Origin of the sequence: Pseudomonas sp. S11P7 (assembly GCF_023195435.1) — a bacterium.
Lineage (GTDB): Bacteria > Pseudomonadota > Gammaproteobacteria > Pseudomonadales > Pseudomonadaceae > Aquipseudomonas > Aquipseudomonas fluorescens_G.
The window spans coordinates 4,733,694-4,790,000 of sequence record NZ_JALPKS020000002.1 but is presented as its reverse complement, the minus strand read 5'-3'; the positions used below and the strand labels follow the sequence as shown (position 1 = coordinate 4,790,000).

General features: G+C 59.6%; 42 protein-coding genes, 2 rRNA genes and 6 pseudogenes (2 of these 50 running past the window's edge). 36 read left to right on the top strand and 14 right to left on the bottom strand.

Annotated elements, in window-relative coordinates; all coding sequences use genetic code 11:
* The 8 genes and pseudogenes from M0746_RS22100 to M0746_RS22065 form a co-directional block, all read left to right on the top strand.
* A 23S ribosomal RNA gene (locus tag M0746_RS22100) occupies nt 1-2,597 on the top strand; it begins 297 nt to the left of the window's first position.
* A 150-nt stretch (nt 2,598-2,747) separates the two neighbouring features.
* Nucleotides 2,748-2,863: ribosomal RNA gene (gene rrf, locus M0746_RS22095) — 5S ribosomal RNA — on the top strand.
* A 153-nt stretch (nt 2,864-3,016) separates the two neighbouring features.
* Nucleotides 3,017-6,469, top strand: coding sequence for an exodeoxyribonuclease V subunit gamma (recC, locus tag M0746_RS22090; RefSeq protein ID WP_258450586.1), 3,453 nt, complete (start codon nt 3,017-3,019; stop codon nt 6,467-6,469).
* Nucleotides 6,466-10,155 (top strand): annotated as a pseudogene (gene recB, locus M0746_RS22085) (exodeoxyribonuclease V subunit beta). Before recC ends, recB begins: the two are co-directional and overlap by 4 nt.
* Entirely contained in the window at nt 10,152-12,260 is a 2,109-nt protein-coding gene (gene recD / locus M0746_RS22080) for an exodeoxyribonuclease V subunit alpha (RefSeq protein WP_258450585.1), read from the top strand. The pseudogene recB and the gene recD overlap by 4 nt, the downstream one beginning before the upstream one ends.
* Before the next feature lie 117 nt (nt 12,261-12,377).
* Entirely contained in the window at nt 12,378-12,947 is a 570-nt protein-coding gene (locus M0746_RS22075; RefSeq protein WP_258450584.1) for a YfiR family protein, read from the top strand.
* Entirely contained in the window at nt 12,944-14,212 is a 1,269-nt protein-coding gene (locus tag M0746_RS22070; RefSeq protein ID WP_258450583.1) for a diguanylate cyclase domain-containing protein, read from the top strand. Before M0746_RS22075 ends, M0746_RS22070 begins: the two co-directional genes overlap by 4 nt.
* A complete protein-coding gene (locus M0746_RS22065; protein ID WP_446731343.1) occupies nt 14,212-14,712 on the top strand; it encodes an OmpA family protein in 501 nt (166 codons plus the stop codon). Before M0746_RS22070 ends, M0746_RS22065 begins: the two co-directional genes overlap by 1 nt.
* Here the strand turns inward: M0746_RS22065 and M0746_RS22060 are convergent.
* The gene (locus M0746_RS22060) at nt 14,709-15,656 is read right to left on the bottom strand and encodes a LysR family transcriptional regulator (protein WP_203420649.1); all 948 of its coding nucleotides are present in this window, start codon (nt 15,654-15,656) and stop codon (nt 14,709-14,711) included. The two genes, M0746_RS22065 and M0746_RS22060, sit on opposite strands and share 4 nt — an antisense overlap.
* 148 nt (nt 15,657-15,804) lie before the next feature.
* Between M0746_RS22060 and M0746_RS22055 the strand changes: the two genes are divergently transcribed.
* Nucleotides 15,805-17,331, top strand: a complete 1,527-nt coding sequence (locus M0746_RS22055) for a CoA-acylating methylmalonate-semialdehyde dehydrogenase (RefSeq protein WP_258450581.1) — start codon at nt 15,805-15,807, stop codon at nt 17,329-17,331.
* Between the two features lie 10 nt (nt 17,332-17,341).
* Nucleotides 17,342-18,229: a 3-hydroxyisobutyrate dehydrogenase gene (gene mmsB / locus M0746_RS22050; RefSeq protein ID WP_258450580.1), complete on the top strand. Its 888-nt coding sequence runs from the start codon at nt 17,342-17,344 to the stop codon at nt 18,227-18,229.
* A 175-nt stretch (nt 18,230-18,404) separates the two neighbouring features.
* On the opposite strand, the gene M0746_RS22045 is transcribed toward mmsB, so the two are convergent.
* On the bottom strand, nt 18,405-18,755 hold the full coding sequence (locus M0746_RS22045; protein WP_016770579.1) for a cupin domain-containing protein: 351 nt from the start codon (nt 18,753-18,755) through the stop codon (nt 18,405-18,407).
* A 41-nt stretch (nt 18,756-18,796) separates the two neighbouring features.
* Complete coding sequence (locus M0746_RS22040) at nt 18,797-19,735, bottom strand: LysR family transcriptional regulator (protein WP_258450579.1); 939 nt, start codon at nt 19,733-19,735, stop codon at nt 18,797-18,799.
* Nucleotides 19,736-19,969: 234 nt separating this feature from the next.
* On the opposite strand from M0746_RS22040, the gene M0746_RS22035 reads away from it, so the two are divergent.
* On the top strand, nt 19,970-20,734 hold the full coding sequence (locus M0746_RS22035) for a sulfite exporter TauE/SafE family protein (RefSeq protein WP_258450578.1): 765 nt from the start codon (nt 19,970-19,972) through the stop codon (nt 20,732-20,734).
* On the opposite strand, the gene M0746_RS22030 is transcribed toward M0746_RS22035, so the two are convergent.
* Nucleotides 20,724-21,038, bottom strand: coding sequence for a putative quinol monooxygenase (locus M0746_RS22030; protein WP_258450577.1), 315 nt, complete (start codon nt 21,036-21,038; stop codon nt 20,724-20,726). The two genes, M0746_RS22035 and M0746_RS22030, sit on opposite strands and share 11 nt — an antisense overlap.
* A 182-nt stretch (nt 21,039-21,220) precedes the next feature.
* On the opposite strand from M0746_RS22030, the gene M0746_RS22025 reads away from it, so the two are divergent.
* From M0746_RS22025 to M0746_RS21995, 7 genes and pseudogenes are all read left to right on the top strand, one after another.
* Nucleotides 21,221-21,811 (top strand): NAD(P)H-dependent oxidoreductase, encoded by a 591-nt coding sequence (locus M0746_RS22025; protein ID WP_208938819.1) that lies wholly within the window; start codon nt 21,221-21,223, stop codon nt 21,809-21,811.
* Between the two features lie 60 nt (nt 21,812-21,871).
* Nucleotides 21,872-22,784 (top strand): annotated as a pseudogene (locus M0746_RS22020) (LysR substrate-binding domain-containing protein).
* 103 nt (nt 22,785-22,887) lie between these two features.
* Nucleotides 22,888-23,781, top strand: a complete 894-nt coding sequence (locus tag M0746_RS22015; RefSeq protein WP_258450576.1) for an NAD-dependent epimerase/dehydratase family protein — start codon at nt 22,888-22,890, stop codon at nt 23,779-23,781.
* A gap of 338 nt (nt 23,782-24,119) precedes the next feature.
* Entirely contained in the window at nt 24,120-25,469 is a 1,350-nt protein-coding gene (locus M0746_RS22010) for a GntP family permease (RefSeq protein WP_258450575.1), read from the top strand.
* A 16-nt stretch (nt 25,470-25,485) separates the two neighbouring features.
* On the top strand, nt 25,486-26,346 hold the full coding sequence (locus tag M0746_RS22005) for a MurR/RpiR family transcriptional regulator (protein WP_258450574.1): 861 nt from the start codon (nt 25,486-25,488) through the stop codon (nt 26,344-26,346).
* Between the two features lies 1 nt (nt 26,347).
* Complete coding sequence (locus M0746_RS22000; RefSeq protein WP_258450573.1) at nt 26,348-27,805, top strand: N-acyl-D-amino-acid deacylase family protein; 1,458 nt, start codon at nt 26,348-26,350, stop codon at nt 27,803-27,805.
* A gap of 118 nt (nt 27,806-27,923) precedes the next feature.
* Nucleotides 27,924-28,292: a VOC family protein gene (locus tag M0746_RS21995; protein WP_258450572.1), complete on the top strand. Its 369-nt coding sequence runs from the start codon at nt 27,924-27,926 to the stop codon at nt 28,290-28,292.
* Nucleotides 28,293-28,564: 272 nt separating this feature from the next.
* Here the strand turns inward: M0746_RS21995 and gliR are convergent, their stop codons facing one another.
* Nucleotides 28,565-29,581, bottom strand: a complete 1,017-nt coding sequence (gene gliR, locus M0746_RS21990; protein WP_258450571.1) for an AraC family transcriptional regulator GliR — start codon at nt 29,579-29,581, stop codon at nt 28,565-28,567.
* 206 nt (nt 29,582-29,787) lie between these two features.
* Between gliR and M0746_RS21985 the strand changes: the two genes are divergently transcribed.
* The 5 genes from M0746_RS21985 to M0746_RS21965 all read left to right on the top strand — a co-directional run bounded on the left by M0746_RS21985 (nt 29,788) and on the right by M0746_RS21965 (nt 35,379).
* On the top strand, nt 29,788-31,383 hold the full coding sequence (locus tag M0746_RS21985) for an FAD-binding oxidoreductase (protein WP_258450570.1): 1,596 nt from the start codon (nt 29,788-29,790) through the stop codon (nt 31,381-31,383).
* Nucleotides 31,384-31,388: 5 nt separating this feature from the next.
* Nucleotides 31,389-32,981, top strand: coding sequence for a glycerol-3-phosphate dehydrogenase/oxidase (locus tag M0746_RS21980; protein ID WP_258450569.1), 1,593 nt, complete (start codon nt 31,389-31,391; stop codon nt 32,979-32,981).
* On the top strand, nt 32,978-34,537 hold the full coding sequence (locus M0746_RS21975; protein WP_258450568.1) for an FGGY-family carbohydrate kinase: 1,560 nt from the start codon (nt 32,978-32,980) through the stop codon (nt 34,535-34,537). Before M0746_RS21980 ends, M0746_RS21975 begins: the two co-directional genes overlap by 4 nt.
* Before the next feature lie 180 nt (nt 34,538-34,717).
* Entirely contained in the window at nt 34,718-34,963 is a 246-nt protein-coding gene (locus M0746_RS21970) for a FitA-like ribbon-helix-helix domain-containing protein (protein ID WP_093104871.1), read from the top strand.
* Nucleotides 34,960-35,379: a type II toxin-antitoxin system VapC family toxin gene (locus M0746_RS21965; RefSeq protein ID WP_208938810.1), complete on the top strand. Its 420-nt coding sequence runs from the start codon at nt 34,960-34,962 to the stop codon at nt 35,377-35,379. Before M0746_RS21970 ends, M0746_RS21965 begins: the two co-directional genes overlap by 4 nt.
* Nucleotides 35,380-35,523: 144 nt before the next feature.
* Here the strand turns inward: M0746_RS21965 and M0746_RS29580 are convergent.
* From M0746_RS29580 to M0746_RS29570, 3 pseudogenes are all read right to left on the bottom strand, one after another.
* Nucleotides 35,524-36,120: pseudogene (locus M0746_RS29580) on the bottom strand (methyl-accepting chemotaxis protein); the annotation flags it as partial.
* Nucleotides 36,121-36,381: 261 nt separating this feature from the next.
* Nucleotides 36,382-36,528 (bottom strand): annotated as a pseudogene (locus M0746_RS29575) (HAMP domain-containing protein); the annotation flags it as partial.
* A gap of 117 nt (nt 36,529-36,645) precedes the next feature.
* Nucleotides 36,646-37,410 (bottom strand): annotated as a pseudogene (locus tag M0746_RS29570) (methyl-accepting chemotaxis protein); the annotation flags it as partial.
* A gap of 286 nt (nt 37,411-37,696) precedes the next feature.
* On the opposite strand from M0746_RS29570, the gene pmrG reads away from it, so the two are divergent.
* Both pmrG and M0746_RS21950 read left to right on the top strand, forming a co-directional pair.
* Nucleotides 37,697-38,368: a lipopolysaccharide core heptose(II)-phosphate phosphatase PmrG gene (gene pmrG, locus M0746_RS21955; RefSeq protein WP_258450566.1), complete on the top strand. Its 672-nt coding sequence runs from the start codon at nt 37,697-37,699 to the stop codon at nt 38,366-38,368.
* Nucleotides 38,365-39,206, top strand: a pseudogene (locus tag M0746_RS21950) (phosphatase PAP2 family protein). Before pmrG ends, M0746_RS21950 begins: the two are co-directional and overlap by 4 nt.
* On the opposite strand, the gene rimJ reads toward M0746_RS21950, so the two are convergent.
* The 4 genes from rimJ to M0746_RS21930 all read right to left on the bottom strand — a co-directional run bounded on the left by rimJ (nt 39,154) and on the right by M0746_RS21930 (nt 42,812).
* Complete coding sequence (rimJ, locus tag M0746_RS21945; RefSeq protein ID WP_258450565.1) at nt 39,154-39,741, bottom strand: ribosomal protein S5-alanine N-acetyltransferase; 588 nt, start codon at nt 39,739-39,741, stop codon at nt 39,154-39,156. The pseudogene M0746_RS21950 and the gene rimJ sit on opposite strands and share 53 nt — an antisense overlap.
* A gap of 248 nt (nt 39,742-39,989) precedes the next feature.
* Nucleotides 39,990-40,355, bottom strand: coding sequence for a DUF6124 family protein (locus M0746_RS21940; RefSeq protein WP_208938805.1), 366 nt, complete (start codon nt 40,353-40,355; stop codon nt 39,990-39,992).
* Between the two features lie 677 nt (nt 40,356-41,032).
* Entirely contained in the window at nt 41,033-41,914 is an 882-nt protein-coding gene (locus tag M0746_RS21935) for an NmrA family NAD(P)-binding protein (RefSeq protein ID WP_258450564.1), read from the bottom strand.
* A gap of 268 nt (nt 41,915-42,182) precedes the next feature.
* Complete coding sequence (locus tag M0746_RS21930; protein WP_258450563.1) at nt 42,183-42,812, bottom strand: glutathione S-transferase family protein; 630 nt, start codon at nt 42,810-42,812, stop codon at nt 42,183-42,185.
* 166 nt (nt 42,813-42,978) lie between these two features.
* Between M0746_RS21930 and M0746_RS21925 the strand changes: the two genes are divergently transcribed.
* Both M0746_RS21925 and M0746_RS21920 read left to right on the top strand, forming a co-directional pair.
* On the top strand, nt 42,979-43,404 hold the full coding sequence (locus M0746_RS21925) for a MarR family winged helix-turn-helix transcriptional regulator (RefSeq protein ID WP_258450562.1): 426 nt from the start codon (nt 42,979-42,981) through the stop codon (nt 43,402-43,404).
* A gap of 64 nt (nt 43,405-43,468) precedes the next feature.
* Nucleotides 43,469-44,017, top strand: coding sequence for a nuclear transport factor 2 family protein (locus M0746_RS21920; RefSeq protein ID WP_223025737.1), 549 nt, complete (start codon nt 43,469-43,471; stop codon nt 44,015-44,017).
* Nucleotides 44,018-44,096: 79 nt separating this feature from the next.
* On the opposite strand, the gene M0746_RS21915 is transcribed toward M0746_RS21920, so the two are convergent.
* Nucleotides 44,097-44,699: a TetR/AcrR family transcriptional regulator gene (locus M0746_RS21915; protein ID WP_223025736.1), complete on the bottom strand. Its 603-nt coding sequence runs from the start codon at nt 44,697-44,699 to the stop codon at nt 44,097-44,099.
* A 173-nt stretch (nt 44,700-44,872) separates the two neighbouring features.
* Between M0746_RS21915 and M0746_RS21910 the strand changes: the two genes are divergently transcribed.
* The 4 genes from M0746_RS21910 to M0746_RS21895 all read left to right on the top strand — a co-directional run bounded on the left by M0746_RS21910 (nt 44,873) and on the right by M0746_RS21895 (nt 51,157).
* On the top strand, nt 44,873-45,151 hold the full coding sequence (locus M0746_RS21910; protein WP_258450561.1) for a LysR family transcriptional regulator: 279 nt from the start codon (nt 44,873-44,875) through the stop codon (nt 45,149-45,151).
* Nucleotides 45,152-45,291: 140 nt separating this feature from the next.
* On the top strand, nt 45,292-46,536 hold the full coding sequence (gene mexE / locus M0746_RS21905; protein ID WP_258450560.1) for a multidrug efflux RND transporter periplasmic adaptor subunit MexE: 1,245 nt from the start codon (nt 45,292-45,294) through the stop codon (nt 46,534-46,536).
* Between the two features lie 11 nt (nt 46,537-46,547).
* A complete protein-coding gene (locus M0746_RS21900) occupies nt 46,548-49,739 on the top strand; it encodes an efflux RND transporter permease subunit (protein ID WP_258450559.1) in 3,192 nt (1,063 codons plus the stop codon).
* Nucleotides 49,739-51,157, top strand: a complete 1,419-nt coding sequence (locus tag M0746_RS21895; protein ID WP_223025733.1) for an efflux transporter outer membrane subunit — start codon at nt 49,739-49,741, stop codon at nt 51,155-51,157. The genes M0746_RS21900 and M0746_RS21895 overlap by 1 nt, the downstream gene beginning before the upstream one ends.
* Before the next feature lie 172 nt (nt 51,158-51,329).
* Here M0746_RS21895 and M0746_RS21890 read toward each other — a convergent pair whose 3' ends face one another.
* Nucleotides 51,330-51,893: a TetR family transcriptional regulator gene (locus M0746_RS21890; RefSeq protein WP_203546256.1), complete on the bottom strand. Its 564-nt coding sequence runs from the start codon at nt 51,891-51,893 to the stop codon at nt 51,330-51,332.
* Nucleotides 51,894-51,991: 98 nt separating this feature from the next.
* Here M0746_RS21890 and M0746_RS21885 point away from each other — a divergent pair, with 98 nt between their 5' ends.
* The 5 genes from M0746_RS21885 to M0746_RS21865 all read left to right on the top strand — a co-directional run.
* Nucleotides 51,992-52,636: a glutathione S-transferase gene (locus tag M0746_RS21885; RefSeq protein WP_223025732.1), complete on the top strand. Its 645-nt coding sequence runs from the start codon at nt 51,992-51,994 to the stop codon at nt 52,634-52,636.
* A gap of 2 nt (nt 52,637-52,638) precedes the next feature.
* Nucleotides 52,639-53,679: an alpha/beta fold hydrolase gene (locus M0746_RS21880; RefSeq protein WP_258450558.1), complete on the top strand. Its 1,041-nt coding sequence runs from the start codon at nt 52,639-52,641 to the stop codon at nt 53,677-53,679.
* 113 nt (nt 53,680-53,792) lie between these two features.
* Complete coding sequence (locus M0746_RS21875) at nt 53,793-54,791, top strand: quinone oxidoreductase family protein (RefSeq protein WP_258450557.1); 999 nt, start codon at nt 53,793-53,795, stop codon at nt 54,789-54,791.
* A 115-nt stretch (nt 54,792-54,906) separates the two neighbouring features.
* The gene (locus M0746_RS21870) at nt 54,907-55,848 is read left to right on the top strand and encodes an alpha/beta fold hydrolase (protein ID WP_258450556.1); all 942 of its coding nucleotides are present in this window, start codon (nt 54,907-54,909) and stop codon (nt 55,846-55,848) included.
* A gap of 17 nt (nt 55,849-55,865) precedes the next feature.
* On the top strand, nt 55,866-56,307 hold the start of the coding sequence (locus tag M0746_RS21865; RefSeq protein WP_223025728.1) for an MFS transporter. Its footprint extends 803 nt past the window's final position; only the first 442 of its 1,245 coding nucleotides appear in the window; it begins with the start codon at nt 55,866-55,868; its stop codon lies off the right edge, out of view.

Genomic DNA, 56,307 nt, shown 5'->3' with positions numbered 1-56,307 from the left:
TCTGGAAAGTGCGGCCATAGTGGGTGATAGCCCTGTACGCGAAAATCTCTTATCAATGAAATCGAGTAGGACGGAGCACGAGAAACTTTGTCTGAATATGGGGGGACCATCCTCCAAGGCTAAATACTACTGACTGACCGATAGTGAACTAGTACCGTGAGGGAAAGGCGAAAAGAACCCCGGAGAGGGGAGTGAAATAGATCCTGAAACCGTATGCGTACAAGCAGTGGGAGCCCACTTTGTTGGGTGACTGCGTACCTTTTGTATAATGGGTCAGCGACTTATTTTCAGTGGCGAGCTTAACCGAATAGGGGAGGCGTAGCGAAAGCGAGTCTTAATAGGGCGTCTAGTCGCTGGGAATAGACCCGAAACCGGGCGATCTATCCATGGGCAGGTTGAAGGTTAGGTAACACTGACTGGAGGACCGAACCGACTACCGTTGAAAAGTTAGCGGATGACCTGTGGATCGGAGTGAAAGGCTAATCAAGCTCGGAGATAGCTGGTTCTCCTCGAAAGCTATTTAGGTAGCGCCTCATGTATCACTGTAGGGGGTAGAGCACTGTTTCGGCTAGGGGGTCATCCCGACTTACCAAACCGATGCAAACTCCGAATACCTACAAGTGCCGAGCATGGGAGACACACGGCGGGTGCTAACGTCCGTCGTGAAAAGGGAAACAACCCAGACCGTCAGCTAAGGTCCCAAAGTTATGGTTAAGTGGGAAACGATGTGGGAAGGCTTAGACAGCTAGGAGGTTGGCTTAGAAGCAGCCACCCTTTAAAGAAAGCGTAATAGCTCACTAGTCGAGTCGGCCTGCGCGGAAGATGTAACGGGGCTCAAACCATACACCGAAGCTACGGGTATCACCTTCGGGTGATGCGGTAGAGGAGCGTTCTGTAAGCCTGTGAAGGTGAGTTGAGAAGCTTGCTGGAGGTATCAGAAGTGCGAATGCTGACATGAGTAACGACAATGGGTGTGAAAAACACCCACGCCGAAAGACCAAGGTTTCCTGCGCAACGTTAATCGACGCAGGGTTAGTCGGTCCCTAAGGCGAGGCTGAAAAGCGTAGTCGATGGAAAACAGGTTAATATTCCTGTACTTCTGGTTATTGCGATGGAGGGACGGAGAAGGCTAGGCCAGCTTGGCGTTGGTTGTCCAAGTTTAAGGTGGTAGGCTGAGATCTTAGGTAAATCCGGGATCTTAAGGCCGAGAGCTGATGACGAGTTACCCTTTGGGTGACGAAGTGGTTGATGCCATGCTTCCAAGAAAAGCTTCTAAGCTTCAGGTAACCAGGAACCGTACCCCAAACCGACACAGGTGGTTGGGTAGAGAATACCAAGGCGCTTGAGAGAACTCGGGTGAAGGAACTAGGCAAAATGGCACCGTAACTTCGGGAGAAGGTGCGCCGGTGAGGGTGAAGGACTTGCTCCGTAAGCTCATGCCGGTCGAAGATACCAGGCCGCTGCGACTGTTTATTAAAAACACAGCACTCTGCAAACACGAAAGTGGACGTATAGGGTGTGACGCCTGCCCGGTGCCGGAAGGTTAATTGATGGGGTTAGCTAACGCGAAGCTCTTGATCGAAGCCCCGGTAAACGGCGGCCGTAACTATAACGGTCCTAAGGTAGCGAAATTCCTTGTCGGGTAAGTTCCGACCTGCACGAATGGCGTAACGATGGCGGCGCTGTCTCCACCCGAGACTCAGTGAAATTGAAATCGCTGTGAAGATGCAGTGTATCCGCGGCTAGACGGAAAGACCCCGTGAACCTTTACTATAGCTTTGCACTGGACTTTGAATTTGCTTGTGTAGGATAGGTGGGAGGCTTTGAAGCGTGGACGCCAGTTCGCGTGGAGCCATCCTTGAAATACCACCCTGGCAACTTTGAGGTTCTAACTCAGGTCCGTTATCCGGATCGAGGACAGTGTATGGTGGGTAGTTTGACTGGGGCGGTCTCCTCCTAAAGAGTAACGGAGGAGTACGAAGGTGCGCTCAGACCGGTCGGAAATCGGTCGTAGAGTATAAAGGCAAAAGCGCGCTTGACTGCGAGACAGACACGTCGAGCAGGTACGAAAGTAGGTCTTAGTGATCCGGTGGTTCTGTATGGAAGGGCCATCGCTCAACGGATAAAAGGTACTCCGGGGATAACAGGCTGATACCGCCCAAGAGTTCATATCGACGGCGGTGTTTGGCACCTCGATGTCGGCTCATCACATCCTGGGGCTGAAGCCGGTCCCAAGGGTATGGCTGTTCGCCATTTAAAGTGGTACGCGAGCTGGGTTTAGAACGTCGTGAGACAGTTCGGTCCCTATCTGCCGTGGACGTTTGAGATTTGAGAGGGGCTGCTCCTAGTACGAGAGGACCGGAGTGGACGAACCTCTGGTGTTCCGGTTGTCACGCCAGTGGCATTGCCGGGTAGCTATGTTCGGGAAAGATAACCGCTGAAAGCATCTAAGCGGGAAACTTGCCTCAAGATGAGATCTCACTGGAACCTTGAGTTCCCTGAAGGGCCGTCGAAGACTACGACGTTGATAGGTTGGGTGTGTAAGCGCTGTGAGGCGTTGAGCTAACCAATACTAATTGCCCGTGAGGCTTGACCATATAACACCCAAGCAATTTGCGCTTAAGAGCCAGATTGCGGTGTGTGAAGACGAAACGAACCGAAAGTTCGAAGCGCACAAACACCGACAGCTGTCACATACCCAATTTGCTGAAGCGAGGCCATCTGGTCACGACTCAGTACCCGAATTTCTTGACGACCATAGAGCGTTGGAACCACCTGATCCCATCCCGAACTCAGCAGTGAAACGATGCATCGCCGATGGTAGTGTGGGGTTTCCCCATGTGAGAGTAGGTCATCGTCAAGATTAAATTCCGAAACCCCAATTGCGAAAGCAGTTGGGGTTTTGTTTTGCCTGCGAGAAAGTTCTTACAGCATTCACCGACGCCGTCCGGCTGTCACAGCCTGCCGACAATGCTAAGGTTCTGCCTTAGCTTTTGTATTCTCCAAGGAAGCCTTTATGCCGGACGCCCAGTCCCTCAACGCTGCATTCATGGTGGTTCAGAGCAACAGCCTGGACGAGCTGCGCAGCCTTGTGATCAGCATCATGCGGCGCTACCCACTGGCGCCCCTGGAGAACGAGATTGCTCTGGTGCAGAGCAACGGCATCGCGCAGTGGCTCAAGCTGGCTCTGGCAGAAGATCCGCAGGAAGACGACCTCGGCGGCTGCGGTATCGCCGCAGCGATTGATGTGCAACTGCCGGGCAGTTTCATGTGGCAGCTGTATCGTCTGGTATTGGGCCGCGACGAAATCCCGCCCAAATCGCTGCTCGATAAAGCGCCGTTGACCTGGCGTCTGATGCGCTTGTTGCCGCAGCTGATCGACCGCCCGCATTTCGAACCGCTGCAACGTTTTCTTACTCACGACACGGACTTGCGCAAGCGCTACCAACTGTCCGAGCGACTGGCCGATCTCTTCGACCAATATCAAGTATATCGGGCTGACTGGCTTGAGGACTGGGCCGAGGGTCGCCACCAGTTGCTCAATGTCCGAGGCGAGGTGAAAGCGCTGCCCGCCACCAGTTGCTGGCAAGCCGAATTATGGCGGGCGCTGCTGGACGACGTAGGCGAAAAGGGCATGGCGCAAAGCCGCGCCGGTGTGCATCAGCGATTTATCGAACGCATCAATAACCTCGCAGAGGCCCCCACCGGCTTACCGCCCCGAGTGATCGTTTTCGGGATTTCCTCACTCCCCGCACAAGTCCTCGAGGCGCTGGCCGGACTGGCGCGTTTCAGTCAGGTATTGCTCTGCGTGCACAACCCGTGTCGTCATCACTGGGCCGATATCGTCGCCGACAAGGATTTGCTCCGTCACCAGTACAAGCGGCAATCGCGCAAGAGCGGCATGCCGGTTGTGCTGGACGCTGAAACCCTGCATCAACATGCGCACCCACTGCTGGCTGCCTGGGGTAAACAAGGTCGCGACTACATCAATCTGCTCGACAGTTATGACGATCCGAACAGTTACCGGGCAGCCTTTCGCGACGGTCGAATCGACCTGTTCAGCGAGACCGAGCCGCATACCATGCTCAACCAGCTTCAAGACGACATTCTTGAGTTACGCCCGCTCAACGAAACCCGCGAGTACTGGCCCGCTGTCGATCTGGCGCAGGACGAGTCGATCCGTTTTCACATCGCCCACAGCGCGCAACGCGAAGTCGAGATTCTGCATGACCAGCTACTGGCGCGCTTCAGTGCGGACCCGCAGTTGCGTCCTCGTGATGTGATCGTGATGGTTCCGGACATCGACAGCTACGCGCCGCATATCCGCGCCGTATTCGGTCAGCTTGATCGTCATGATCCGCGCTTCATTCCTTTCACGTTGGCGGATCAAGGGCAGCGCGGTCGTGATCCATTGTTGATTGCGGTCGAGCATCTGCTCAAGCTTCCCGACAGCCGCTTTCCGGTCAGTGAAATCCTCGACTTGCTCGACGTGCCTGCATTACGTGCACGCTTTGGTGTAGAAGAGCGCGATTTGCCAACATTGCATCGCTGGATTGAAGGTGCGGGCGTGCGCTGGGGGATGAACGCTGAGCAACGAGCGGGCCTTGGTTTGCCTGACGAGCTAGAGCAGAACAGCTGGCATTTTGGTCTGCGCCGGATGCTGTTGGGATACGCCGTCGGCAGCGCCAGCGCCTGTGAAGGTATCGAACCCTACGATGAGATCGGTGGCCTGGATGCCGCACTGATCGGCCCTTTGGTGGCCTTGCTCGATGCGTTGGAACTGGCCCACCAGCAGCTCACTCAACCGGCACAGCCCGCCGAGTGGGGGTATCGGTTGCAGGCGCTGATGCAGCTGTTTTTCAAAGCCAGCAACGAGCATGACGATTACTTGCTGACGCAACTCGAGGAGCTTCGCGAAACCTGGCTGGAGACTTGCGAAGCGGTGAATCTGACGGATGAGCTGCCGCTCACCGTGGTGCGTGAAGCCTGGCTCGCCGGGCTGGATCAGGGGCGACTGTCCCAGCGGTTTCTCGCCGGCTCGGTGAATTTCTGTACGCTGATGCCCATGCGCGCCATTCCCTTCAAACTGGTGTGCCTGCTGGGCATGAACGATGGCGACTACCCTCGTGCGCAGCCTCCGCTGGACTTCGACCTGATGGGCAGCGATTACCGCCCCGGCGATCGTTCACGGCGTGAAGACGACCGCTATCTTTTGCTGGAAGCGCTTCTGTCTGCGCGCAATCAGCTTTACATCAGTTGGGTGGGCCGCAGCATTCGCGACAACAGCGAGCGGCCGGCGTCTGTGCTTATTGGTCAGCTACGCGACCATCTGGCCAGTGGTTGGCGATTGCTTGATGAGAAAAGCGACTTGCTGGATGCCATGACCGAAGAACATCCGCTGCAGCCATTCAGCGCGCGCATTTTTCATGAAGGCGATCAACTGTTCAGCTACGCTAGCGAATGGCAGGTGCTGCATCAACAGCATGAACCTCACACCAATGCCGAGTTGCTTGCCCCTTTTGTACAAGAAGAACCGTTGACACTCGTCTTGTTGCAGGACTTCTTGCGCAACCCGGTCCGGCACTTCTTCACTCAGCGACTCAAGGTGTATTTCGAGGCTGCCGAGGCACCACTGGCGGACGAAGAACCCTTCGTGCTCGACGCATTGCAGCGATATACGCTCAGCGAGAGCCTGCTCGAAGCGGCGCTTAGGCAACCGGAGAACATCGATCAAGCACTCGATGCTCAGGCCCGTCGCCTGCAAAACAGCGGTCTTTTGCCAATGGCAGGATTCGGCGAATGCCTGCAGCGGGAATTGATAGAACCATTGCCGGATCTGCTCAAGCGCTATCAACAATTACTGACGCTCTGGCCGGTTCCGTTGACCAGTGCGTTGCCTGTCAATCTGGAGCTGCAGGGTTTGCGTCTGGAGGGCTGGCTCGCTGGTCTGCATCAGCGCACCGACGGCGGTCTGTTGTCCGTGACGACCATTCCCAACAGCATCGGCTCGATCAAAAACCGCAAATGGCATCGGTTGACCAAGCCTTGGGTCAACCATCTCGTCGCTTGTGCCAGCGGTCTTTCGCTGACGACCGCTTTGGTCGCCAGCGATGACACGCTGCTGCTTGAACCGCTGGAGCCTGCACGGGCGACGCGTTTTCTGGGCGATCTACTCCTTGCCTGGCAGGCGGGCATGCGTCAGCCGCTACCAATAGCGGTGAAAACAGCGTTTGCCTGGCTGTCTCAGTCCGACCCGTTGAAAGCCGAAGCTGCCGCTTGCAAGGCCTATGAGGGTGACGGGCAAACCACTGAGGGTGAGCGTCGCGAGAGCCCCGCCTTGCTGCGGCAGTTCGCCGACTTTCAGGCACTGCTGGCCGATGAAACATTCTCCGGTTGGTGCGACGCCTTGTACCGTCCATTGTTCGAAGCGCCCTGGCGTTCACTGTCTGCCGAGGGCGCCCGCGCATGAGTACGAAGACCCCGCTTGCACTGGCATTCCCATTACATGGCAGCCAGTTGATTGAAGCCAGCGCCGGTACCGGCAAGACCTTCACCATTTCTGCTCTGTACCTGCGGCTCATCCTCGGGCACGGCGACGAGTCGAGCGGGTTTGGTCGTGAGTTGCTGCCGCCACAAATACTCGTGGTGACATTCACCGATGCCGCAACCAAGGAACTGCGTGAACGGATACGCACGCGTCTGGCAGAGGCTGCGCGATTCTTCCGCGACGAGACGCCGGCACCGGATGCACTGATCGCCGAATTGCGCGATCAATTCGAACCCCGGCAATGGCCAGGCTGTGCCAACCGCCTCGACGTCGCCGCGCAGTGGATGGATGAGGCCGCCGTTTCGACTATCCACAGTTGGTGTCAGCGCATGTTGCGTGAGCACGCGTTCGACAGCGGTAGTTTGTTCACCCAGTCGCTGGAAACCGATCACAGTGACCTGCTCGGTGAAGTGCTGCGCGATTATTGGCGTCTGTTCTGTTATCCGATGCAAGGCGATGCGTTGAATTGGGTGCGCAACAACTGGGGCGGGCCTGCGGCCTTGTTGCCACGGGTGCGGGGTCTGTTTGCCAGCGAGCGCGACAACGATGAAACAAGGGCTCCCGCCGAACTGATCGATGAATGCCTGCAAGAGCGCCGTGCGGCGTTGCTTGAATTGAAAATGCCCTGGCGGCAGTGGGCAGACGAGTTGCTCGCCATCTGCCATCAAGGGGTGGCGGGCAAAACGGTGGACGGTCGCAAGATGCAGGCACGCTATTTCGAACCGTGGTTCGAAAAGCTCAAGGCGTGGGCTGAAGACGAGTCGCTGGAACAGCTGGATATCGGCACCGGATTTTCGCGTCTGACGCCTGACGGCATGGCCGAAGCATGGAAGGGGGCGCCGCCATCGCACCCGGGTCTTGATGCCATGTCGGCCCTCAAGGCGAGTCTCGATGCGCTGCCAACGCCCGATGCTGCAGTTCTGCAACACGCCGCTCAGTGGGTCGGCACACGTTTCGAAGAAGAGAAGCGCCGTCGCGCCGAGATGGGCTTTGACGACATGCTGTTGCGCCTTGATGCTGCGTTGCAATCCGACGGTGGTGTACGTCTCGCGACATTGATTCGTGAGCAATTTCCGGTCGCGCTCATCGACGAGTTTCAGGACACCGACCCGGTGCAGTACCGGATCTTCGAAAGCATCTACCGCATCGAAGCCAACAGCGCCGAAACCGGCCTGTTTCTGATCGGCGATCCGAAACAGGCGATCTACGCATTCAGGGGGCGGACATCTACACCTACCTGCGCGCGCGCCAGGCCACCACTGGCCGGCTACATACGCTGGGGACCAACTTTCGCTCCAGCCATGGCATGGTCGACGCGGTCAATCATGTCTTCGCACGCGCCGAATCTCGCGAGCAGGGGCGCGGTGCGTTTTTGTTCCGCGAGGAAACCGGCAACAATCCAGTGCCATTCCTTCCCGTTGAATCTCAGGGACGCAAGGAACGCCTGCAGGTCGACGGGCAAGACGTTGCAGCCTTGAATGTCTGGCATTTGCCTGCCGAGCAGCCACTGTCAGGCTTGATCTACCGTCAGCAATTGGCGGCAGCGTGCGCCAGCGAAATCACTGCGCTGCTCAATGGAGGGCAAGGCGCTACCGCCGGGTTCATTCAGGACGGCAAAGATTTCAGAGGCCTGCGGCCGTCCGACATCGCGATTCTGGTTCGCGATGGCAAGGAAGCTCAAGCCGTGCGCAGTGAGCTGGCCAACCGTGGCGTGCGCAGCGTGTACCTGTCGGATAAGGATTCGGTGTTCGCAGCGCAAGAGGCCCGCGACCTGTTGTCGTGGCTCAAGGCCTGTGCCGAACCGGATGTCGAGCGCTTGCTGAAAGCCGCACTGGCCTGTGTCACGCTGAACCTGCCGTTGGCTGAGCTGGAACGTCTGAACCAGGATGAGTTGGTCTGGGAAACGCGCGTCATGCAGTTCCGTGGCTATCGCGAGCTCTGGCGCAAGCAAGGCGTGCTGCCGATGTTGCGGCGCCTGCTACACGATTTCCACTTGCCGCAAACCCTGATGAAACGCAGTGACGGCGAGCGCGTATTGACCAACCTGCTGCATCTGTCGGAGCTGATGCAGCAAGCCGCCGCGGAACTGGACGGCGAACAAGCGCTGATCCGCCATCTGGCCGAGCTGCTGGTGTTGTCCGGGCAGACGGGCGAAGAACAGATCCTGCGCCTGGAAAGCGATGAGCAGTTGGTCAAAGTCGTGACCATTCACAAATCCAAGGGGCTGGAATATCCCTTGGTATTTCTGCCGTTCATCTGTTCGGCGAAGCCTGTGGACGGCAGTCGTTTGCCGCTGCATTACCACGATGCTGAAGGCAAAGCGCGGGTGAGTCTCAAGCCAACCGCCGAGCTGATCGCGCAAGCGGATGACGAGCGCCTCGCCGAGGATCTGCGTTTGCTCTACGTCGCTTTGACGCGCGCGCAGCATGCCTGCTGGCTGGGGGTGACGGATCTCAAGCGCGGCAATAACAACAGCTCGGTGCTGCATCTTTCCGCGCTGGGCTACTTGCTCGGCGGGGGTGCTTCGCTGAGCGAGTCCAGCGAACTCAAGGGTTGGCTGCGAGACCTGCAGCAGGGCTGTGCCGCGATCAGTATCGCGGAAATGCCGCAACCCACCGACGAGCATTATCGCCCTCCACGCAACGACGCGGTCCTCAGTGCCACCCGCGTGCCCAAGCGCAAGGCCAGCGAAAACTGGTGGATCGCCTCCTACAGCGCGTTGCGCATCAGCGACGTGTTGAGCGTCGGCAGCGATGAGGCACCGGACAGTCCGCAAGCGCAAAAACTGTTCGATGACGAGCGTCTCGATCCGGACGCGCCGCGCGAGATGATTACCGGCGGCGCCGATATCCATCGGTTTCCTCGCGGCCCCAATCCGGGCACGTTCCTCCACGGGTTGCTCGAGTGGGCCGGCGATGAAGGCTTCGCCGTTTCTCGTGAGGCGCTGGAAGATGCGATCGCGCGGCGTTGTAACCTGCGTGGCTGGGAGGGCTGGATAACCACGCTGAGCGACTGGCTGCAGCATCTGCTCAAGCTACCGCTCCCCATCGCCGGCGGGCAACCGCCCGTGGTGCTGGAAGAGTTACAACAGTTTCGGGTCGAGATGGAGTTCTGGTTCGCCAGCCACAAAGTCGATGTGCTCAAACTCGATGAACTGGTACGTCAGCATACTCATCAGGGCGTCGCCCGGGTCGCGGCGGAACCGGTGCAACTCAACGGCATGTTCAAGGGTTTTATCGACCTGACATTCGAGCACGACGGGCGTTATTACGTGGCTGATTACAAGTCCAACTGGCTCGGTCCGGACGATCAGGCTTACACCGAGGCAGCCATGGAACAGTCGATTCTCGACAACCGCTATGACCTGCAATACGTGTTGTACCTGTTGGCCTTGCATCGACAGCTCAAGGCGCGGCTGGCGGATTATGATTACGACCGACACGTCGGCGGTGCGCTGTATCTGTTTCTGCGTGGCACACGCGCCGACAGTCGCGGCGTTTATTTCGCTCGTCCGCCGCGCGAACTGGATCGAGCGTCTGGACCGAATGTTCCAAGGCAAACCCGAACCCAAGACCGAACCCGCCTGGGAACAGGGAGTCCTGCTATGAGCCGCACTTTCGCCGATCTGCTGCCCACACCTTTGGCAGCCGACAGCCTGTCGAAGCTCGCGCCGCTGACCCGCGCCGATGACTTGTTGCTGTTGCTCACTCGCTGGGTCGAGCGCGGCTGGCTGCGCGCGCTGGACAAGGCATTCGTTGCCTTCCTGCACGAACTGGAGCCGGACACCGATCCATTGGTGTTACTCGCGGCAGCACTGACCAGCCATCAACTCGGCCATGGTCACGTCTGCCTCGATCTGTTTGAAACCTTGAAGGCGCCCGATTTCGCGTTATCGCTGCCACCCGAGGGGGACGTGCAAGGCGGCGTGTTGTTGCTGCCTTCGCAATTGCTCGACGCGCTGGAGGGTGCGCACTGGTGCAAGGTTCTGGCGAGCAGTTCGTTGGTCGCACTGGCGGCGGATTCCAGTGATGCGGCGCAGCAGCGTCCGCTGGTGTTATCCGGCAAGCGTCTGTATCTGCGTCGTTACTGGGCGTACGAGCGGCGCATCGATACGGCGTTGCGCCAGCGCCTGCAACAGGTCGAGCCGACGCCTGCCGACTTGCCGCAGCGCTTGAACGGGTTGTTCAAGTCGGCCGGGCCTGGCGAGATGATCGACTGGCAGAAACTCGCCTGTGCCCTCGCCACGCGCGGTGCTTTCAGTATCGTGACGGGCGGGCCCGGCACTGGCAAAACTACTACGGTGGTGCGTTTGCTGGCCTTGCTGCAAGCGCCAGCCGTGGAGGCCGGTCAGCCGTTGCGTATTCGTCTGGCAGCGCCAACCGGCAAGGCGGCGGCGCGGTTGACCGAGTCGATCAGTCAGCAAGTGCAATCGTTGCAAGTCAGCGAAGAGGTCCGCGCGAAAATCCCTTGTGAGGTGACCACTGTGCACCGCTTGCTCGGCAGTCGTCCGGGCACTCGCCACTTCCGCCACCATGTCGGCAACCGCTTGCCACTGGATGTGCTGGTGGTCGATGAAGCGTCGATGATCGACCTGGAAATGATGGCCAATCTGCTCGATGCCCTGCCGGCCCATGCGCGACTGATTCTGCTCGGTGACAAGGACCAACTGGCGTCGGTAGAGGCGGGTGCGGTGCTGGGCGATCTGTGCCGCGACGCTGAGGGCGGATGGTACAACTCGCAGACCCGACAGTGGCTGGAGTCGGTCAGTGGGGAATCGTTGCAAGACAGCGGCTTGCATGAGGACATCGACGGCTCTCATCCTCTGGCTCAGCAGGTGGTAATGCTGCGCCATTCCCGGCGCTTCGGCGAAAGCAGCGGCATCGGTCAGCTCGCGCGGCGGGTCAACCAACAGTTGCCGGAGCAGGCGCGGCAGTTGCTCACCGAACGTAATCATGCCGATGTGTATTCGTTGTCGCTCAAGGGCGAACACGATCAAAAGCTGGAGCGCCTGTTGCTGGAGGGCCACGGCGACGGTCCGCAAGGTTACCGCCATTACCTGAGTGTGCTGCGTGACCAGCGTCCGCCGGCGGGCAGGCCGCTTGAACACCCGGACTGGATCGTCTGGGCGCGGGGTGTTTTGCAGGCGTTCGATACGTTTCAGCTGCTGTGCGCCGTGCGCAAAGGGCCATGGGGCGTCGAAGGTCTGAACCAGCGCATCACGGCGGCATTGCTTAAAGCGCGTCTGATCGAAAGCGATCAGCAATGGTACGAAGGCCGTCCGGTCTTGATGACCCGCAATGATTACGGTCTGGGCCTGATGAATGGCGATATCGGTATCGCCCTCAAGCTGCCCGAACGCGAAGGACCTGACGCTGGCAAGCCGGTGTTACGCGTGGCCTTCCCGCGCAACGACGGCCAGGGCGGCGTGCGGTTCGTATTGCCCAGTCGGCTCAACGATGTCGAAACCGTGTATGCGATGACTGTGCACAAATCCCAAGGCTCGGAGTTTGCCCATACCGCGCTGATCCTGCCCGATGCCTTGAATCCGGTGCTGACCAAAGAGCTGATCTACACCGGGATCACCCGGGCCAAGCACTGGTTCACCTTGATCGAGTCCCGGGCCGGGGTGTTCGAGGAAGCGGTGCAACGCAAGGTCAAGCGCCTGAGCGGATTGATGCTGGAACTGGAGGAGGGCTCCGATTCTCGCGACTGAAATCCTGCGGTGGGCGGCGATTATTGACTGACCGGTCAGTGGTCGCTGCCTCGCTGGCCTTTCGGCGCTGTGCTATCGTTGCGGCATCATTTCGCTACGATCCAAGAGAATTCCTGCATGAAGGTGTCTGTCTGGGTGACAGGGCGCGTCGTTGTCTGCAAGCAGGCGTTGCTGGTCGGTCTGCTCTGGCTGATAACGGGCGTGGCTATGGCGCAAGCGCCCGCAGGTATGGCTGAGCAACGGGCCAAAGCCGTCACCCAGGTAGTGCTGGGGATTCTCAGTTATGCGCGCTGGCCAGTTGAACCGGCGCAATTGCGCCTGTGCATCGTCGGCCCCACCGAATACACCGATGACCTGGTCAAAGGCACCGCTCAGGCCACTGGCCGGCCGGTGCTGGTGCGGCGGTTTTTGGCCGACAACCCGGCAATCGTCAGCGAATGCAATGCCGTGTATATCGGCAAGCTCACCAGCGATGAGCGCAGCCGCCTGTTCGCTTCGCTGATCGGCCATCCGGTGCTGAGCATCAGCGAGGGTGGTGATCAGTGCACGGTCGGCAGTTTGTTCTGTCTGCGTGTGGGCGACGAACAGGTGTCGTTCGAAGTCAATCTCGATTCCGTTGCCCGCAGTGGCGTGCGCATTCACCCCAGCGTGTTGCAATTGTCGCGACGCAAAGCGGCGGCACCATGAGGCTGTTTAGACCGAATGACCGCCCGACGCTGGGCTCGGTGATTGGCCGAGGACATTTGATTGTCGCGCTGGTCGCCGTGGCGATGGCGAGTGTCTCGCTGACCTTGCTCGGCGTGCTCGCACTGCGCGTGTATGCCGATCACAACCTGCACCTGATTGCGCGCTCGATCAGCTACACCGTTGAGGCCGCAGTGGTGTTCAACGACAAGGCGGCCGCCACTGAAGCGCTGGCGCTGATCGCCTCGACCGAAGAAGTGGCTGATGCTCAGGTACTCGACAGCCAGGGACAGCTGCTCGCGCAATGGCAGCGCCCGGAAAACGGTTTGATTTCCGAGCTGGAAATGCAGATCGCCCGCGCCATTCTGGAAAAACCCGTCAGCCTGCCCATCGAACATCAGGACCGCGAAATCGGCCGGGTGCTGCTCACCGGGCATGGCGGCAGTCTGATGCGCTTTCTGCTCAGCGGTCTGGCGGGCATTATCCTGTGCACGGCGATCAGCGCCTGGGTGGCGCTGTATCTGGCCCGGCGCCAGTTGCGCGGGATCATCGGCCCGCTGCGCGGCCTCGCCGCCGTGGCGCATGCCGCCCGCAGTGAGCGAGCGCTGGACCGGCGAGTGGCGCCGGCGCACATCGCCGAGCTCGATAACCTGGGCAATGACTTCAACGCGTTGCTCGACGAACTGGAGTCGTGGCAGACCCACCTGCAGAACGAAAACGAAACCCTCGCCCATCAGGCCAGCCACGACAGCCTGACTGGCCTGCCCAATCGTGCGTTTTTCGAAGGGCGCTTGATTCGCGCGTTGCGCAGCGCGAGCAAGCACGATGAACGCGCAGCCGTGCTGTTTCTCGACAGCGACCGTTTCAAAGGCATCAACGATAACTTCGGTCACGCTGCCGGCGATGCGGTACTGGTGGCCGTGGCCAACCGCGTCCGCGCGCAGTTGCGAGAGGGCGATCTGGTCGCGCGGTTGGGCGGCGATGAGTTTGCGGTCCTGCTCGCGCCGCTGCATGCCATCGAAGATGCCGAGCGCATTGCCGACAAGATTCTTGCCAGCATGGACATGCCCATCGCGTTGCCGGGCGACAGCCGCGTGGTGACGTCGCTGAGTATCGGCATTGCGGTGTTTCCCGACCACGGCGCGAGCCCGAGCGCTTTGCTCGATGCCGCCGATGCCGCCATGTACCAGGCCAAGCGCCTGTCGCGTGGCGCCCAATTCACTGCCGGGGCGGAGCACCCGGTCGATTCCGAGCCATCCAGGAGCTGATAGCCGTGTTCACATTGTCCATTCGATCTTTTTACGCTGTGTTGTTGCTGGCCGTGCTGGCCCCGAGCGGCTGCCAGACTACACCGCCCAAAGGCCTGACCCCGGCGCAAGTCGCGGTGCTCAAACAGCAGGGTTTTGAACTGACCGACGAGGGCTGGGAGTTTGGTCTGTCGGGCAAAGTGCTGTTTGGCAGCGACGTCGAAAGCCTCAACGCGCAAAGCACCGAAATCGTCGAACGCATCGGCAAAGCCTTGTTGAGTGTCGGCATCGAACGCGTGCGCGTCGACGGCCACACCGATGCCTCGGGCAAGGAAACCTACAACCAGCAATTGTCGTTGCGTCGGGCCAAGAGCGTCGCCAACGTACTGGGCACGGTCGGGATGAAGCAGGAAAACATTCAGCTACAAGGCCTTGGCAGCAGCGAGCCGGTGGCGTCCAACGACACCGCCGCCGGTCGCACGGAAAACCGCCGGGTGGCGATTGTGGTCAGCGCCGACTAATCGGCGAACTGCATCACTCGCGTCTGCCCCATCAACAGCCCCTGATTACGTTCCGTCACTTCTCTGATGTAGTCCCACAGCAACGTAATCCGCTTCAACTTCCTCAGATCCTCCCGGCAGTACATCCAGAACTGCCGGGTAATATCGATTTCCTCCGCCAGCACCGGCAACAATCGCGGATCCTGCGCCGCCAGGAAGCACGGCAGGATCGCCAGTGAGCGGCCCTGCTGCGCGGCGACGTACTGGGCGATGACGCTGGTGCTGCGCAAATGCGCGTTGGCGCCGGGCAGGACGTTCGCCAGGTACAGCAGCTCCGAGCTGAACGCCAGGTCGTCGACATAACTGATGAATTGATGCTTGCTCAAATCTGCCGGGCGGCGGATCGGTGGATGCTGGTCGAGGTATTCCTGGGTGGCGTAGAGCTGCAAGCGGTAGTCGCAGAGTTTGCAGCAGACGTACGGCCCGTGTTCGGGTCGCTCCAAAGCAATGACGATATCGGCCTCGCGCTTGGACAGGCTGATGAAGTGCGGCAGCGGCAGGATGTCCACGGAGATCGCCGGGTAGGCGTCGACAAAATGGCTCAGTTGCGGGGTGATGAAAAAACTGCCGAAACCTTCGGTGCAGCCCATGCGCACGTGCCCGGAGAGTGCCACGCCGGAGCCTGAGACTTGTTCGCAGGCCATGTGCAGCGTGCTTTCGATCGACTCGGCGTATCCGAGCAGACGCTGGCCTTCGGTCGTCAGGACGAAGCCGCTGGTGCGCGACTTTTCAAACAGCAAGGTGCCCAATGCCGCTTCCAGCGAACTGATGCGCCGCGACACCGTGGTGTAGTCGACGGCCAGCCGTTTGGCGGCGGTACTGGCCTTTCGGGTGCGGGCGACTTCGAGGAAAAACTTGAGGTCGTCCCAGTTCAGCGAGCCTAACGAGGTGATGTTTTTTTGCATGATGGACGGGCTTATATGTGCGTTCTTATTAGAAGTTTGCACATCTATACTCCAAAAACCGTCCGACAACCATTCTGGACACACGCCTCATCTCAAGGCGAACCTCTCGCCTTGGCTCCTCCGATAAAAACAAGTTATGGAGACCAGCATGAACGCATCGCTTACGCCCAACGACACCACGCTGCAGAAGGTCAAACTGTTGATCGACGGCGAGTGGGTCGAGTCGCAGACCACTGAATGGCACGACATCGTCAACCCGGCGACCCAGCAAGTGCTGGCCAAAGTGCCGTTTGCTACCGCTGACGAAGTTGATGCCGCAGTCAGCGCCGCGCAGCGCGCTTTCCAGACCTGGAAGCTGACCCCGATCGGCGCGCGGATGCGCATCATGCTCCAGCTGCAAGCGCTGATTCGCGAGCACTCCAAACGCATCGCCGTGGTGCTTAGCGCCGAGCAGGGCAAAACCATCGCTGACGCCGAGGGCGACATTTTTCGCGGTCTGGAAGTGGTCGAACACGCCTGTTCGATCGGTACCCTGCAGATGGGCGAGTTCGCCGAAAACGTTGCCGGTGGCGTCGACACCTATACCCTGCGCCAGCCGATCGGCGTGTGCGCCGGCATCACCCCGTTCAACTTCCCGGCGATGATTCCGCTGTGGATGTTCCCGATGGCCATCGCTTGCGGCAACACCTTCGTGCTAAAGCCTTCGGAACAGGATCCGCTGTCGACCATGCTGCTGGTCGAACTGGCGATCGAAGCGGGCGTGCCTGCGGGCGTGCTCAACGTGGTGCATGGTGGCAAAGATGTGGTCGATGGCCTGTGCACGCACAAGGACATTAAAGCCGTGTCGTTCGTCGGTTCAACGGCGGTCGGAACGCACGTCTATGACCTGGCCGGCAAGCACGGCAAACGCGTGCAGTCGATGATGGGTGCGAAGAACCACGCCGTGGTCCTGCCGGATGCCAATCGCGAGCAAGCGTTGAACGCGCTGGTCGGCGCCGGTTTCGGTGCGGCCGGGCAGCGTTGCATGGCGACCTCGGTGGTGGTGCTGGTCGGTGCGGCGAAGCAGTGGCTGCCGGACCTGAAAGCGCTGGCGCAGAAACTCAAGGTCAACGCCGGCAACGAGCCGGGCACCGACGTGGGGCCGGTGATCTCGAAAAAGGCCAAGGCGAGAATTCTCGAACTGATCGAAAGCGGCATCAAGGAAGGCGCCAAACTGGAACTCGACGGTCGCGACATCAAGGTGCCGGGCTACGAGCAGGGCAACTTTGTCGGCCCGACCCTGTTCTCCGGCGTGACCCCCGCCATGCAGATCTACACCCAGGAAATCTTCGGCCCGGTGCTGGTGGTGCTGGAAGTCGACACCCTCGATCAGGCCATCGCGCTGGTCAATGCCAACCCGTTCGGCAACGGCACCGGCCTGTTCACCCAGAGCGGTGCGGCGGCGCGCAAATTCCAGACTGAAATCGACGTCGGCCAGGTCGGCATCAACATTCCGATTCCTGTACCGGTGCCGTTCTTCAGCTTCACCGGTTCGCGCGGCTCGAAACTCGGCGATCTCGGCCCGTACGGCAAGCAAGTGGTGCAGTTCTACACGCAAACCAAAACGGTCACGGCGCGCTGGTTCGATGACGACAGCGTCAACGACGGCGTGAACACCACCATCAACCTGCGCTGAGGATTCGATCATGAAAATCGCATTTATCGGTCTGGGCAACATGGGCGCGCCGATGGCGCGCAACCTGATCAAGGCCGGGCACTCGCTGAATCTGGTCGATCTGAACAAAACGGTGCTGGCCGAACTGGAGCAACTGGGCGGCACCATTCGCGCATCGGCGCGCGAGGCTGCCGAAGACGCCGAACTGGTGATCACCATGCTGCCGGCCGCCGTGCATGTGCGCAGCGTCTGGCTCGGTGAAGAGGGGGTACTCGCCGGTATCCGCCCAGGCGTGCCGGCGGTGGATTGCAGCACCATCGATCCGCAGACCGCACGCGACGTAGCGGCCGCTGCCGCCAAACACAGCGTGGCCATGGCCGACGCGCCGGTGTCCGGTGGCACCGGCGGTGCGACGGCCGGGACGCTGACCTTTATGGTTGGCGCCACGCCGGAACTGTTCGCCACCCTGCAACCGGTGCTGGCGCAGATGGGCCGCAACATCGTGCATTGCGGTGAAGTCGGCACCGGGCAGATCGCCAAGATCTGCAACAACCTGCTGCTGGCGATCTCCATGGTCGGCGTCAGCGAGGCGATGGCGCTCGGCGATGCGCTGGGCATCGACACCTCGGTATTGGCCGGAATCATCAACAGCTCGACCGGCCGCTGCTGGAGTTCGGAAATGTACAACCCGTGGCCGGGCATCGTCGAAACGGCGCCGGCCTCGCGCGGTTATACCGGCGGCTTCGGGGCGGAGCTGATGCTCAAGGATCTCGGCCTGGCCACCGAAGCGGCGCGCCAGGCGCATCAGCCGGTGATCCTCGGCGCGGTGGCGCAGCAGTTGTATCAGGCGATGAGTCAGCGTGGTGATGGCGGCAAGGATTTCTCGGCGATCATCAACGGCTATCGCAAACCGCAATAGAAAGCCTTGGTGCAAAACCTGTGGGAGCGAGCCTGCTCGCGAAGACGGCGTCAGCCTCAACAAATGGTTGACTGACAGTCCGCTATCGCCAGCAGGCTGGCTCCACAGGGAATTGAGGCGTATTTGATAATGTTTGCCGGGAAATCACGTCGGGTGATTGCCCGGCTTTTTTGCATCAGGCGAAGACGAAATACTTACGCACGGTCTCGACCACTTCCCATGTGCCTTTCATGCCCGGCTCGACCACGAAGATATCGCCGGCGCGCAGGTGAATCGGCGCCATGCCGTCCGGGGTGATCACGCAGTAGCCTTCCTGGAAATGGCAGTATTCCCACTTCACATAATCGACGCGCCACTTGCCCGGTGTGCAGATCCAGGTGCCCATGATTTTGCTGCCGTCTTCGCTGGTGTAGGCGTTGAGGTTGACGGTGTGTGGGTCGCCTTCGAGCTTTTCCCATTTGCAGGCGTCGAGTACCGGCAGCGGGTGGGTGTCGCGCAGAACGGTGATGGGGGCGGTCGCGGTCATGAGGACTCCGGGCAGGTGGACTTAAGGAATGAAGTCGCACCCTATAGCGCCCGGTAGCCGTCCAGTTGTCTGGGGTCGACATCGATCTGCTCAGAAACGCGCGGATCGGTCAGCGCGTGTAATAACCCCTGAGCGTAGGGCGGCAGTGCGCTGAAGTCTCTGGCGCATAGCATCAGGGTGCGGCGCGCCCAGGGTTCATTTAACGCGACGCTTTTGAAGCTTCCGGACGCCACCCGTTCGACCGCTGCCAGCGGCACGATCGCCAGCCCCGCGCCCCGGCTGACCATGCGCATAACCCCGTCAAAACCTTCGGCGCGAATCCGTACCGACATGCGCGCGCCGCTGTGCAGCGCTTGTTCTTCGAGGTAGATCGCCAAGGCGCTACCGGCGCTGAGTCCGACAAAATCGTGCTGCAACGCGTCACTGAAATTGGCTGCGACGGCGTCAGACAAAGGGTGATCAAGCGGCAGAATCAGCACCAAGGGATCGTCGCGAAATGCCTGAGTCTGTAGGCCGCTTGTGTCGACCGCGTCAGAAACGATACCGAGATCTGCCGCGCCCTCACGCAAAGCGTGAGTGATGCGCGCACTCGGCAGTTCCTGCAGGTCGATGTCGAGATTGGCATGGCTGCGCAGAAAGTCTGCGAGCAGTTCCGGCAGGTATTCGGTGATCGCCGTGGTGTTGCACAGCAGGCGCACCTGGCCTTTGACGCCTTGGGCGTAATCGGCCAGATCCTGCTGCATGCGTTCGGCCTGCTGGAGGATCACCCGCGCATGGCGGGCGAGGGCGTTGCCCGCGGGCGTCGGCGTCACGCCACGGCGACCGCGTTCGAGAAATTCGGTACCGAGTGAAGCTTCCATCGCGCGGATTCTGGCGCTGGCCGCGGCCAGGGATAAATGGCTGCGGACGGCGCCGGCGGTGATGTTGCCGGTGTCGAGGATGTGCAGGAAGAGGCGCAGGTCGGTGAGGTCGAAGTGCATGGGGGTTGCCTCTGATTTTTATGGTGTCTGGGCTGGCCCTTTCGCTGGCAAGCCAGCTCCCACAGGTTTCATTGTTGATCTCTAAATGGATGAACAACCGAGATCTTGTGGGAGCTGGCTTGCCAACGATGAGGCCAGATGCATCACTGCAAATATCAGCCTCTTGCAAGGGAAGAGGCAACCTCAGTATATGGCAGATTTTCAGCCAGCCCCGACTGGCGCACAGTGCTGCTCATGCACACACTCACCGATTTCTACGAAAACCTCGGCCCAGCCCTGTCCCTGCTGGTCATTCTCACTTTTCTGCTCGCCGGCACGGTCAAAGGCGTCATCGGCCTCGGCCTGCCGACAGTCGCCATGGGCCTGCTCGGTCTGGCTATGGCGCCCGCGCAGGCAGCGGCGCTGCTGATCATTCCGGCAACGTTAACCAATCTCTGGCAACTGGCATTCGGCGGGCATCTCACTGGTCTGATCAAACGCCTCTGGCCGATGTTGCTGCTGATCTTCCTCGGCACCGCTATCGGCACGCTGTGGATCGGCATGGCTGGCGGCAATTGGGTGGTGCGCGGGCTGGGCGCGGCGCTGTTGCTCTATGCGTTGAGCGGATTGTTTCTGCCGACCCTGTGCGTCAGCCCGCGCCATGAAAGCTGGCTCGGTCCGCTCTGCGGTTTGATCACCGGCATCATCACCTCGGCCACCGGGGTGTTCGTGATTCCAGCGGTGCCGTACCTGCAAGCGCTGGGCTTGCGCCGCGATGAACTGGTGCAGGCGTTGGGCCTGTCCTTCACGGTGTCGACGCTTGCCTTGGCCGCAGGCCTGCTCTGGCGCGGTGCGCTGGGGGGCGGCGAACTTGGTGCGTCGTTGCTGGTGCTGATCCCGGCCCTGCTCGGCATGTGGCTCGGCCAATGGCTGCGCCAGCGCATCAGTGCGGTGCTGTTCAAGCGAGTGTTCTTTATCGGTCTGGGCGCGCTCGGCGCCCATTTGCTGATCAGCGCTTAGCCGAGGAAGCGCTGAGCATGTCGATCGAGCGGATGTCGAAATCGCGCTCCAGATAGTCCATGCGCAGGGCGAAAAAATCCTTCATGTGCGGCAGATTCGAGTGCTCGTCCAGGTGTGCCCGTGACTCCCAGATCTCGTAGAAGATGAACAGTGTCGGATCTTCCTTGTCGCGCAGCATGTGGTATTCGATGCAACCAGGCTCGGCGCGACTCGGTTCGACATAGGCGCGAAACAGCGCTTCAAAGGCCTCGGCGCGTTCCGGGCGGGTCTTGGCGTGCAGGATAAAACCCTCGCGTTCACTCATCACAACGTCCTCGTATTCATGAAAACGCCGAATGCTACGGCAACAATGGACATTCGATTCGTGCTTATTGATCAAATGTATTTTGCGCTGGCGTGGCTTATTCCGCGCGACGCGAGCCGTTAATCTGCCGCCATTCCATTTCCACTTTCCATCCAGCCCAATGGCTGCGCTGAGGCTTTGTCATGAAAAAAGTGCTGTTGCTCAATGGCGGTAAAAAATTCGCTCACTCCGATGGACGCTATAACGCCACCCTGCACGAAACCGCGCTGAGCGTGCTGGACCGTGGCGGTGTCGATGTGAAAACCACCTTCATCGACGAGGGCTACGACGTCGCCGAAGAAGTGGCGAAATTCCTTTGGGCCGACGTGATCGTCTACCAGATGCCGGGCTGGTGGATGGGCGCGCCATGGACGGTGAAAAAGTACCTCGACGAAGTGTTCACCGAGGGCCACGGCAGCCTCTACGCCAGCGATGGCCGCACCCGTTCCGATGCGTCGCAGAAATACGGCAGCGGCGGCCTGATCCAGGGCAAGCAGTACATGCTGTCGCTGACCTGGAACGCACCGCAGCAAGCCTTCGATGACCCGAGCGATTTCTTCGAAGCCAAAGGCGTCGACGCGGTGTACTTCCCGTTTCACAAGGCCAACGAATTTCTCGGCATGACCGCGTTGCCAACCTTCCTCTGCGTCGACGTGATGAAGCGCCCGAACATCGAAAACGACGTGGCGCGTTACGCGCAGCATTTGACCGAGGTGTTTGGCCTCAAGGGCTGATGCTCGGCTACTATCGAGGGCCTGCGCCTGCGTGGCAGGCCCATCGAGCAGAGGACACCCGTGAAAGCCAGATCCGATGAATTGCAGATTTTCGTCTGCGTGATCGAGTGCGGTTCGATTTCCGCCGCAGCCGAACAGGTCGGGCAGACGCCGTCGGCGGTCAGCCGCACGCTGTCGCGGCTGGAAGCCAAACTCGACACCACGCTGATCAACCGCACCACGCGGCGCATGGACCTGACCGAGGAGGGCCGATACTTCTTCGAACAGGCCAAGCTGATTCTCGATCAAATGGATCAACTCGAAGAGCGCCTGTCCTCGCGTCAGCAAACCCCGTCCGGGCGACTGCGGATCAACGCTGCGTCACCGTTCATGCTGCACGCCATCGTGCCCTACATCGACGAGTTTCGCCGGCTCTACCCGGACATTCAGCTCGAACTCAACAGCAATGACCTGATCATCGATCTGCTGGAACAAAGCACCGACATCGCCATCCGCATCGGCACCCTCGCCGATTCCACCCTGCATGCGCGTTCGCTCGGTTGCAGCCCGTTGCTGATCGTCGCCAGCCCGGCCTATCTGAAACAGCACGGCACGCCGCGACAAGTGGCCGATCTCAGCGAGCACACCTTGCTCGGTTTTACCCAGAACGAAGGCCTCAACCAGTGGCCGCTGCGTTACGTGCACGGCGACCGTTGGCCCATCACCCCGCGCAATCAGCGCTTCCAGCGGAGAGACTGTGCGCCATCTGGTATTGGAGGGGCAGGGCATTGCCTGCCTGTCGCACTTCATGACCATCGATGACATTCGTGCCGGACGCTTGAAAGTCTTGCTGGCTGAATTCAACAGCGGATATCGCCAGCCGATCAACGCGGTGTATTACCGCAACTCGCAGCTGGCGCTGCGCATTCAGTGCTTTCTCGATTTCATCCAGAGCAAACTCGCGGCGTACGCCAGCGCAGATTTCAAAGGCTGATTCGTGATTCCTGCGCAAGAGTGATTTGGGTGATGGCGGGTTTTTCGATCAGGGTCAGCGGTCGATACTTGCCTCATCACTTATTCACGCAGGGAGTTTCTCCATGAACGTATTCGTTACCGGCGCCGCCGGTTTTATTGGCGGTTCTATCGCAACCGGTCTGGTTGAGGCCGGGCATCAGGTGACCGGTCTGGTGCGCAGTGCCGAACAGGCTGAAGAGCTCAAGGGGCTCGGGATCAACGCCGTCATCGGCACCCTTGACGATCAAACATTGCTCGCTGAACAGGCCCGCGCGGCAGATGCGGTAATCAACGCCGCCAGCAGCGACCATCGCGGCGCGGTCGAAGCGTTGCTCGACGCTTTGCGCGGTTCCAACAAGGTGTTCCTGCATACCAGCGGGTCGAGCATCGTCGGCGATGCGTCGGGCGGTAAATCCAGCGATGTCATCTACTACGAAGATAACTTGCCGGAGCCGACTGTGGACAAAGCCGCCCGCGTGGCGATCGATAACCTGATCCTCGCGGCAGCGAAGGACGACGTGAATTCCGCGGTCATTTACAACACGCTGATCTACGGTCACAGCCTCGGCGTCAAACGCGACAGCGTGCAATTGCCGCGCTTGCTCAAACAGGCGCGCAAAAGCGGCGTGGTGCGGCATGTCGGCACCGGGCAGAACATCTGGTCCAACGTGCACATCGAAGACGTCGTGGCGCTTTATGTACTGGCGCTGAGCAAGAACGTGCCGGGCACCTTCTACTTCGTCGAAAGCGGTGAAGCGTCGTTCATCGACATGACTACCGCCATGGCCGCAGCGCTGAATCTGGGCCAGCCACAAGACTGGCCGCTAAAAGACGCCGAAGCCGAATGGGGCTATGAGATGGCCAACTACGGCCTCGGCTCCAACAGTCGGGTACGCGGTAAACACGCCCGCGAACTGCTGGGCTGGGCGCCGAAGCGCACTTCGGTGGTGGAATGGATTCGTAAGGAAATGGTGTGATCCGTACGCTATATCCCACAGGTTTTGCGCATTCTGTCTGGCAGAATGCGATCAAACTGTAGGAGTGAGCCTGCTCGCGATAGCGGCGTAACAGTCAATATCATCATTGGCTGAATGACCGCTATCGCGAGCAGGCTCACTCCTACATTGGTTTGCGGTGATTGAAACATCATGTAAATCCCGCCCCACGATTTTCATTGATCGCGACAACACATACCCATCAGCGACACGCCTTGCCTCTCCACGAAAATTATTTTCATGCGGTTTGAAATCTCGATCTCGAAATGATTTATGAGTTTCACAACCCATTCGAACGTGACCCTTTCGAGGAGTACCGCATGACGCCTTCCTTCGGCTACTGGCTGCTGGTCTATGCCGCCGTCGCCATCATTGCGCTGATCGTGTTGATTGCCCGTTACCGGCTCAATCCGTTCATTGTCATCACCCTGATTTCCATTGGCCTGGCGCTGGTCGCCGGCATGCCGCCGTCGGGCGTGGTGGGGGCTTATGAGGCCGGGGTCGGCAAGACGCTGGGGCACATTGCGCTGGTGGTGGCGCTGGGGACGATGCTCGGCAAGATGATGGCCGAGTCCGGCGGGGCCGAGCAGATGGCGCGAACCTTGATCGATAAATTCGGCGAGAAGAACGCGCACTGGGCGATGGTGTGCATCGCGTTTCTGGTCGGGTTGCCGCTGTTCTTCGAAGTCGGTTTCGTCTTGCTGGTGCCGATTGCCTTCACCGTGGCGCGGCGAGTCGGCGTATCGATTCTGATGGTCGGGCTGCCGATGGTCGCCGGTCTGTCGGTGGTGCATGCGCTGGTGCCGCCGCACCCGGCGGCGATGCTCGCCGTGCAGGCGTATCAGGCCTCGGTCGGGCAGACCTTGCTCTACGCGATCGCCATCGGCATTCCGACTGCAATCATCGCCGGGCCGCTCTACGCCAGATTCATCGTGCCGCGCATTCAGTTACCGGCGGACAACCCGCTGGAAAAACAATTTCTCGACCGCGAGCCGCGCGACAAGCTGCCCGGTTTCGGCATCACCATGGCGACCATTCTGTTGCCGGTGGTGCTGATGCTGATCGGCGGCTGGGCCAATCTGATTTCCACCCCGGGCAGTGGGTTCAACCAATTCCTGCTGTTCATCGGTAACTCGGTCATCGCCCTGTTGCTGGCGACCTTGCTGAGTTTCTGGACACTCGGCATCGCCCAAGGCTTCAACCGCGAATCGATCCTCAAGTTCACCAATGAATGCCTCGCGCCCACCGCCAGCATCACCCTGCTGGTCGGCGCCGGCGGTGGCTTGAACCGGATTCTGGTGGACGCGGGCGTCACCGATCAGATCGTCGGCCTCGCCCATGAATTTCACCTGTCGCCACTGCTCATGGGCTGGCTGTTCGCCGCGTTGATGCGCATCGCCACCGGCTCCGCAACTGTGGCGATGACCACCGCATCCGGGGTGGTCGCGCCGGTGGCCATTGGTCTGGGTTATCCACACCCGGAATTGCTGGTGCTGGCGACCGGCGCCGGCTCGGTTATCTTTTCCCATGTCAACGACGGCGGCTTCTGGTTGATCAAGGAATACTTCAACATGACCGTCGCGCAGACGTTCAAGACCTGGACCGTGCTCGAGACGCTGATCTCGCTGGTCGCTTTCGGCCTGACCGTCGGCCTTTCTTACCTGCTGTAACCGGAGCCCGCTGTCCATGGACATCCTCTACCAGATCCGCGCCCGCCAGGATTCCTTCAGCGCCGGCGAAGGGCGGATTGCCCGGCTGATGCTCGACGATGTCGGTTTCGCCGCCAGCGCCAGCCTCGAAGACCTCGCGCAACGCGCCGACGTCAGCACCGCCACGCTGTCGCGGTTTGCCCGTACGGTCGGCTGCCGCGACCTGCGAGATCTGCGCCTGCAACTGGCCCAGGCCAGCGGTGTCGGCAGCCGTTTTCTCGATCCGGCGGGCACGCCTGAACAGTCGGCGTTCTACGGGCAGATCGTCGGCGATATCGAAACCACGCTGCGCCAGCATCTGGCCGGTTTTGACGAATCGCGCTTCGCCGATGCGGTGAAAATGCTCGGCCAGGCGCGGATGATTCATGCGTTCGGCATGGGCGGATGCTCAACCCTGTGCAGCGATGAATTGCAGGTGCGCCTGGTGCGTCTCGGCTATCCGATTGCGGTGTGTCATGACGCGGTGATGATGCGCGTCACTGCGGCCAGCCTGAACGCCGAGCAAGTGCTCATCGTTTGCTCATTGACCGGCATCACCCCGGAGCTGCTGGAAACGGTCGAGCTGGCGCGCAACTACGGCGCGCGCATCCTCGCCATCACCCGCGCCGATTCGCCGCTGGCGGAACTGGCCGATATCGTCCTGCCGCTGCAAGGCGCAGAAACCTCGTTCATCTACAAACCGACGGCAGCGCGCTACGGCATGCTGCTGGCCATCGACGTGCTCGCCACCGAGCTGGCGCTGGCCAATCCTGAAGACAATCAAGAACGTCTGCGGCGGATCAAACTCGCCCTCGACGAATACCGTGGCGGCGACGATCACCTGCCGCTGGGAGACTGACATGCAGTACGACACGCTGATTCGCAACGCTCTGGTCATCGACGGCAGCAACACCCCAGGCTATGCAGCCGACGTGGCGATTCTCAACGGCCGCATCGAACGCATCGGCGACCTGCCTGACGCCAGCGCCACTGAGCAAATCGACGCCGCCGGCCGCGTGCTGGCGCCGGGTTTCATCGATGTGCACACCCACGACGACACTGTGGTCATTCGCCAACCGCAGATGCTGCCCAAGCTCAGCCAGGGCGTGACCACGGTGATTGTCGGCAACTGCGGCATCAGCGCTGCGCCGGTCACGTTGAGGGGCAATCCGCCGGACCCGATGAACCTGCTCGGCACTCATGCTGCCTTCGTTTACCCACGCTTCAGCGATTACCGCGCGGCGGTGGAAGCGGCCAACACCACGCTGAACGTCGCCGCACTGGTCGGCCACACGGCGCTGCGCAGCAATCACCTCGACGACCTGTTTCGCACCGCAACGGCGGATGAAATTGCGGCGATGCGCGAGCAGTTGCGCGAAAGCCTGGAAGCCGGTGCCTTGGGTTTATCCACAGGCCTGGCCTACGCCAGTGCCTACAACGCTTCCACCGATGAAGTGATGCAACTGACCGAAGAACTGACTGCGTTCGGTGCGGTGTACACCACCCATTTGCGCAGCGAGTTCGCCCCGGTGCTCGAAGCCATGGACGAGGCGTTTCAGATCGGCCGTCACGCGCAATCACCGGTGATCATTTCCCACCTCAAATGCGCCGGTGTCGGCAATTGGGGGCGTAGTCCGCAACTGCTGGCGGCGCTTGAATATGCCGCAAAAACCCACCCGGTCGGTTGCGATTGTTATCCCTACGCGGCGAGTTCTTCGACGCTGGACCTCAAGCAAGTCACCGACGCCCACCGCATCACCATCACCTGGTCGACACCGCACCCGCAAGTCAGCGGGCGCGACCTGATCGACATCGCTGGCGAATGGAAACTGTCGCTGGAAGAAACCGCGAAACGTCTGCAACCGGCCGGGGCGGTGTACTACGGCATGGATGAGGCCGACGTCAGAAGAATCCTCGCCCATCCGCTTTCGATGGTCGGTTCTGACGGACTGCCCGAAGACCCGTTCCCGCATCCGCGCCTGTGGGGCGCTTTCCCACGGGTGCTGGGACATTTCAGTCGCGACGTCGGCCTGTTTGCGCTGCACACCGCCGTGCACAAGATGACCGGCCTGTCGGCGGCGCGCTTTGGCTTGAAAGAGCGGGGCGAAATCCGCGAAGGCCATTGGGCGGACCTGGTGTTGTTTGACCCGGCGACAGTGCGCGACGTCGCCGACTTCAACAACCCGCAACGGCCAGCGCAGGGCATTGACGGGGTGTGGATCAACGGCGTGTTGAGCTATCGAGAGGGCCAGGCAAATGGCAGTCGGGCAGGGCGGTTTCTCGCGCGGCAGGGTGATCTGCGCGACAACTTTCGCTGATGATTCGTGGCCTGCGTCACAGTGATGGCACATTGCGACTAAAGAAAGCTGGCAGCAGGCCGACTTGCTGACATTCACCCCGTCTACACTGTGGGGCCAATCAGTCAGGGAGCACCCCATGAGCTTCGGCAAAACCACCCCGATCCTGCGGATCTTCGATGAAGCCAAAGCTGTTGAGTTCTACGTCGATTTTCTCGGTTTCAAGATCGACTGGCAGCATCGCTTCGAAGCGAATTTTCCGCTGTATCTGCAGGTGTCGCGGGGCGAGTGCGTGCTGCATTTGTCCGAGCATCATGGCGACGCGTGCCCGGGTTCGGCGCTGCGCATCGAGACCGATGAGCTGGAGGTTTTTCAGCAGCAATTGATCGCCAAGGACTACACGTTTTCACACCCGCAGATTCAGGCGATGCCGTGGGGCAGCCAGGACATGACGATAGCCGATCCGTTCGGCAATCGGCTGGTGTTTACCAATGCGATCAGTCTCTGACGCGGGAAAAAAAAAGCCCCTCACCCTAGCCCTCTCCCGGAGGGAGAGGGGACTGACCGAGGTGTCTTGCGTCATACACCGACCTGAAAAATCGAGTCGATTGGGGATTCACCGCCGCTCTTGCAGGTCGGCGCATTGTTCGAGCAACTCACGGTCGGCCCCCTCTCCCTCTGGGAGAGGGCTGGGGTGAGGGGAAACGGGGTAAACACCAAACTCGCGACCAACCACGATCAACCGTGGGAGCGAGCCTGCTCGCGAAAAGGCCCGACCCATCACCGCCGATGCACCTGCCGAAACTCCCCGGGCGGCATCCCCCGTCGGTTCTTGAACGCCCGGTGAAATGACCGCGGTTCGGTAAACCCGAGATACTGCGCAATCTCCTGAATCGGCAAATCACTGTTGAGCAAATAATGCTCCGCCAGCTCCTGCCGCAACTCATCGAGCACCTGCTGATACGACGTTCCCGTCTGCTGCAATTGCCGCTGCAAGGTGCGCAGCGACACATTCAGTTGCTCGGCCACTTGCTCCTTGCGCGGCAAGCCTTGCTTGAGCAAACCGCGCAGAATGTTTTTCACCTGCTGTTCCAGCGACGCGTCCTCCAGCGTCGCCAGCAAGCCCAGCGCGTGCTCCTCCAGCGTGCGCAATAACTGCGCATCGGCCTGACGCAACGGCAATTGCAAATAGGCCAGCGGCACGATCAGCGCCGAATACGGCTGATCGAACAACACCGGGCAACCGAAGAAGCTCTGGTATTGCGCCGGCGTCACCTCGGCCGGGCATGAGTGTTCCAGCCAGACAGCGGCCGGCGACATCTGCGTGTCGGCAATCCAGCGCGCATAGTGCAGCCACGAACCCAGAACGTTTTCCACCAGATGCCGACGGATTCGCGGGCGCTGGTAGCGGCAATCCCAGATCAGATGCACCTGTTCGTCGCGCACATCGGCCCGGCTGACGCCCATGTCACCGACCAGTTTTTCGAACGGCATGATCCGGCTCATCGCATCGCCCAGCGTCGCGCAGTTCATGGTGATGTAACCGAGCACGCTCCAGGAATTGGGCAGGACGAAGTTCGCCGCGTTCAGCCCAAACAGCGGATCGCCCGAATGTTCACAGAAATAATCGAGCAACCGCTCATGCGCCTCGCCCGGCAAGCGCAAGCTGTTGTCGCTCAACTGCTGCGCCTGCAACCCGGCCGCTGCCAGCGCCGGCTCGATGGCCATGCCCAGGTGCTCGGCATGGCGCAGGTACTTGAGCAGCGGCGGAACCGAAGTGAAACCGAGCGATTGCATGATCGCGTTCCTTTGAGCAACGCCTGAACAAAGGGTTGGCCGAAAGGTAAGGTCAAACCCCGGCGAAAGTAAATGACCGTATCTGGCGCGCCGATTGACTCAATTGGCTACCCGGGTTGGCCGGATACGACCGTGACACTCTGGCGCCGCTGGCTAGTATGAGGACTTGAAGCCGCACTGATTCGACGGCCCATAAGGACACACGCATGCGACGCTGGAATGGCTGGGGAGAGGCAACCACGGTGGTCGAGTTGCCGGCGCAGGGGGCAAGTTTTCTTGCGCAGCGAGTGGGCGAGGGCCGAGCGCTGCCCGACGCCTCGCTGGACGCCGCGCTGGCGCGGGTCCCCGCATCGCGCTTGCCGGCGCACGCCTTGTACAGCATCGACGCCCACGACCGTTTGCTGCATGCGCGCGGCCAGAGTCTGCCGGACTGGCTGGCGCTGCGCGAAGGCGCGCTGGGCGTTTATCCCGACGCCGTGGCCTTTCCCGAGAGCGCCGCCGGCATACGCCAATTGCTGAAGCTGGCCGAGGAGCAGGATGTGTGCCTGATCCCTTACGGCGGCGGCACGTCGGTGGCCGGGCACATCAATCCGCCGAATTCGGCGCGGCCAGTGCTGACCGTTTCGCTGGCGCGAATGAACCGCCTGACCGACCTCGACGAGCAGAGCCTGCTGGCGACTTTTGGCCCCGGCGCGAGCGGGCCGCAAGTGGAGAGTCAGTTGCGCGCGCGCGGCTATACCCTGGGGCATTTCCCGCAGTCGTGGGAACTGTCGACGCTAGGCGGTTGGGTTGCCAGTCGTTCCAGTGGCCAGCAGTCGTTGCGCTATGGGCGCATCGAGCAATTGTTTGCCGGCGGAACCCTGGAAACCTTTGCCGGGCCGCTGCAAATTCCCACGTTCCCCGCTTCGGCGGCCGGCCCGGATCTGCGCGAAATCGTGCTCGGTTGTGAGGGCCGGTTCGGGATCATTTCCGAGGTCAAGGTGCGCGTCAGTAAGCTGCCCGCCGATGAGCGTTTCTATGGCGTGTTCCTGCCGGACTGGGCGCAGGCGCTCGGCGCCATTCGCCAGTTGGCCCAGGCGCGCGTGCCGCTGTCGATGCTGCGCCTGTCCAACGCGGTGGAAACCGAAACGCAACTGGCCCTGGCCGGTCATCCGCAACAGATCGCCTGGCTGGAAAAGTACCTGAGCCTGCGTGGTGCGGGGGTTGGCAAATGTCTGCTGACCTTCGGTGTGACCGGCAATCGTCAGCAAAACGCGCTGTCGTTGCGCCAGGCACGCCAGCATCTGAAGGCGTTCGGCGGGGTGTTCACCGGCACCTTGCTTGGCAAGAAATGGGCGCAGAACCGCTTCCGTTTTCCCTACCTGCGCGAGAACCTGTGGAACGCCGGTTACGTGGTCGACACCCTCGAAACTGCGACCGACTGGAGCAACGTCGACCACTTGCTCAACCTCATCGAAAACAGCCTGCGCGACGCCTTGGCCGCGGAAGGCGAACGCGTGCATGTGTTCACCCATCTGTCCCACGTTTACGGCGAAGGCTCGAGCATCTACACCACTTACGTGTTTCGCCCGGCGGCGGATTACCCGACGACACTGGCGCGCTGGCAGGCACTCAAGCACGCGGCCAGCCAGACCATCGTCGCCCATCACGGCACCATCAGCCATCAGCACGGCGTCGGCAAGGATCACGCGCCGTACCTGCTGCAGGAGAAGGGCGCGCTGGCGATAGAAACCTTGCAGGCGTTGAGCAAGCATTTCGATCCGGCCGGGCGCCTCAATCCCGGCACGTTGCTGGCGGAGTGAGCGCCATGAAGCAGGAGTGGAACGCCGCGTGGCGCGAGCAGATGCTGCCAACCCTGGCGGACGAACGCTGGGATCTGATCGTGATCGGCGGCGGCATCAGTGGCGCCGGGATAGTGCGAGAGGCGGCGCGGCGCGGCTGGCGCTGTCTGTTGCTGGAACAGCGGGATTTCGCCTGGGGCACGTCCAGTCGTTCTTCGAAAATGGTCCATGGCGGTTTGCGGTATATCGCCAAGGGCCAGTGGCGCCTGACCCGCGATTCGGTGCGCGAACGTCAGCGCCTGCTCGACGAGGCGCCGGGGCTGGTCGAGCCGATGAGTTTCCTGATGCCGCACTATCGCGGCGGCTTTCCCGGCCCGCGTGTGCTCGGAGGCTTGCTGAGTGTTTACGACGCCTTGGCCGGGCGCCGCAGCCATCGTTTTCATGATGCTCAGCAGCTGCGGTTTATCGCGCCGGGGCTGAAGGAAAATGACCTTGTCGGCGGCACCAGTTTTGTCGACGCACTGACCGACGATGCTCGACTGGTGATGCGCGTCTTGCGCGAGGCGCGCGCCGATGGCGCGGTGGTGCTCAATGGTTTGCGCGTGGCGCAGCTGCTGCGTGAAGACGGGCGGGTGTGTGGCGTTGAAGTCGAAGATTGTGAGTCGGGCAAGACACTGCAATTGCGCTGTGGTGTGCTCGCGGTAGCCACGGGGGCGTGGGCCGAACGCCTGCGCCCGAGCGATTCGCCACGGCAATTGCGCCCGCTGCGCGGCAGTCATTTGCTGCTGCCGGGCTGGCGCTTGCCGGTGGCGCAGGCGCTGACCTTTCTGCATGCGCGCGATCGCCGGCCGGTGTTCGTCTTTCCGTGGGAAGGCGTGACGGTGGTCGGCACCACTGACCTCGATCATCATGAAGATCTCGATCACAGCGCGAGCATCAGCGGCGAAGAACTCGACTATCTGCTGGCCGCTTGCACGCAAGCCTTTCCCGCTGCCGAAGTGACGGCGACGGATGTGCTATCGACCTGGTCGGGCGTACGTCCGGTGGTCGGCGCTGCCGGTGCGCATCAGGACAAACCGTCGAACGAAACCCGTGAACACGTGCTGTGGCGAGAGCCGGGTTGCGTGACGCTGGCCGGCGGCAAACTGACCACGTTTCGCCCGCAAGCGATTGAAGTGCTCAAGGCCTGCGCCGACATGCTCGGTCGTCCTTTCGAGGATGACGCCGCGCCGGTGTTCGCCGCCGTGCAGCCCTCGCCGATTCCCGGACTCAGCCCGCAGCAATGGCGACGCCTGGCCGGGCGTCATGGCCGGGATCTGCCGAAGCTGGCGCAACTGATTGCCGAAGTCGGGCAGGAAACCGTCGGCACCACCGATACGTTGTGGGCGGAACTGGCGTTTGCCTGCGAGGCGGAAATGGTCCTGCATCTGGATGATCTGCTGCTGCGTCGCAGCCGTCTCGGGCTGTTGCTGACGCGCGGAGGCGAGGAGTATTTCGCGGCGATCCGCACGCTTTGCCAGCCCCGCCTGGCCTGGAGCGACGAACGCTGGCAGGCGGAAATTCAGCGTTATCGTTTGCTGTGGCAACGCGATCATGGCTTGCCGGAGATCACGTCATGACCGCTAAAAAATACCTGCTGGCGATCGACAACGGCACCCAGAGCGTGCGCGCGCTGCTCTTCGATCTGCAGGGCAATCTGCTCGGCAAAGGCAAGGTCGAGCTTCAAGCGTATTACTCGACGCAACCGGGCTGGGCCGAGCAGGATCCGGAATATTACTGGGCGAAACTCGGCGAGGCGTGTCAGCAAGTCTGGCAGCAGACGGGAATCAATCGTGCGCAGATCGCCGGGGTTTCCCTGACCACCCAGCGCGGCACGCTGATCAATCTCGATGTCGACGGCAAGCCATTGCGCCCGGCGATTGTCTGGCTAGATCAGCGTCAGAGCGAAGTTGCTGGAGGCATCAAAGGTCCGTGGGGCTGGCTGTTGAAACTGGTCGGCGCGAAAGCCACGGTCGACTACTTTCGCGCCCAGGCCGAGGCCAACTGGATTGCCCGGCATCAGCCGCAAGTGTGGGCGGCGACCGACAAGTTTCTGCTGCTGTCGGGGTTTCTCAGCTATCGACTCTGCGGGCGCTTTGTCGACTCGGTGGGCTGCTGCGTCGGCTACCTGCCGTTCGATTTCAAACGGCTGAAATGGGCGGCTCCGCGAGACTGGAAATGGCAGGCGCTGGCGGTGCGTCCCGAGCAACTGCCGACCCTGCACAAACCCGGCGAAACCCTCGGTCACATCAGCGCCGAAGCCAGCCGTCACACCGGGATTCCCGAAGGCTTGCCGCTGATTGCCGCCGGTGCCGACAAGGCCTGCGAAGTGCTTGGAGCCGGCGTGGTCGATACGAGCACCGTGTGCCTGTCCTACGGCACCACGGCGACCATCACCAGCACCCGTTCGCGCTACCTGGAAGTCGTCCCGCTGATCCCGCCGTATCCCGCAGCGGTGCCGGATCAGTACAACTGCGAAGTGATGATCTACCGCGGCTACTGGATGGTCAGCTGGTTCAAAAACGAATTCGGCCTGCGCGAAATGCAGCAAGCGCAAGAGCAGGGCATCGAGCCCGAGCAACTGTTTGACGCGCTGGTCAACGCGGTGCCACCGGGGTCGATGGGTTTGATGCTGCAACCCTACTGGTCACCGGGCATCCGCGAACCGGGCGTGGAAGCCAAAGGCGCGATGATCGGTTTCGGCGACGTGCACACCCGCGCGCATATCTACCGGGCGATTCTCGAGGGCTTGGCTTATGCGCTGCGCCAGGGCATGGAGAATATCGAGAAGCGCTCCAAGGTCTCGATCAAACGCCTGCGCGTGGCCGGGGGTGGATCGCAAAGTGATGCGGCGATGCAGCTCACCGCCGACATCTTCGGCCTGCCGGCCGAGCGCCCGCACGTCTACGAAGCCTCCGGCCTCGGCGCGGCGATCTGCTGCGCGGTAGGGCTGGGCCTGCACACCGACTTCCCCACCGCCATCGCCGCGATGACCCGCGTGGGCACGGTGTTCACTCCACAACCTGAGGCGCAGCAGGTTTATCAGCGACTGTATGCAGAGGTGTATCTGCGCATGTATCGGCAGCTTAAACCGCTGTATCAGAGCATCCGGGAGATTACAGGGTATCCGGCGTGAAGCTGCTGAATGTCGACGACTCAAAAACTGAGCGAGCCTGCTCGCGATTGCGGTGTGTCAGCCAGCATCGGATTGCCTGACACGACGCCATCGCGGGCAAGCCCGCTCCCACAGTTATGTAGGAAACTCAAACTATGCTAGCCTGCAATCAGTGATTTCATTGATTGCAGGAGGGCGGATATGGCCAGCATCACAATTAGAAATCTGGACGAGAAGCTAAAGGAGCAGTTGAGAATTACTGCTGCGCACAATGGACACTCTATGGAAGAAGAGGCTCGCCTGATATTGGGTAGAGCATTGGCAGCCGTTGATCGAGCCGGAGGACTTGGCAGTCGCATCCGCGGCAGGTTCAGCGCTGTAGGCGGAGTCGATCTCAAGCTGCCCGAACGTTCCGAAAAAGCCACTGCGGTGGATTTTTCTGAATGATAGTGCTTGATACCAATGTTCTTTCGGAGTTTATGCGAGTTGAGCCTGAATCCCGTGTACTGGCTTGGGTTGATGCTCAGCCCGCAATGGAGTTGGCAGTCAGTGCAGTTACGGTGGCAGAAATACTTCATGGCATAGCAAGGCTGCCGTCTGGCAAGCGCAAACAGAAACTTGAAGCCCATGCTATGGCAATGTTCGAAGAGGACTTTGCCGGACGAATCCTGCCGTTCGATGCTCATTCAGCCGTTGAATACGCAACGCTCGTAGCTGGGGCGGAGGCGAAGGGAAGGGGAGTCGCGATGGCTGACGCGCAAATCGCTGCAATCTGCCGAAGCTGCGGCGCTGCAATCGCGACGCGAAATATCAGGGATTTCGAGTTTTCCGGAATCGAAGTGATCAACCCTTGGGAGGTATGAGGCGCTTTTAATCATTCGAAATGACATCGCGGGCAAGCCCGCTCCCATAGGTATCGAGGCGAACACATCATTTGTGAACGGCCCGAAAACCTGTGGGAGCGGGCTTGCCCGCGATTGGGTTTTGGCTTCAGCGCAAAATGAGCATTAAACGCGGAAGTGGCTGACCATCTGCTGCAACTGACCACCCAGACGCGCCAGTTCAACGCTCGACGCGGCGGTTTCATCACTCGCGGCGGCGGTCTGCTCAGACACATCGCGCACGTTGATGATGCTGCGGCTGATCTCTTCGGCCACGGCGCTTTGCTGTTCGGCAGCGGCGGCGATCTGCTGGTTCATCGACTGGATGTTCGACACCGTGCGGGTGATGTTTTCCAGCGACGCACCGGCCTTGCGGGTCAGGGCGACGCTGCTGTCGGTCAGCGCGCGGCTGTTGTTCATCACCGCGGAGACTTGCTGGGTGCCGTTCTGCAAACCAGCAACCAGACCCTCGATTTCCTCGGTGGACTTCTGCGTACGCTGGGCCAGGCCACGGACCTCATCGGCCACCACCGCGAAACCACGACCGGCCTCACCGGCGCGGGCGGCTTCGATGGCGGCGTTCAACGCCAGCAGGTTGGTCTGTTCGGCCACGGCTTTGATCACGTCCATGACGCTGCCGATCTTGTCGCTTTCCTGCTGCAGCACGCTCATCGCTTCGGTCGAACGCACCACTTCGCTGGCCAGACGCTCGATTTGCGCGATGGCTTCGTTTACCACCTTGTCGCCTTCACGGGCTTCACCGTCCGCCGCCGCAGCAGCTTGCGAAGCCTCTTCAGCGTTGCGCGCAACTTCCTGCACGGTGGCAGTCATCTCGTGCATGGCGGTGGCAACCTGATCGGTCTCGACCTTCTGGCTGTTCACGCCGGCACTGGTCTGCTCGGTCACGGCCGACAGTTCTTCAGCAGCGCTGGCGATCTGGGTGACGCCGTCGCGGATACCGCTGATCAAGTCGCGCAGGGTGACGCCCATGCGCGCAATGCCTTGTTGCAGCACGCCGAGTTCGTCGCGACGAGTAACGGTCACGTTCTGGGTCAGGTCGCCGCTGGCGATGCGCTCAACCACGGCCAGAGTTTCTTGCAACGGACGGGTGATCTGGCGGGTGATGATCACCGCCGCAATCACGCCCACCAGCAGCGCCAGCAGGGTGCTGATCAACTGGAAGGTGCGCGCCTGGGCGCTTTCGACGTCACGACGGTCGAGCTGAATCTGATACAGCTGCTCGCTCAAGGAAACGATGGTGTTGCCCTGATCGGTCATTTCCTTGCGCGCCTGCACCGCTTCGCCGTTGGCATTCTTGTAAGCCATCAGCGAGCTGCGGTAGCTGACCAGCGCGGTCTCCAGCTGACGCAGTGCGTCTTGCTGGGTCGAGGCAAAATAGCTATTCAATGGCTTGAGGCTGGCAAGCGCCGCATCGATCTGGCCGACGGCTTTCTGCTCGGTTTCGGCATTGCTGGTGGCGGTGTAGCCGCGCACTTCGTAGCGCGCGAGGATAAAGGCTTCCTTGGCCGCCGTGACCGCCTGGAACTGTTCGAAACGCTGCTCGCTCATGTCCATCTGCTGCACACGCTTGCTGATCGATTCAATCAGCTCGTACGCGGTCGCGGCGTTGGCGCTCATGCTGTCGCGGGCGCTGTTGCCGGTGCGATAGGCGTTGCGCATTTTGTTCAGCGACGTCTGGTATTCGGCAATGGTCGCGGCCTGCTGCTTGAGCAGTTTGACGTTTTCCGGGCTCTTGAATTTGCTGATCAGCGCCTGCTGCTGAGCGGCGAAACCGTCGAGGGTGGTCTGCACGTTCTGCGCGGCGGTTTCATCGCCATTGGTCAGCATGTATTGCAGGCGCACCACGCGCAGTTTGGTCAGGCCGCTGTTGAGCTGAGTGATATCGCTCATCCAGTTGCTGCGGTCGATCAGCCCGCCAAGGCTGGTCCAGCCGGTCAGGGCCAAAACGCACGTCAGGGCCAGCACCAGGCCGAAGCCCAGGCCCAGTTTCATGTTCACGCTGATGTTGCCGAACCAGCTATTCATCAAAAATCCTCCAGAAACGTTGGGTTTCTTGGTCGTCAGTTAAGCTGGAAGATTGTTGTTCTTTTGAGCCAGCAGGGGTGTAAGCAGGACTGTATCGGCCGCAAATCCGAGAGCTGAAAGGTTTTTTGTCCTGCGGTACGGAACGCCCGCCGCCAAGACTTTTTTCACATGGGTTTCACTGGCTGCGCACACCATGCTCTGTACCTTCGCCGCATCGAATGACAGCTGATGCATCCCGGCGAGGCGGCTTTTTGTGGAATTGAGACTGAACCTGTTCGGCGTCAAACGCGCGATCGATCTGCGCGTGCTGGCACGCTTTCGCGACACCTGGGTGGTGCTGGCGGCATCCGTATTGGTGATCCCGCTGACCCTGTGGTTGCTGGCGCCGACAGCGGTGCCGGACCTGGCCCATGGCAATGTCGCCGGGGCGCAGGCATTGGCGCAGGACTGGGCCCAAGGCGACGTGATCGCCCTGGTACGCCACGTCGAGCGCTGCGATCACTCCCGAGCGCAATGCCTGAGCGGCCACGACGGCATCACCGAGCGCTCACGAGGTGTTGCCGTCGCCGTCGGTGCGCGCTTCGAGCAACTGGGCTTGAGCAACGCCGACATCTATAACAGCCCGTCGATGCGCACCGTGCAGACCGCTGGCTACATGTTCAACCACGCCGCCAGCGGTGATGACTGGCTGATCAACTGCCGCGGACGCATGCTGCAGGACGCGCTGGCGCACAAAGTGCTGGGCCGCAATCTGATCCTGGTGACGCACAGCGAGTGCATGGCGCAAATTGAAAAAGACCTGAAGGTTCCGACCTCCAACGCAGGTTACGGCGCGTCGCTGTTCATCTCCGCAGCCAGCACCACTGCGCCAAAAATGCTCGGCTTTATCGAAGCCTCCGACTGGCGCACGGTGACCACCCGATGAAATCTCGTTTCTATGCTTACAACCTTGGCGTTCCATTGCTCTGCGCAGCGCTGGTGTTCCTGTTGTTCGACATGACCAGTATCGACATTGCCATCAGCAACCTGCTGTTCGATCCGCAGACCCAGACGTTCCCGATCGACAAGATCCACTTCTTCGAAAAGCTCACTCATAAATGGGCGCGGATCATTCCCGACTGGACCGCAGAAATCGCCCTGATCGGCGCGCTGCTCTCGGTGATCTGGCCGCTGGCCAACCCGCAAAAGCGCCCACGCCTTGGCGCGTTGCTGCAACGCAGCAAAGTCGCACCATTGCTGCGATTCTGCGCAGAACACCGTAGGGATTTTCTCTTTGTCGTGGTCGCTTTTGCAGTGTGCACGGGAGTGATCCATTTCCTCAAATCCCACACCAGCGTGTACTGCCCGATCGAAACCACGCTGTACGGTGGGAAAATGCCGCACATCGAATGGTACGAAAACTTCCAGTTATTTCATGAGGCCGGCAGTGGTCGTTGCTGGCCGGGGGACATGCGTCGGGCGGCTTTACCATGCTGGCGCTGTACTTCGTCGCGCGCCGTTATCAATGGCGTTTTTCCAAGACCATCCTGTGGGGCTCGCTGCTGCTGGGATTCATCTATGGCACCACCCGCGTCCTGCAAGGCTGGCACTACATGTCCCACACGTTGTGGGCCGGTATCTTCGTCTGGCTCACCTGTTTACTGACAGCGCTGGCGTTCTACGGGTGGGAGCGGTTGGCGTTGCCGGTGCTGAACCGGAGTGAGCAAACACTCACCCCAGTCGCCGCGACCAGCGCTTGTCCGGCGTTTCGAACTGCGGATTGACCAGCGCCGTCAGCACATGATCCTGCCAGCGCCCGGCAATGTTCAGGTACGCCTTGGCGTATCCCTCTTTCTCAAAACCCAAACGCTCCAGCAGCCGCGCACTGCGCTCATTGCCGGGAATGTAGTTGGCCATGATCCGGTGCAGATTCTGCGTATCGAACATATAGCCGATACCAGCCTCCAGCGCCTCGGCCATCAAACCCTGACCCTGATGGTTTTCGTCCAGGTGATACCCCAGATAACACGCCTGAAACGCCCCGCGAATCAGACCGCTGAAATTGCACGCGCCGATCATCTGCTGCCCATCCAGCGTCAACAACGCGAAATGCATCGCCAGCCCGGCCTCGAAGGCACTGGCCTGAATATCGAGACGCCGCCGAATCTGCTCGGTGGAAAAATATTCAGTCGTACGAATCGGCGACCACGGCGCGAGATGACGCTGATTGCGTAGATAGAACGCACTTTCCAGCTCAGCCTGATCCGGATCGAGAATCGCAAGCGTCAGGCGCTCGCAGGGCAGGGTCAACAGCGGCATCGGACGCTCCGGCGCGAGGAATCTGCTCGCAGAGTCGCGCAATCACGAGGTGACGGCAAGTCGTGGCGTGGCAGGGACTTTCTTCCAGGCAAAAAAAAGCCCGCAGGAGCGCGGGCGAACCGTAGTTTCTTGAATGAGCGAGAGGACTGTACAAGGGTTGGCCGCGCAGGAGCAGTGAATAAAAATTCATCTCGATGGGTGGCTGACAGCGCTGTCCCGAACCCTTGAAAATCAAGGCGTCTGGCGACTCAGTGGCGGGTTTCCGGCCCGGCAGCCGACGGATCAAGATTGTCCCGCGCCCGGCAAACCAGCATCTCCGCCATCGCACTCAACTGCTTGATCGCCACCGCCACATGATATTTCGAACCGTCGAACTCATCGGCAAACGTGGCGCTGATGGCCGCGAGGGAGTCGAGGATTTCGCTGGCATGGTTGAGCAAGGTCAGCGTGTCGACATCTTCCCGCACCTTGATCAGTTGGTTGAGCGGCAACGCCCGCCGGCGGCGGCTTGGCATCTCGCGGCGTGGGGTGGCAGTGGAGTGGTTGACAGGACTGGCAGTCAGCGCATCGGCCGAGACCGGGCCAACCAGCGTGAGCCGGGTGATTTTCTTCATGATGGAGCTCCGTGGGTGAACATTCACAGCGATTCAACTGCCAGACCGTCCGCTGGATGGCAGGAATGGAGGAGGGTAACGGCGAGGGGGAGGGAGCGCTAGTTCATGGGAGTCGACGCGGGTTGAGGGAAAAGTCCTAGGATGCGGCTGTGTGGGACCGAGAAGATATGTGCGGGATTCAGGCGAGACGGGATCTGGAGATACGACAAGGCCCGCACTTGGCGAGCCTTGTCGATGAGGGTTGGTGGGCCGGGGTGATCTGAATTCGTATCTTATCTTATTGATTTTTATAGCTAATATTTGGTTTTGTTTTTCGTTGGAATACCATTTGGAATACCTTGCGAAATTGCACGCCAATCGGCCGCGCGCATGATTCGGCTGACAACTGTTCACATTCGCGCTGTCTAGCGTGCTTCGTATCCGTATTGAGCGGCGAACTGAGTAAAGCTGCCGGGGGCGACAGGCAGAAATCGATCCAACATAGCGGTCATGACTCAACTTGTGCTGATCTTAGGCGCTCTATTTCGACCGGTATGCCTGACGCCATGAAGTGGGCTCGATATTGTGTTATCAGGTTCCATAACAAGGGATACTGCCTTGTAACATGTGACACCCGGAGGCAGGTTGGCATCCGGGTGTCTAGCTATAGCATCGCTTTTCGCAACTCGACAAGGGCTTTATCTGCTAAATAGCTCCTTGTGTAAGGTCACGAACGCTTGAACAGTCATCGGTGGCTGTCCCGTGACTTCGCCAATAATGGAGTCCTCACCCTCGAACACGCCGTGCTGGTAGTCCTTGGCAACTTCCAGCAGATGCTGAATGAGGAAAGGCTGTAGGCCATCGCTTTGCATTTCCTGGCGGTACTGATCCAGTGTTATCGCGACGTACTTGATCTCCCGATCCAATACTTTACCGACTTCGTCAGCTACGGCATGCTGGGTCATTTCGACCGGACCGTGAAGCGGATACGTCTTGCCTTTGTGAGGCTGCGGGTTTTGCAATATGGCAGCGATGAGCCGCGCCTGATCCTCTGCTGCAATCGGGGCATGACGACCTGAGCCAAAGGGTAGGCGAATCTCGCCGTGTTCAACGATATGTTTACGCCAATGCGGGTATATCAACCACTGTGCAAAGTACGTCGGTCGCAAGTGCGTCATGTCCAGCCCCGACCAGTCAAACACTCGTTCTGCGGTGTAGTGATTAAGGGCCGCGTGACTCTTGGCAATGCGACGTGCGGAAATTTGAGACATGTTTACAACTGACTCTACCCCGGCTTCTTTAGCAGCGAGAGCGAAGTAGGCAGTCGCTTCAATCAAGCCAGGTGCGATTGGGTAAACGAAATAAGCTCGCTTGATGCCTTCAAGCGCTGCTCGAACAGCGTTCAAGTCCAGCAGGTCCGCGACTACAACTTCGGCGCCCAATTGGCGCAGTTTGGCCGCTCGATCATCGTTCGTGCGGACGAGCGCACGTACCGCGTGTTTTTTCTGGCGCAGTATTTCAACGGTTCTTCGGCCGGTAAAACCACTGGCGCCGGTAACGAGTATGGTGGGGCTTGTCATCGATTTTCTCTCTCTTTTGGTTTTCGACTGCATAACGGCCATGGTTTGTATGATGGCTGTAATATGGTTATATGATGACTATCATCTTTGTCAACGAGTTCTTCAGCTCTAGGGAATTCAGAACGTAAGTTTTAGAGGGGGTAGGCAGTGTAGGCGGGGACTGGAGGGACGTCAGCAATCTGACGAGAGGGCTGGCAACCACCGGAATGAGTACACCGCACGCCTAGCCAGGGTCCGAAGACAAAGTCGGCGGGTTGATGGATCATTTTCACGATGACGGCTTGGATTCAAATGCCTGCATGCCCAGCTTCACTGCAGGTCGGGCCTCTATCAACGCCAGCCAGCGTGCCATGCGGGGCAACTTTTCCCAATGAATTTGGTCGCGCACCGATCTTGCAAAAGTAAACGCAGAAATATCGGCCATTGAAAAGGTATCGCCCGCTATGTACCCGCCCTCGAGAAATGCCTCTGCCGTCATCAGATGTTCCAACGCTCGTCGGCTTAATGGTGCAGATGCATCTTGCTGCCCTATCTGGCGCAGAAAAAAAGCAGCGTGGCTTGGGGCGATGACATCCGTGACGAAGAAATAAAACCGGTCATAGACCCGGTACCGTTGAGCACTCGGCCCTCTGGGCGACAGCCGGCCAGGGGCGTGTTCGTCAGCATACTGAATAATGCCATTTGACTGATTGATTACAAGGGGAGGTGAGACGCTGTGATTTACAAATGTCGGAGCCTTACCTAACGGGTTAAGCGCCAGATATTCTGGGGCACGCTGATCGCCAGAGAGAAGGTCAAGGCGCCTCGGGGTAAATTCTATGCCCGCTTCAGCCAAGGCGATTGCAGCTCGCACACTATTCCCCGTTGATGCGCCATAAAGCTCCCGTACCTCAGACATAAAGTTCTAACCTCGTAAAATTGGTTACGCGAATGCGTCCACGAAGGACGATGTATGACGGTTTCAGCAATTTTGCTGACCTCTTAGGACTTCGTCGGCGCTGAGCACAGCCTCAGTGCCTCAATTTGTACTTGACTGGTGTGTATTTACACATATGATGGTCGTCATGAAAAGCCCCCATGGCGCCGACCTTTGTCATTGCCTCGCCGCCAGACGCCATGCGCGTCTGCTGACCCGCCTCTACGATCGGCATCTGTCTGCTGCGAAACTCACTGTCTCGCAGTTTTCGACTCTTGCGTTGATCAATGAGCATCCCGGGATCCTGATCGCCGAATTGGCTGAGGTAATGGTCATGGAGCGAACTACGTTGGTTCGGACACTGAAGCCACTGCAGAACGAAGGTTATGTCGCTAGCCATGCCGAAGGGCCGCGTTCTGCCATCAGGCTCTCGCTGTCTGCGCAAGGACGAGCGAAGTTGGAGGAGGCCGAGCCCTATTGGAAAGCTGCGCAGCGTGAGCGTGAGGATCAAATCGGCGGGGTCGCTGCAGTTCTGATTCGTAACTCACTTCTTCAGCAGGCCGGTGGTAAATAAATTTTTTTGCGTGTTTTGTGTGTAATTACACATATGATTTTTACCCCGAAATGAGGAAGTACTCATGAAAGCTTTTCCAAGAATTTCGTCCCAGAGCGTTGTCGATCCAGCGGACCGAATCAGCGCGATCGACTTCGTGAACAGGCTCAATTGGTGGTTCGAGACTTGGGATGTGGAGGCAATGGTCGATGCCTTTTTACCGGACGCCGTCGCGTACCACTTCCACGGCACCATTCGTGGTCACGATGAGATTCGCCAGTTCTTCAAGAAGGACTATCCGTATCTGATTCCTGGGGTCAGCCGACACGCTACCAATCACATTGTCGATGTCGATGAAGACGGTGTGGTGGTGCGCTATCAGAATTTGCTTGTGCGCTACGCCACCCCAGAGTCGGCAGCGATGCTGGGAGATGGCCAAGCCATCGATAGCCCCGGTGATTTGCCTGCTATCTGGCTCTACTCGCCAATGATGGATCGCTTGCGTCGAACTGAACATGGCTGGAAAGTCTTCGAGCGGTTCATAGGTGGTTCAACTATCAACACGAGGCTCAACCCACCGACCACTGATCCTGCTCAACTTGCCAAGTACATGCCCCAACTAAAGCAAGCGTAAGAGCTGCCATTGTCGAGTAGAAAATGATGGGGGCGTTCCACACATATTCGGAAAAGCGAAGCCCTTGCTGACAGTAAAGTCAGTCTTCATCCTTTGAGCGGCGCTTAGCAGCCCGCTCTTTTTTTGTGGGAGTGACAGGCCAGGCATTAATGACCGATTGTAGAAACTGCTCAGACAGTTCAGGGCTATCCAGCGCTCTGGCAATGAGCATCGCCCCCGTAATCGATGACAGGACGCGTAGTGACTCTTGGTACTTCTCTTCAGGATTTTCGCCTTCGACCAACGCCATCAGGGTATCGATCAAATGCTCGACGCCTCTGGTGAAGGAGCTGCTGACCGTGCCACCGGTACGCGCGACATCCGCACCCAATGCAGGAATGGGACAACCCTCGGTCCAGTTATCCAGATGCGCTTGTGTCAGGTACGTCTTGACGAGCTCGGGAATAGATTTGGCATTTTGCCAATCCTGAATATTTGATTCAAATGTACGGCTGACCGCTTCTGACGCGAGCTGTTCCTTGCCGCCCGGAAACTGTCCGTAGAACCCGCCATGGGTCAGGCCAACTGAGCGCGAGAGCTCGCCGATACCAATTCCGTCGATGCCTTTTTCCCGATACAGCCGTGACGCTGCAGTAAGGATGGCTTCTTTGTTGGCTGCGGCCTGGTCTTTCGTCACTTTCATGAAATTGCTCCTGTGGCCAGGTTGGCATCGCCTGGACATAACGATGTTGCTGGGCTGGCTTTCATGATATTCGTCATATAAAGTTGCTGCAATGGCTGTCTAGGCATCTGTAGAAGTCTCGCGGATCCCATGGCTTTAGCTCAAGTCAAATAATTCCCCGGTGGACCGGCCCCATGAAACGTAATGATCTGCGCTGTGTCGATCTGAATCTGCTGGTGGTGTTCGAAGCTCTTATTCAGGAGCGCAACCTCACCCGCGCCGCTGAAAAATTATCTCTTGGTCAGCCAGCGGTCAGCGCAGCGCTGGTGCGTTTGCGCAGGCTGTTCAACGACCCTCTGTTCGAGCGCATCGGTCGTCGAATGGTGCCCACCTCTCGTGCATTGCGTGCTGCACAGACGCTCGGGCCAGCGTTGGATTGCGTGTGTACTGCGATCGCCGACGCCAGGGTTTAACCGGGCTGATCCCTTTTTTTGTCATTAAATATGATGGCTATCATTATTAGTGATAGCCAACTTCACTCCCTTCGATTCGTCGTGACCTCGCGCGAGGCCGAGAATCCGCAAATTCCCAAACCGTCTGGCGGACACAACCCATGGAACAGTCACTCAAACCTTTGCGTTATCCCCTTGCTGCGTTGGCGCTGGTAGCGCTTGCCGCGTGTGAACGCACACCCGATGCCGCTCAGGTTCCCGGGGCGCCGCACGTTACCGTCGCGAAAGTGCTTGAGCAACCCATCACCGAGTGGGATGAAGTCACTGCTCGCCTGGAAGCACCAGAAACCGTAGAGGTTCGCCCACGGGTGTCGGGCCAGATCGAACGCGTTGCTTTTACCGATGGTGTGCTGGTGAAGAAGGGCGATTTGCTGTTCCAGATTGATCCGCGTCCGTTCGAGCATGAAGTGCATCGCATCGAGGCGCAGTTGCAACAGGCACGCGCCACGCTGATCCGCACTAGCAACGAGGCGCAGCGCGGACAGCGTCTGTTAAGCAGCAACGCGATCTCTGCCGAGCTCGCCGACACTCGCACGACCACGGCGCAGGAAGCCCGGGCCGGTGTCGATGCGATTCAGGCGCAGCTGGATCTGGCGCGTTTGAATCTCAGCTTCACCCGCGTCACGGCGCCGATCACCGGTCGCGTCAGCCGCGCGGAAATCACCGCCGGCAACATTGTCACCGCCGACACGACCGCGCTGACCAGCGTGGTCTCCACCGACAAGGTCTACGCATACTTCGATGCTGACGAACGCATGTTCCTCAAGTACAGCCTGCTTTTCCGCCAGGGCCAGCGCAGCCAGACCACGCCGGTCTACATGGGTCTTTCGAACGAGGAGGGCAACACGCACTTTGGGCGGATGAACTTTGTCGACAACCAGGTAAACCCGAAAACCGGCACCATCCGAGGCCGTGCGGTTTTTGATAACGCCGGCGGTCAGTACACCCCTGGTCTGTATGCGCGCTTGAAACTGGTGGGTAGCGCTGCCTATCCCGGTCTGTTGATCAAAGACGAAGCGGTCGGCACCGACCTCGGCAAGAAATTCGTGCTAGTGGTCGGCCAGGACAACAAAGCGGTTTATCGCAGCGTTGATCTGGGGCCGAAACTGGAAGGCCTGCGCATCGTGCGCAGCGGCTTGCAGAAAGAAGATCGCGTCGTCATCAACGGCTTGCAGCGCGTCCGCCCCGGTGCTCTGATCGATCCGCAGGACGCGCCGATGGCGAGCCCGGAAACGGTCGCCACACTGGCTGGCCAGCGTCAGGCAATCGAAGCCGCCAATCAACCGGCTTCAGCTAAATCGCCTGCGCTGGTGAAAGCTGAATCTGCCGCTGCACCTCGCGGATAAGGAGCACTGACATGAAGTTCTCCCAGTTCTTTATCACGCGGCCGATTTTCGCCGCCGTGCTATCGCTGCTGATCCTGATCGCCGGCGCCATCTCGCTGTTCCAGTTACCGATCAGCGAATACCCGGAAGTGGTGCCACCGACCGTGGTGGTCCACGCCAACTACCCCGGCGCCAACCCGAAAGTCATCGGTGAAACCGTGGCCGCGCCGTTGGAGCAGGCGATCACCGGAGTCGAGAACATGTTGTACATGTCCTCGCAATCCACCGCTGACGGCCGACTGACCCTGACCGTGACGTTCGCTTTGGGCACCGATCTGGACAACGCCCAGGTCCAGGTGCAGAACCGTGTGACCCGGACCGAGCCGAAACTTCCAGAAGAAGTGACGCGCATCGGTATTACCGTCGACAAGGCTTCTCCCGAGCTGACCTTGCTGGTGCATCTGGTGTCGCCGGACAAGCGCTACGACATGCTCTACCTGTCGAACTACGCGATCCTCAACGTCAAGGATGAGCTGTCGCGCCTCGACGGTATTGGCGATGTGAAGATGTTCGGTATCGGTGATTACTCGCTGCGTATCTGGCTCGATCCGAACAAGACCGCTTCGCGCAATCTGACCGCAAGCGACGTGGTCAACGCAGTGCGCGAGCAGAACCGTCAGGTCGCTGCAGGACAACTGGGTTCACCGCCGGCACCGAATGCCACGAGCTTCCAGATGTCGATCAACTCCCAGGGGCGGTTGGTCAGTGAAGAAGAATTCGAGAACGTCATTATCCGCAGCGGTCCGGACGGCGAGATCACGCGTCTGAAAGACATCGCCCGGGTCGAGTTGGGCTCCAACCAGTACGCCTTGCGCGCCTTGCTCAACAACGAGGAAGCGGTGGCGATGCCGATCTTCCAGCGTCCGGGCTCGAATGCGATCGACATCTCCAACCAGGTGCGGGCGAAGATGGCGGAGCTGAAGAAGAGTTTCCCGGAAGGCATGGACTACGAAATTGTCTATGACCCGACGATCTTCGTACGCAGTTCGATCGAGGCGGTGGTTCACACGCTGTTCGAAGCGCTGATCCTCGTGGTGCTGGTGGTGATCCTGTTCCTGCAAACCTGGCGCGCCTCGATCATTCCGCTGGTCGCGGTGCCGGTGTCGCTGATCGGTACGTTTGCCGTGATGCACCTGTTCGGCTTCTCGTTGAATGCGCTGTCGCTGTTCGGCCTCGTGCTGGCGATCGGGATCGTGGTGGACGATGCGATCGTGGTGGTGGAGAACGTCGAACGGAACATCGAGTCGGGGCTGGAACCGGTCGAGGCGACCAAAAAAGCCATGGGCGAGGTGACCGGTCCGATCATCGCCACGGCGCTGGTGTTGTGTGCGGTGTTCGTACCCGCAGCCTTTATTTCGGGCTTGACCGGGCAGTTCTACAAGCAATTTGCATTGACGATTGCGATCTCTACGGTGATTTCGGCGTTCAACTCCCTGACCTTGTCACCGGCCTTGGCCGCCGTGTTGCTCAAGGCCCACGGTGCACCGAAGGACCGTTTCTCCAAAGTGTTGGATCGCCTGCTTGGTGGCTGGCTGTTCAAACCTTTCAACCGCTTCTTCGATAAGGCCAGCCATGGCTATGTGATTGCCGTGGCCAAGATCATTCGCGGCAGCAGCGTGGCGTTGCTGATTTACGCAGGTCTGATCGCCTTGACCTACATGGGCTTCAGCACCACGCCGACCGGTTTTGTGCCGACCCAGGACAAGAAGTACCTGGTGACTTTCGCCCAATTGCCGGACGCCGCCAGCCTGGATCGCACCGAAAACGTGATCCGGCGCATGAGCACCATCGCCATGAACGAACCGGGCTTCGACAGCGCCGTGGCCTTCCCGGGCCTTTCGATCAACGGCTTCACCAACAGTCCGAATGCCGGCATCGCCTTCATCGGTTTGCGGCCGTTCGATGAGCGCAAGGATCCGAGCCTGTCAGCCGGGGCGATTTCCGCTTCGCTGAACGCCAAGTTCGGCAGCATCCAGGACGCCTACATCGCGGTGTTTCCGCCGCCGCCAGTGCAAGGCTTGGGCACCATCGGCGGGTTCCGTTTGCAGATCGAGGACCGGGGCAACCTGGGTTACGACGAGCTGTACAAAGAAACCATGAACATCATCACCAAGAGCCGCAGCGTTCCGGAGTTGGCCAACCTGTTCACCAGTTACACGGTCAACGTGCCGCAGGTCGAAGCCGCCATTGACCGCGAAAAAGCCGAGACCCACGGCGTGGCGATCAGCGACATTTTCGACACGTTGCAGGTGTATCTGGGCTCGCTGTATGCCAACGACTTCAACCGTTTCGGGCGGACCTATCAGGTCAACGTACAGGCCGAACAACAGTTCCGCCAGGAGCCGGAACAGATCGGCCAATTGAAGGTGCGCAACGACCGCGGCGAGATGATCCCGCTGGCCACCTTCGTCAAGATCAGCCCTAGTTCGGGGCCTGACCGCGTCTCGCACTACAACGGTTTCGTCACCGCCGAAATCAACGGCAGCGCTGCGCCAGGCTACAGCTCCGGCCAGGCCCAGGCGGTGATTGAAAAACTGCTGAAAGAAGAACTGCCGAATGGCATGACCTACGAATGGACCGACCTGACCTACCAACAGATCCTGTCCGGCAACACCGCGTTGCTGGTGTTCCCGCTCTGCGTGTTGTTGGCGTTCCTGGTGCTGGCGGCGCTGTATGAAAGCTGGAGCCTGCCATTGGCGGTGATCCTGATCGTGCCGATGACCCTGCTGTCGGCGATTGCCGGGGTGATCATTTCCAAGGGCGACAACAACATCTTTACTCAGATCGGCCTGATCGTGCTGGTTGGTCTGGCCTGCAAGAACGCGATCCTGATCGTCGAGTTCGCCAAGGACAAACAGGAGCAGGGCATGTCGCCGCTGGATGCGGTGCTGGAGGCTTGCCGCATGCGGTTGCGACCGATCCTGATGACCTCGTTCGCCTTCATCATGGGTGTGATTCCGCTGGTGACGTCCACCGGTGCCGGCTCCGAAATGCGCCGGGCGATGGGGGTTGCGGTGTTCTCCGGGATGCTCGGCGTAACTTTCTTCGGCTTGCTGCTGACGCCGGTGTTCTTCGTGCTGATTCGTCGCTCCATTGAGCGCAAAAACGCGCGCAAGGTCGCCAAGGTTCACCCAACAACCGCATTGAATCCGGAGGCACACTGATGAACACCTTGAAGCTTTTTTTACCCAGCCTTCTGGTCGTTGCGCTCGCCGCGTGTACGGTCGGTCCCGACTACAAGACGCCTGACACCGCGCCGGCCACTATCGTGTCGATCCAGGGCGGGCACTACGATCAATCGCGGTTTGAAACGGTGTGGTGGCAGCAATTCGATGACCCCACGCTCAACCAGTTGGTGAGCAAATCCCTGGAAGGCAACCGCGATCTGCGCGTGGCGTTCGCCCGCTGGAAAGCGGCCCGAGCGATTCGGGACGACGTCAGCAACGACAATTTGCCGGTGGTTACCAGCCGCGTCAGCAGCCAACAAGGAAAGGGCCAAGTGCCCGGTCAGACCGAAAGCCGCGTCAATCAGGAACGCTATGATCTTGGCCTCGACATGGCCTGGGAAGTCGATCTGTTCGGTCGCATCCAGCGCCAACTGGAATCCAGCGACGCCCAGGAAGATGCTGCCGCCGCAGACTTGTATCAACTGCGCGTGACGATGATTGCCGAGTTGGTGGACGCCTATGGCCAATTGCGCGGCGCACAACTGCGGGAAAAGATCGCCCTGGCCAACCTGAAGAACCAGCAGGATTCGCGCAGCGTGACGGTCAGCCTGCGCGATGCGGGCGTGGGTAATGAACTCGACGTAGTGCGCGCCGATGCACGTCTGGCTGCGGTCGAGGCTACGGTGCCGCAACTTCAAGCAGAGCAGGTGCGGCAGAAAAACCGCATCGCCACGCTGCTGGGTGAGCGTCCGAATACGTTGAGCGTGTCGTTGAGCCCCGCCGAGTTGCCAGCCATCGCCAAAGCGCTGCCGATTGGTGATCCCGCCGAGCTGCTGCGTCGGCGCCCGGATGTGCTCGCCGCGGAGCGCAGGCTGGCTTCCTCCACTGCGGATATCGGTGTGGCCACCGCCGACTTGTTCCCGCGCGTGAGCCTGAGCGGTTTCCTTGGTTTCACCGCCGGCCGTGGTTCGCAGATTGGTTCCAGTGCCGCCAGGGCCTGGAGTCTGGGACCGAGCATCACCTGGGCAGCATTTGATTTGGGCAGCGTGCGGGCGCGCATTCGCGGTGCCGACGCCAATGCCGAAGGCGCGCTGGCGACCTACGAACAGCAAGTGCTGCTGGCGCTGGAAGAGTCTGAAAACGCCTTCAGCGACTATGGCAAACGCCAACAACGCTTGTTGTCGTTGATCAAACAAAGCGAATCGAGCCGCGCCGCTGCCGACCTTGCGGCCATCCAGTACAAGGAAGGAACCGTGGATTATCTGGTGCTGCTGGATGCGCAGCGCGAGCGGCTCAACGCCGAAGATGCTCAGGCACTGGGTGAAACCGATCAGTACCGTGGCATCGTCGCGATCTATAAAGCGTTGGGTGGTGGTTGGGACAGCGGTGACGGCAGGGTCGCGAGCATTTATTGATAGACCGGTCGAAACCCCTGGCGGAATCTTTGGCGCTAGATCAAAAGCGATTCAGAGAAGGTGCAGCGTTTGCCTCGTCTGATCGTTCGTCATTATGATTCCAGCAGCGATTGCTCGCACGTCGCTGCTGGTCTGGACTCCACAGGCAAGGCGTGTCGAGAACTGCGGCACCTTAAGGTAATAGGCCTGCCGAGCGATAGATCTCGATTGTTTTGTCATAAACGCTGATGTCATCACGCCCCCGAGCGATCAACTGAGCGCCCTCCACAGCCGCATAGATCGCCAGCGCCTGCTGCTGTCGTTCCTCGAGGCTCAACTGTGGCCGGCAAACAGACAACACTTCCGTCAGCCAGCGCACATTCAGTTCGGTGAAACCGTCAACCTCTGTCCTCACTTCTGGAGGTAAGTCATCGTATTCGGCAGACATGATCCCGCACAGACACATGCGATTGTCGTTGACCAGTGCCATGCGAAATACGTCGGTGTAACCCTTCATCCAAACATTCAGATCTTCGGAATGGCTTCGTAAACCATCAAGATACTGAAGACCATCCTCGGTGTAGCGTTTGGCCAAAGCCGCACCCAAGTCACCCTTGGTGGGGAAGTGGTAGTGAATGCTCGCGCTCTTGATGCCGACCTCTTTGGCCAGTTCACGAAAGCTCAAGCCATTGTAGCCTCGGGTCTGCACCATTTTTCGAGCAACCGCCATGATCGTTTCTCGCGTATCCGTCGTCACAATTTTACCTTTCTATCGATAGATAGACGTTGACAGTGAAAATGTTCTTGCCGTAGCTTATACCTATCGATAGGTAGATAGATAGTTATGGAGCTCGTATGAAGATTTTTGATATTCCTGGTTTTCCTAATCCGCTGCGCATTCGTATTGTTCTGGCCGAAAAAGGCCTGGGCTCGCAAATAGAGTTCATCAAGATCGACCTGCTCGCAGCGGAACACAAGCAACCCGCATTCCTGGCGATCAACCCGCTAGGTACCGTCCCAGTTCTGCAGCTGGATGACGGCACCAACATTTCTGAATGTACCGCAATCACCGAGTATCTGGACAACCTGGACGGCAACCCGACTCTTACCGGCAAAACGCCGAAGGAAAAGGCCATCATCCACATGATGCAAAAGCGCGCGGAGTCCGAACTGGCGGATCCGGTGGGGTTTTACTTCCACTACGCCACGCCGGGGCTCGGTGCCGCTCTGCAGCCATACAAGAGTCCTGAATGGGAAGGGCGTATCGATTGGGGCAACCGTCAACGCGACAAAGCGATCGCTGGAATGCACTACTTCGATCACGTCCTGCGTAGCCAGCCATATATCGCTGGCGAGCATTTTTCCATGGCCGACATCACGGTACTTGCCGGGCTGATTTTCGCCGGTTTCGCCAGTATTGCCATCCCCGATCAGTGCAGCGCGCTCTTGGCCTGGCAGACAAACGTGCAGCAACGCCCAAGTGTAAAAAAGCCAGCCTGATCTTGCTCCGCCCCGACTGGCAATCAGTCAGGGCGGCCTTATACCAACTCGTCTTTTTCAGGTGCCTCTATATGACCCTTTTCAACACCCGAGGGGCGTTGCGCTATACCCTGGCCATCATCGCGCTGACGACTGCGTGCTCGACATTGACTGTTCAGGCCAGCACCACCCCAGCAGAAAAAAAAGCTGCACATAGCTACACCCATCAAACCGCTCCGACCCAGTTCGTCGAAGTCGAGGGCGCGCGCCTGGCATATCGTCGCTTCGGCAAACCCAGTGGCGTGCCACTGGTATTTCTCCAGCATTTCGTTGGCAACCTAGACAGCTGGGATCCCAAAGTCATCGACGGTTTTGCCCGTGATCGTGAAATTATCCTTTTCGACAATGCCGGCGTCGCCAGTTCCAGCGGTGAAGTACCGAACACCATCGAAGGCATGGCCAAATATGCCTCCGGCCTGCTGCAGGCACTGAACGTGAAAAAGGCTGACTTGCTCGGCTTTTCCATGGGCAGTCTGATCGCACAGCAAGTGACGCTTGATCATCCGAACCTCGTGCGTCGCCTGATTCTGGTCGGTTCATCACCTCGCGGTGGAGTTGGTATGGACTCGCTGACGCCGGAATTTCAGGGCTACCTGGCGAAAAAGCGTGCCGTACCGGATGAACTGCTGCTGGACGTTTTCTTTACCCAGACCGTAGAAAGCCAGGCCGCCGGACATGAATTCCTTACCCGTCTGCGCTCACGTAGGGTCAATCGCGATGTTGATGTCGATAGCAAGACTGCACCCGCACAAGCAGCCGCCATCGCTGGTTGGGGAGCGCCAGCCGGTAACGCCAACGACTACCTGAAAGGCATCAAGCAACCGACGATGGTAGTCGCCGGCAGCCATGACATTGTCTTCTACACAGTTAATGACGTGACCTTGCAGCAGAGTTTGCCCAACGCCCAGTTGGTTATCTACCCGGATTCAAACCATGGCGCGATCTATCAATACCCGGATCTATTTTTGAAACACGCCACGCTGTTTCTCAATGGGGTGAAGTAATCGAAACAATGCACTGACGATTTGCTCGGCAGTACATGCCGCACCACCGATTAGGCTCCAAGTCAGGCCTGCGTCTACAGATCTGACGAGCGAAGAATCCAGGATCTCAGATTATGAAAGCGATTCAGTTCCGTAGCTTCGGCGGCCCCGAAGTACTCGAGTACGTCGACTTGCCAACGCCCGTGCCGGGGCCGGGAGAGGTATTGATAGACACCTCTGCGATTGGGGTGAATTTTCCGGATATTCGTGAACGGTTAGGCATGTATAACCGGCCCGAAACACGCGTTGGTGGTGTCACGCTGCCGCATGTAGCCGGACTTCAGGTGGTCGGACGCGTTTCGAAAACAGGAGCGGGCGTTGACCCTGCCGTTGTCGGGCGCAAGGTCATGGCCTTGATGCCCAAAGGCGCATACGCACAGCAGGCTATTGCCGGTGTTGACATGCTGGTAATGCTGGATGAGTCGGCAAACGACGTCGCCATGGCGGGTTTACCTTGTCAGGGAGTGACTGCGTTCCTCGCTCTACGCACATGCGCGCATTTACAGTCAGGTGAAAGCGTTTTGATCCAAGGCGCCGCCGGGGGGCTTGGCAGTCTGGCTGTGCAGATTGCTAAAGCCATGGGCGCACAGGCAGTTTTCGGTACGGCCAGCACTGAAAGTCGACGCGCATTCGTGCGCAGCCTCGGGGCCGACTATGCCATTAGCTACGACACTCCCCAGTGGCCGGAGCGGGTGCTTGAACTGACCGAGGGGCGTGGAGTTGATGTGATCCTCGAAACCATCGGCGGCGAAGTGTTCGATCAGAATTTTGAGTGTCTCGCCATGCTGGGGCGTTGTGTGGTGGTGGGCTCCACGCGGGGGCCAGGCGAGGCATTGGCGCCTCGTCGGTTGATGGCCAAAGCGCAAACCTTGACCGGCATGTACCTGCCGACGTTCTTCCAGCGCCCTACGTTGATTCGCGAGGCTTTGCAATTCCTCGCTGATGGCGTTTCAGGCGGAGTGATCAGACCAGTCACCGGCGCGACGTTACCCTTGAGCGAAACGGGGCTGGCGCACGCCTTATTGGAGCGAAGGGAAGTTCAAGGCGTCATTGTGCTGGATCCAAACCTCTAAGAGTGATTCGCCGATTCCCTGGATTTTTCTTGCGAACGAGGAACACAGGACCTTCCGTGGCGTTGATCAGGCGGCCACATACTCATCAGTAAATACGCCCACGAGAGGAGCGCGCATGCGCCGTCACGGCTTCACTGCAAGTGCAAGATGTTTGACGCTCGGACTGATGCTCGCGTGGGGCGGCCATGCGACGGCAGCCGATATTCACTACCGGTTCATCACGGTCGCTGGCAACAATATGTTTTATCGGGAGGCCGGCGATCCTCATAAACCGACCATTCTGCTGCTTCATGGTTTTCCGTCGTCTTCGCACATGTTTCGCGATCTGATCCCTGAGCTATCACCGTTTTTTCATGTGCTGGCCCCTGATTACCTCGGTATGGGAAACAGCGCCGTCCCCACCGCAGCAGCCTTGACGCCGCTTACTTTCGACGCATTAGGTCAATCGATGGAAGAGTTGGTTCGGGAGTTAGGAATTAAAAGCGCGGTGATCTACATGCAGGACTTTGGCGGCCCTGTCGGAATGCGCCTGGCGACACGTGACCCACAGTGGGTGCGCGGACTGGTCATCCAGAACACGCCGATTACGCTGGATGGATGGGAGCCCGTGAGGCTGAAAGCGATTCAGGCAAACGTTGGTCCGCAAACGCTTGAGAAACGTTCAGCCGCCGAAGCGCGGGTTGTTCTGGCGACTGACCTGTTTCTTTATCAGCACGGTGCCCGCAATCCCGATGGCCTTAATCCTGATGCGTGGGCAAACGATGCCTTTGCGCTCAGCGATCCTGAGAAACGGCGAGCCATGACGGATCTGCAGCTCGACATCGGATCAAACCTCTCGTTGTACCCGCAATGGCAAGCTTACTTGCGAAAGGCTCAACCCACCACGTTGGTGGTCTGGGGAGATGGCGACCCGATTTTTACGCCACGAGGCGCAGATTCCATCAAGGAGTTCGTACCCAGGGCTCAGATCCACCATTACAACACCGGGCATTTCGCGCTGGAGGAAGAGCATCGCGACATCGCCCAACGCATTATTCAAGTCTTTTCCGGGCAATGAGGCATCAGGAGATTGGCATGTCGGATAGAGATAATACCCCCACAGGAGAGACAGCTCACCGGGCGGATGCCTTCGCCTTCCCCTTATTGGCCATGGTGCTTTTCGCGTTCTTCTTTGCTGCGAGCACACCTTCGCCTCTGTTCGTGGTGTTTCAGCGTCATTGGGGATTTTCCTCCGGGATGCTGACCGTCGCGTTCTCGGTGTACGCCATCGCACTGTTGGTCGCTCTACTCAGCGCCGGGTCGTTATCGGACCATATCGGTCGACGTCCGGTAGTAATCGGCGCGCTTGGTTTGCAGACCCTGGCGATGATCCTTTTTGGCTATGCCGGTGATATAAATCATCTTATTGCCGCGCGTTGTCTTCAAGGGCTGGCGACGGGCATTGCCAGTGGTGCCTTGTCCGCGGCGGTGGTCGAGGCAGCACCTGCCAGCCACAAGAAGGTAGGGGTAATGTTCA

Excerpts from the sequence above, each read along its gene's own strand:
- recC (WP_258450586.1), top strand. The coding sequence starts at position 3,017 with ATGCCGGACGCCCAGTCCCTCAACGCTGCATTCATGGTGGTTCAGAGC.
- recD (WP_258450585.1), top strand. The coding sequence starts at position 10,152 with ATGAGCCGCACTTTCGCCGATCTGCTGCCCACACCTTTGGCAGCCGAC.
- M0746_RS22075 (WP_258450584.1), top strand. The coding sequence starts at position 12,378 with ATGAAGGTGTCTGTCTGGGTGACAGGGCGCGTCGTTGTCTGCAAGCAG.
- M0746_RS22070 (WP_258450583.1), top strand. The coding sequence starts at position 12,944 with ATGAGGCTGTTTAGACCGAATGACCGCCCGACGCTGGGCTCGGTGATT.
- M0746_RS22060 (WP_203420649.1), bottom strand. The coding sequence starts at position 15,656 with ATGCAAAAAAACATCACCTCGTTAGGCTCGCTGAACTGGGACGACCTC.
- M0746_RS22055 (WP_258450581.1), top strand. The coding sequence starts at position 15,805 with ATGAACGCATCGCTTACGCCCAACGACACCACGCTGCAGAAGGTCAAA.
- mmsB (WP_258450580.1), top strand. The coding sequence starts at position 17,342 with ATGAAAATCGCATTTATCGGTCTGGGCAACATGGGCGCGCCGATGGCG.
- M0746_RS22045 (WP_016770579.1), bottom strand. The coding sequence starts at position 18,755 with ATGACCGCGACCGCCCCCATCACCGTTCTGCGCGACACCCACCCGCTG.
- M0746_RS22040 (WP_258450579.1), bottom strand. The coding sequence starts at position 19,735 with ATGCACTTCGACCTCACCGACCTGCGCCTCTTCCTGCACATCCTCGAC.
- M0746_RS22035 (WP_258450578.1), top strand. The coding sequence starts at position 19,970 with ATGCACACACTCACCGATTTCTACGAAAACCTCGGCCCAGCCCTGTCC.
- M0746_RS22030 (WP_258450577.1), bottom strand. The coding sequence starts at position 21,038 with ATGAGTGAACGCGAGGGTTTTATCCTGCACGCCAAGACCCGCCCGGAA.
- M0746_RS22025 (WP_208938819.1), top strand. The coding sequence starts at position 21,221 with ATGAAAAAAGTGCTGTTGCTCAATGGCGGTAAAAAATTCGCTCACTCC.
- M0746_RS22015 (WP_258450576.1), top strand. The coding sequence starts at position 22,888 with ATGAACGTATTCGTTACCGGCGCCGCCGGTTTTATTGGCGGTTCTATC.
- M0746_RS22010 (WP_258450575.1), top strand. The coding sequence starts at position 24,120 with ATGACGCCTTCCTTCGGCTACTGGCTGCTGGTCTATGCCGCCGTCGCC.
- M0746_RS22005 (WP_258450574.1), top strand. The coding sequence starts at position 25,486 with ATGGACATCCTCTACCAGATCCGCGCCCGCCAGGATTCCTTCAGCGCC.
- M0746_RS22000 (WP_258450573.1), top strand. The coding sequence starts at position 26,348 with ATGCAGTACGACACGCTGATTCGCAACGCTCTGGTCATCGACGGCAGC.
- M0746_RS21995 (WP_258450572.1), top strand. The coding sequence starts at position 27,924 with ATGAGCTTCGGCAAAACCACCCCGATCCTGCGGATCTTCGATGAAGCC.
- gliR (WP_258450571.1), bottom strand. The coding sequence starts at position 29,581 with ATGCAATCGCTCGGTTTCACTTCGGTTCCGCCGCTGCTCAAGTACCTG.
- M0746_RS21985 (WP_258450570.1), top strand. The coding sequence starts at position 29,788 with ATGCGACGCTGGAATGGCTGGGGAGAGGCAACCACGGTGGTCGAGTTG.
- M0746_RS21980 (WP_258450569.1), top strand. The coding sequence starts at position 31,389 with ATGAAGCAGGAGTGGAACGCCGCGTGGCGCGAGCAGATGCTGCCAACC.
- M0746_RS21975 (WP_258450568.1), top strand. The coding sequence starts at position 32,978 with ATGACCGCTAAAAAATACCTGCTGGCGATCGACAACGGCACCCAGAGC.
- M0746_RS21970 (WP_093104871.1), top strand. The coding sequence starts at position 34,718 with ATGGCCAGCATCACAATTAGAAATCTGGACGAGAAGCTAAAGGAGCAG.
- M0746_RS21965 (WP_208938810.1), top strand. The coding sequence starts at position 34,960 with ATGATAGTGCTTGATACCAATGTTCTTTCGGAGTTTATGCGAGTTGAG.
- rimJ (WP_258450565.1), bottom strand. The coding sequence starts at position 39,741 with ATGCCGCTGTTGACCCTGCCCTGCGAGCGCCTGACGCTTGCGATTCTC.
- M0746_RS21940 (WP_208938805.1), bottom strand. The coding sequence starts at position 40,355 with ATGAAGAAAATCACCCGGCTCACGCTGGTTGGCCCGGTCTCGGCCGAT.
- M0746_RS21935 (WP_258450564.1), bottom strand. The coding sequence starts at position 41,914 with ATGACAAGCCCCACCATACTCGTTACCGGCGCCAGTGGTTTTACCGGC.
- M0746_RS21930 (WP_258450563.1), bottom strand. The coding sequence starts at position 42,812 with ATGTCTGAGGTACGGGAGCTTTATGGCGCATCAACGGGGAATAGTGTG.
- M0746_RS21925 (WP_258450562.1), top strand. The coding sequence starts at position 42,979 with ATGAAAAGCCCCCATGGCGCCGACCTTTGTCATTGCCTCGCCGCCAGA.
- M0746_RS21920 (WP_223025737.1), top strand. The coding sequence starts at position 43,469 with ATGAAAGCTTTTCCAAGAATTTCGTCCCAGAGCGTTGTCGATCCAGCG.
- M0746_RS21915 (WP_223025736.1), bottom strand. The coding sequence starts at position 44,699 with ATGAAAGTGACGAAAGACCAGGCCGCAGCCAACAAAGAAGCCATCCTT.
- M0746_RS21910 (WP_258450561.1), top strand. The coding sequence starts at position 44,873 with ATGAAACGTAATGATCTGCGCTGTGTCGATCTGAATCTGCTGGTGGTG.
- mexE (WP_258450560.1), top strand. The coding sequence starts at position 45,292 with ATGGAACAGTCACTCAAACCTTTGCGTTATCCCCTTGCTGCGTTGGCG.
- M0746_RS21900 (WP_258450559.1), top strand. The coding sequence starts at position 46,548 with ATGAAGTTCTCCCAGTTCTTTATCACGCGGCCGATTTTCGCCGCCGTG.
- M0746_RS21895 (WP_223025733.1), top strand. The coding sequence starts at position 49,739 with ATGAACACCTTGAAGCTTTTTTTACCCAGCCTTCTGGTCGTTGCGCTC.
- M0746_RS21885 (WP_223025732.1), top strand. The coding sequence starts at position 51,992 with ATGAAGATTTTTGATATTCCTGGTTTTCCTAATCCGCTGCGCATTCGT.
- M0746_RS21875 (WP_258450557.1), top strand. The coding sequence starts at position 53,793 with ATGAAAGCGATTCAGTTCCGTAGCTTCGGCGGCCCCGAAGTACTCGAG.
- M0746_RS21870 (WP_258450556.1), top strand. The coding sequence starts at position 54,907 with ATGCGCCGTCACGGCTTCACTGCAAGTGCAAGATGTTTGACGCTCGGA.